49 protein-coding genes, 1 tRNA gene and 1 pseudogene (1 of these 51 running past the window's edge) are annotated in these 57,671 nt (G+C 45.7%); 18 read left to right on the forward strand and 33 right to left on the reverse strand.

Annotated elements, in window-relative coordinates:
* Positions 1-143: 143 nt before the first annotated feature.
* The 7 genes from IQ270_RS02320 to IQ270_RS02350 form a co-directional block, all read right to left on the reverse strand.
* A complete protein-coding gene (locus tag IQ270_RS02320; RefSeq protein ID WP_193971586.1) occupies positions 144-791 on the reverse strand; it encodes a hypothetical protein in 648 nt (215 codons plus the stop codon).
* A 63-nt stretch (positions 792-854) separates the two neighbouring features.
* Positions 855-1,304 (reverse strand): restriction endonuclease PLD domain-containing protein, encoded by a 450-nt coding sequence (locus IQ270_RS02325; protein ID WP_193971588.1) that lies wholly within the window; start codon positions 1,302-1,304, stop codon positions 855-857.
* A gap of 12 nt (positions 1,305-1,316) precedes the next feature.
* On the reverse strand, positions 1,317-2,459 hold the full coding sequence (locus IQ270_RS02330; RefSeq protein ID WP_193971590.1) for a DNA cytosine methyltransferase: 1,143 nt from the start codon (positions 2,457-2,459) through the stop codon (positions 1,317-1,319).
* A gap of 94 nt (positions 2,460-2,553) precedes the next feature.
* Positions 2,554-3,324, reverse strand: a complete 771-nt coding sequence (locus IQ270_RS02335; protein WP_193971592.1) for a Uma2 family endonuclease — start codon at positions 3,322-3,324, stop codon at positions 2,554-2,556.
* Positions 3,325-3,628: 304 nt separating this feature from the next.
* Positions 3,629-4,903 (reverse strand): histidine--tRNA ligase, encoded by a 1,275-nt coding sequence (gene hisS, locus IQ270_RS02340; RefSeq protein WP_193971594.1) that lies wholly within the window; start codon positions 4,901-4,903, stop codon positions 3,629-3,631.
* Positions 4,904-5,047: 144 nt separating this feature from the next.
* On the reverse strand, positions 5,048-5,329 hold the full coding sequence (locus IQ270_RS02345) for a hypothetical protein (RefSeq protein WP_193971684.1): 282 nt from the start codon (positions 5,327-5,329) through the stop codon (positions 5,048-5,050).
* Positions 5,330-5,363: 34 nt separating this feature from the next.
* Positions 5,364-5,639, reverse strand: a complete 276-nt coding sequence (locus tag IQ270_RS02350) for a helix-turn-helix transcriptional regulator (RefSeq protein WP_193971596.1) — start codon at positions 5,637-5,639, stop codon at positions 5,364-5,366.
* 538 nt (positions 5,640-6,177) lie between these two features.
* Here IQ270_RS02350 and IQ270_RS02355 point away from each other — a divergent pair.
* The gene (locus tag IQ270_RS02355) at positions 6,178-7,155 is read left to right on the forward strand and encodes a carbohydrate kinase (protein WP_193971598.1); all 978 of its coding nucleotides are present in this window, start codon (positions 6,178-6,180) and stop codon (positions 7,153-7,155) included.
* A gap of 93 nt (positions 7,156-7,248) precedes the next feature.
* Here IQ270_RS02355 and IQ270_RS02360 read toward each other — a convergent pair whose 3' ends face one another.
* Positions 7,249-7,737, reverse strand: a complete 489-nt coding sequence (locus IQ270_RS02360; protein ID WP_193971600.1) for a gluconokinase — start codon at positions 7,735-7,737, stop codon at positions 7,249-7,251.
* Positions 7,738-7,950: 213 nt separating this feature from the next.
* Complete coding sequence (locus IQ270_RS02365) at positions 7,951-9,273, reverse strand: 3-isopropylmalate dehydratase large subunit (protein ID WP_193971601.1); 1,323 nt, start codon at positions 9,271-9,273, stop codon at positions 7,951-7,953.
* Positions 9,274-9,428: 155 nt separating this feature from the next.
* On the opposite strand from IQ270_RS02365, the gene IQ270_RS02370 reads away from it, so the two are divergent.
* A complete protein-coding gene (locus IQ270_RS02370) occupies positions 9,429-10,106 on the forward strand; it encodes a lysozyme inhibitor LprI family protein (RefSeq protein ID WP_228056019.1) in 678 nt (225 codons plus the stop codon).
* 159 nt (positions 10,107-10,265) lie between these two features.
* Here IQ270_RS02370 and sfsA read toward each other — a convergent pair whose 3' ends face one another.
* The 3 genes from sfsA to IQ270_RS02385 form a co-directional block, all read right to left on the reverse strand.
* Complete coding sequence (sfsA, locus tag IQ270_RS02375; protein WP_193971605.1) at positions 10,266-10,994, reverse strand: DNA/RNA nuclease SfsA; 729 nt, start codon at positions 10,992-10,994, stop codon at positions 10,266-10,268.
* A 276-nt stretch (positions 10,995-11,270) separates the two neighbouring features.
* Complete coding sequence (locus tag IQ270_RS02380; RefSeq protein ID WP_228056020.1) at positions 11,271-11,960, reverse strand: glutathione S-transferase family protein; 690 nt, start codon at positions 11,958-11,960, stop codon at positions 11,271-11,273.
* Positions 11,961-12,037: 77 nt separating this feature from the next.
* Positions 12,038-13,213, reverse strand: a complete 1,176-nt coding sequence (locus tag IQ270_RS02385; RefSeq protein WP_193971607.1) for a DUF3095 domain-containing protein — start codon at positions 13,211-13,213, stop codon at positions 12,038-12,040.
* A gap of 67 nt (positions 13,214-13,280) precedes the next feature.
* Here IQ270_RS02385 and murJ point away from each other — a divergent pair, with 67 nt between their 5' ends.
* Complete coding sequence (murJ, locus tag IQ270_RS02390) at positions 13,281-14,894, forward strand: murein biosynthesis integral membrane protein MurJ (protein ID WP_193971609.1); 1,614 nt, start codon at positions 13,281-13,283, stop codon at positions 14,892-14,894.
* Positions 14,895-14,975: 81 nt separating this feature from the next.
* Here murJ and IQ270_RS32180 read toward each other — a convergent pair whose 3' ends face one another.
* From IQ270_RS32180 to moaC, 4 genes are all read right to left on the reverse strand, one after another.
* On the reverse strand, positions 14,976-15,908 hold the full coding sequence (locus IQ270_RS32180; protein WP_193971611.1) for a phytanoyl-CoA dioxygenase family protein: 933 nt from the start codon (positions 15,906-15,908) through the stop codon (positions 14,976-14,978).
* Between the two features lie 755 nt (positions 15,909-16,663).
* On the reverse strand, positions 16,664-16,966 hold the full coding sequence (locus IQ270_RS02400; protein WP_193971613.1) for a DUF3181 family protein: 303 nt from the start codon (positions 16,964-16,966) through the stop codon (positions 16,664-16,666).
* Between the two features lie 67 nt (positions 16,967-17,033).
* On the reverse strand, positions 17,034-17,291 hold the full coding sequence (locus IQ270_RS02405) for a 2TM domain-containing protein (RefSeq protein ID WP_193971615.1): 258 nt from the start codon (positions 17,289-17,291) through the stop codon (positions 17,034-17,036).
* Positions 17,292-17,379: 88 nt separating this feature from the next.
* Positions 17,380-17,901: a cyclic pyranopterin monophosphate synthase MoaC gene (gene moaC / locus IQ270_RS02410; RefSeq protein ID WP_193971616.1), complete on the reverse strand. Its 522-nt coding sequence runs from the start codon at positions 17,899-17,901 to the stop codon at positions 17,380-17,382.
* A gap of 78 nt (positions 17,902-17,979) precedes the next feature.
* Between moaC and IQ270_RS02415 the strand changes: the two genes are divergently transcribed.
* Positions 17,980-18,053, forward strand: a tRNA-Arg gene (locus tag IQ270_RS02415).
* Between the two features lie 908 nt (positions 18,054-18,961).
* Positions 18,962-20,176: a glycosyltransferase family 4 protein gene (locus tag IQ270_RS02420; protein WP_193971618.1), complete on the forward strand. Its 1,215-nt coding sequence runs from the start codon at positions 18,962-18,964 to the stop codon at positions 20,174-20,176.
* Positions 20,177-20,466: 290 nt separating this feature from the next.
* On the opposite strand, the gene IQ270_RS02425 is transcribed toward IQ270_RS02420, so the two are convergent.
* The 3 genes from IQ270_RS02425 to IQ270_RS02435 form a co-directional block, all read right to left on the reverse strand.
* Complete coding sequence (locus IQ270_RS02425; protein WP_193971621.1) at positions 20,467-21,711, reverse strand: MFS transporter; 1,245 nt, start codon at positions 21,709-21,711, stop codon at positions 20,467-20,469.
* A 333-nt stretch (positions 21,712-22,044) separates the two neighbouring features.
* Positions 22,045-23,232: a glycosyltransferase family 4 protein gene (locus IQ270_RS02430; RefSeq protein ID WP_193971623.1), complete on the reverse strand. Its 1,188-nt coding sequence runs from the start codon at positions 23,230-23,232 to the stop codon at positions 22,045-22,047.
* A 236-nt stretch (positions 23,233-23,468) separates the two neighbouring features.
* On the reverse strand, positions 23,469-25,157 hold the full coding sequence (locus IQ270_RS02435; RefSeq protein WP_193971625.1) for a DUF2079 domain-containing protein: 1,689 nt from the start codon (positions 25,155-25,157) through the stop codon (positions 23,469-23,471).
* A gap of 88 nt (positions 25,158-25,245) precedes the next feature.
* On the opposite strand from IQ270_RS02435, the gene IQ270_RS02440 reads away from it, so the two are divergent.
* Entirely contained in the window at positions 25,246-26,487 is a 1,242-nt protein-coding gene (locus tag IQ270_RS02440) for a histidine kinase (RefSeq protein ID WP_193971628.1), read from the forward strand.
* A 228-nt stretch (positions 26,488-26,715) separates the two neighbouring features.
* On the opposite strand, the gene mutT is transcribed toward IQ270_RS02440, so the two are convergent.
* From mutT to IQ270_RS02455, 3 genes are all read right to left on the reverse strand, one after another.
* Positions 26,716-27,120 carry an 8-oxo-dGTP diphosphatase MutT gene (gene mutT / locus IQ270_RS02445; RefSeq protein ID WP_193971688.1) on the reverse strand — a complete coding sequence of 135 codons (405 nt, stop codon included), beginning with the start codon at positions 27,118-27,120 and terminating at the stop codon, positions 26,716-26,718.
* Positions 27,121-27,331: 211 nt separating this feature from the next.
* On the reverse strand, positions 27,332-27,673 hold the full coding sequence (locus IQ270_RS02450) for a DUF760 domain-containing protein (protein WP_193971630.1): 342 nt from the start codon (positions 27,671-27,673) through the stop codon (positions 27,332-27,334).
* Between the two features lie 225 nt (positions 27,674-27,898).
* Positions 27,899-28,858, reverse strand: a complete 960-nt coding sequence (locus IQ270_RS02455) for an RNA polymerase sigma factor, RpoD/SigA family (protein WP_193971632.1) — start codon at positions 28,856-28,858, stop codon at positions 27,899-27,901.
* Between the two features lie 1,391 nt (positions 28,859-30,249).
* On the opposite strand from IQ270_RS02455, the pseudogene IQ270_RS02460 reads away from it, so the two are divergent.
* The 3 genes and pseudogenes from IQ270_RS02460 to IQ270_RS02470 all read left to right on the forward strand — a co-directional run.
* Positions 30,250-30,927, forward strand: a pseudogene (locus tag IQ270_RS02460) (aminotransferase class I/II-fold pyridoxal phosphate-dependent enzyme); the annotation flags it as partial.
* Between the two features lie 441 nt (positions 30,928-31,368).
* Entirely contained in the window at positions 31,369-32,706 is a 1,338-nt protein-coding gene (locus tag IQ270_RS02465) for an alanine--tRNA ligase-related protein (RefSeq protein ID WP_193971634.1), read from the forward strand.
* A 218-nt stretch (positions 32,707-32,924) separates the two neighbouring features.
* Positions 32,925-33,584, forward strand: a complete 660-nt coding sequence (locus tag IQ270_RS02470) for a Uma2 family endonuclease (protein WP_193971636.1) — start codon at positions 32,925-32,927, stop codon at positions 33,582-33,584.
* Positions 33,585-33,628: 44 nt separating this feature from the next.
* Here IQ270_RS02470 and cofH read toward each other — a convergent pair whose 3' ends face one another.
* Entirely contained in the window at positions 33,629-34,774 is a 1,146-nt protein-coding gene (gene cofH / locus IQ270_RS02475; protein ID WP_193971638.1) for a 7,8-didemethyl-8-hydroxy-5-deazariboflavin synthase subunit CofH, read from the reverse strand.
* 140 nt (positions 34,775-34,914) lie between these two features.
* Here cofH and IQ270_RS02480 point away from each other — a divergent pair, with 140 nt between their 5' ends.
* The 3 genes from IQ270_RS02480 (at position 34,915) to IQ270_RS02490 (ending at position 39,382) form a co-directional block, all read left to right on the forward strand.
* A complete protein-coding gene (locus IQ270_RS02480; protein ID WP_193971640.1) occupies positions 34,915-36,129 on the forward strand; it encodes a glycosyltransferase in 1,215 nt (404 codons plus the stop codon).
* 155 nt (positions 36,130-36,284) lie between these two features.
* Positions 36,285-37,547, forward strand: a complete 1,263-nt coding sequence (locus IQ270_RS02485; protein ID WP_193971642.1) for a hypothetical protein — start codon at positions 36,285-36,287, stop codon at positions 37,545-37,547.
* The gene (locus IQ270_RS02490) at positions 37,544-39,382 is read left to right on the forward strand and encodes a glycosyltransferase family 39 protein (protein WP_193971644.1); all 1,839 of its coding nucleotides are present in this window, start codon (positions 37,544-37,546) and stop codon (positions 39,380-39,382) included. Before IQ270_RS02485 ends, IQ270_RS02490 begins: the two co-directional genes overlap by 4 nt.
* Before the next feature lie 222 nt (positions 39,383-39,604).
* On the opposite strand, the gene IQ270_RS02495 is transcribed toward IQ270_RS02490, so the two are convergent.
* Positions 39,605-40,210, reverse strand: coding sequence for a DUF3318 domain-containing protein (locus IQ270_RS02495; protein WP_193971690.1), 606 nt, complete (start codon positions 40,208-40,210; stop codon positions 39,605-39,607).
* Between the two features lie 377 nt (positions 40,211-40,587).
* Positions 40,588-42,162 (reverse strand): NupC/NupG family nucleoside CNT transporter, encoded by a 1,575-nt coding sequence (locus tag IQ270_RS02500; RefSeq protein ID WP_193971646.1) that lies wholly within the window; start codon positions 42,160-42,162, stop codon positions 40,588-40,590.
* A 222-nt stretch (positions 42,163-42,384) separates the two neighbouring features.
* Here IQ270_RS02500 and IQ270_RS02505 point away from each other — a divergent pair, with 222 nt between their 5' ends.
* The gene (locus tag IQ270_RS02505; RefSeq protein ID WP_193971648.1) at positions 42,385-42,675 is read left to right on the forward strand and encodes a hypothetical protein; all 291 of its coding nucleotides are present in this window, start codon (positions 42,385-42,387) and stop codon (positions 42,673-42,675) included.
* Between the two features lie 83 nt (positions 42,676-42,758).
* Here the strand turns inward: IQ270_RS02505 and IQ270_RS02510 are convergent, their stop codons facing one another.
* A complete protein-coding gene (locus IQ270_RS02510) occupies positions 42,759-42,953 on the reverse strand; it encodes a hypothetical protein (protein WP_193971650.1) in 195 nt (64 codons plus the stop codon).
* Positions 42,954-43,233: 280 nt separating this feature from the next.
* Between IQ270_RS02510 and IQ270_RS02515 the strand changes: the two genes are divergently transcribed.
* Positions 43,234-43,455 (forward strand): hypothetical protein, encoded by a 222-nt coding sequence (locus IQ270_RS02515; protein ID WP_193971652.1) that lies wholly within the window; start codon positions 43,234-43,236, stop codon positions 43,453-43,455.
* Positions 43,456-43,643: 188 nt separating this feature from the next.
* Positions 43,644-48,497, forward strand: coding sequence for a CHAT domain-containing protein (locus IQ270_RS02520; protein ID WP_193971654.1), 4,854 nt, complete (start codon positions 43,644-43,646; stop codon positions 48,495-48,497).
* Positions 48,498-48,858: 361 nt separating this feature from the next.
* On the opposite strand, the gene IQ270_RS02525 is transcribed toward IQ270_RS02520, so the two are convergent.
* Entirely contained in the window at positions 48,859-49,494 is a 636-nt protein-coding gene (locus IQ270_RS02525; protein ID WP_228056022.1) for a hypothetical protein, read from the reverse strand.
* A gap of 85 nt (positions 49,495-49,579) precedes the next feature.
* Complete coding sequence (locus IQ270_RS02530) at positions 49,580-50,953, reverse strand: HAMP domain-containing sensor histidine kinase (protein WP_228056023.1); 1,374 nt, start codon at positions 50,951-50,953, stop codon at positions 49,580-49,582.
* Between the two features lie 394 nt (positions 50,954-51,347).
* On the opposite strand from IQ270_RS02530, the gene IQ270_RS02535 reads away from it, so the two are divergent.
* A complete protein-coding gene (locus IQ270_RS02535; RefSeq protein ID WP_193971659.1) occupies positions 51,348-51,671 on the forward strand; it encodes a DUF3155 domain-containing protein in 324 nt (107 codons plus the stop codon).
* Positions 51,672-52,132: 461 nt separating this feature from the next.
* Here IQ270_RS02535 and IQ270_RS02540 read toward each other — a convergent pair whose 3' ends face one another.
* The 3 genes from IQ270_RS02540 to IQ270_RS02550 all read right to left on the reverse strand — a co-directional run bounded on the left by IQ270_RS02540 (position 52,133) and on the right by IQ270_RS02550 (position 53,994).
* The gene (locus IQ270_RS02540) at positions 52,133-52,669 is read right to left on the reverse strand and encodes a cofactor assembly of complex C subunit B (RefSeq protein ID WP_193971661.1); all 537 of its coding nucleotides are present in this window, start codon (positions 52,667-52,669) and stop codon (positions 52,133-52,135) included.
* A 322-nt stretch (positions 52,670-52,991) separates the two neighbouring features.
* Positions 52,992-53,384: a PadR family transcriptional regulator gene (locus IQ270_RS02545; protein ID WP_193971663.1), complete on the reverse strand. Its 393-nt coding sequence runs from the start codon at positions 53,382-53,384 to the stop codon at positions 52,992-52,994.
* A 406-nt stretch (positions 53,385-53,790) separates the two neighbouring features.
* The gene (locus tag IQ270_RS02550; RefSeq protein WP_193971666.1) at positions 53,791-53,994 is read right to left on the reverse strand and encodes a DUF751 family protein; all 204 of its coding nucleotides are present in this window, start codon (positions 53,992-53,994) and stop codon (positions 53,791-53,793) included.
* A 271-nt stretch (positions 53,995-54,265) separates the two neighbouring features.
* On the opposite strand from IQ270_RS02550, the gene IQ270_RS02555 reads away from it, so the two are divergent.
* Positions 54,266-55,141, forward strand: a complete 876-nt coding sequence (locus IQ270_RS02555; RefSeq protein WP_193971668.1) for a DNA adenine methylase — start codon at positions 54,266-54,268, stop codon at positions 55,139-55,141.
* A gap of 823 nt (positions 55,142-55,964) precedes the next feature.
* On the opposite strand, the gene IQ270_RS02560 is transcribed toward IQ270_RS02555, so the two are convergent.
* Together IQ270_RS02560 and IQ270_RS02565 are read right to left on the reverse strand one after the other, a co-directional pair.
* Entirely contained in the window at positions 55,965-56,447 is a 483-nt protein-coding gene (locus IQ270_RS02560) for a PD-(D/E)XK nuclease superfamily protein (protein ID WP_193971670.1), read from the reverse strand.
* A gap of 27 nt (positions 56,448-56,474) precedes the next feature.
* Positions 56,475-57,410 (reverse strand): metallophosphoesterase, encoded by a 936-nt coding sequence (locus IQ270_RS02565; RefSeq protein WP_193971672.1) that lies wholly within the window; start codon positions 57,408-57,410, stop codon positions 56,475-56,477.
* 102 nt (positions 57,411-57,512) lie between these two features.
* Between IQ270_RS02565 and IQ270_RS02570 the strand changes: the two genes are divergently transcribed.
* Positions 57,513-57,671, forward strand: partial view of a hypothetical protein gene (locus IQ270_RS02570; protein ID WP_193971674.1) — the 5' portion only. It continues 861 nt past the right edge of the window; only the first 159 of its 1,020 coding nucleotides appear in the window; it begins with the start codon at positions 57,513-57,515; its stop codon lies off the right edge, out of view.

Here is a 57,671-nt window from a genome sequence, read left to right on the forward strand (position 1 = left end):
GGTGCAGTCTAAGGGCTTGAGGGAGGAGGGGAAGGGGAGAATATTGAAGGGTTTGATGGTGCCTGATTGATGATTAAAAGCTGAATTTCCACATATTACTTCGCTCATTACTTAACCGCACTGACTCAACGTTCGGTCATTAATTAAGCGCACTGACTCAACGGCGGAAAATCCCATTTACCAGAATATAAAGTAGATGGTAGCTGTAAACAATAGGCAGCAGGAATTACCTCAATCAACCACCAATTAAACATATCTCGTCTGGCTTCAGTAAAACCAGAAATTGGATCGCCGGTAATGGCATCATACATAATATCTAAGATGGCATTATAGGCTGTTTTGGTGTTGAGTGTTTGCATCAAGCCGTAGAAAATATTATAAGCTTCGTCAGTAGCTTGATATTTTCCAATTTTGTTGATATTAGGAAACAAGGTATCAGCCCAAGTTTCGGGAATTTCACCGCCATCTTTTAGCCAACAAGATACAATTCCTTGAATGATATCAGCCTTGTGTTCTTCAGGAAAGTAATGTTTAATAGTCGGTTTAGCTGCTAATGCTATTCCATAAGCGATGTAGACATATCGCTGATGGGATATTGGATCGTGAGGCATTCCAAATGCTGTCATTACTTCTACAAAAGCTTCTTCTACATCGCTGTTTCCACCTGTTTCGTATAAATCACGATACTTTCTTTCCCAAACCGTGCGAAGTGTTTGCTGTAATTGCTCAGGAATATCGGAATTGTTGGGCAATTTAAAATCGGTGTAGTAACCTATGTCAAACTCGATCATTGACTTTCGCTCCTGATATACTTTAATTTTTTAGTTTTTAGATCGAGAGCGAGCGCTCTCGATCTAAAATTCTAAGTAATAGTCAGAATCGGACAATTTATATAGACGGATATAGTCCCTGCCATAATTTTGCAATGTCTGGCTCGTGACAGGATCAAATTTATTCAATGCACCACTTTGTTCTAACTTACCTTTGATCCAGCGACCTAGAATTTTTAAGTCCTCCTTGGATCTAAGGTTTTTGTAATTATCCCCTTGAGTGCGACAGGGAAATTTTGAACCATCATCAGTATGGGCTGTAAAATCCCCCTGGGGATAAACAGGATTATTTGTTGTTCCTGTATCTACTATAATCTCAACTTCATACCAGTCTCTAGGGATAATCTTCCCCGTAGATTTACTTTCTCTTCCTTTTCCGAAAAAAGTATTGAGATTGGACTTTTGCTGAGCATCAACCCTGGATAAAGATATATCCACATAGGGCGTTGCGGGAGTTAGGGCAGGTATGGACATTAAGTTACCTCACTAAAAAGTAAATGTTAATTGTAATTGCTGTTGTGAAGCCTCTAATTCTGCGTGTTCTAATCGTTCCTTAATTGACATCATTTGCAACTTTTGATTTAACGTATATAAATTTACTTTCGGATAATCTCCTTTAAATAGCGGAATTAGAGATTCAACCACGTCAACTATTCCATCTGGCGGAACTGCATTGCCAATTTGTCTTCTTACTTCAGTAATAGAACCTTCAAAAACAAAATTATCCGGAAAACTTTGCAACCTAGCTCTTTCCCGATTTGTCAATGAACGCGGTTCGGGATAATGATATCCCCAAGTACCACCACCACCACCAGCAATAATTGTAGCACAGGGTTTATCTGGATGAATTCGCCGATAAACGTGACTGATCATGCCTTTTACATAATATGGACTATCCTTGGGAATATCAGTAAAATTTCCTCCCGGTTTAATTCGACTCAAAATTTCAATGGTTCGAGGCTGAATTTTCTGATGTTCCTGATTATATTCCACCTTTTCCACATTTTTGAGTGCTTCACCTGCTGTGCGATAAGGATTTTGGCGATTTATACCGTATTTTGGCTGAGGATGCACAAAGTTAAATCCTGTATCCATCCGAATGCCAACTAATAACACTCTTTGGCGAAATTGGGGAACTCCGTAATCAGCAAAGTTGTAGAGTTTAGGTTTGACTAAGTAGCCGGGAGCGATACTTTCAAAATCAGAAATTATTTGTTTGATTGCTTGATAATTATTGGCGCTTAATAAGCCTTTGACATTTTCTGCTACAAAAGCTTTGGGCTTTTTCTTGTTGACAAAATCGAGAAAGTATGTGTATAAATTGCCTCTGGTTCCTTCCAGTCCGGGACGTTTCCAAATCAGAGAAAAGTCTTGACAAGGAAACCCTCCTATACATATTTCTGCTTTGGGAACTTGTGCAATGTCTATATTTTCTATGCTGTCGTTGACGATGACATCAGCAATGTTTCGGCTGAATGTTTTGCAGGCGTGTTGATTGGAGTCGATCGCCCAAACTACTTCAAACCCCGCTTTGTGGAATGGCAAGTCCATGCCGCCGCAACCTGAAAATAATGATATGAGTCGCGGTTTGGTTTTCCAGGAGATGGGCTTGAGACGTTCGATTAACATATTAGTTCGCAGTAGGACAATGGCTGGCGGAATGCCGACCACAAGATAGCAATTATACCAAAATATAGTCAAATTTGACTATATTTTGATAATTTCACTCTTCGTCATCTAACTCGATCGCCATTTGACGCAGTTTTTCGGCTAATCTTTCAGCGCGGAGTCTTTCGCGATCGGCCCGTTGCCGTTCTTGCTCAGCCCGCTCCTCCGACCATAACAATAACTCGCCTTCAGAATTCCACCACCTCAGCCAATAACCAGTTCTAGATTCGTGGCTACCTTCCCAAATACCCAAAAACAAGTTTAATCCAGGTATCCAAAAACGTCCGTTATCATCTGGTTTTTCTAGTTGATAACGCTCCGATTCTAAAGCGTAAACTTCTAAATGAGCGGTAGTTGCTCGAAAAATAACGTACCTGGGGACTTTGATTACTTGCTCGTAAAAATACCACTTTCCCACCCGCGAGGTAAACTCAACAGAGTATTCTTCCCCGTAGGTTTCTGAGAGGAATTCCATCACGATTTGCGGGATGGTTCCTTCGGTGTGCGGCGTGTAACTGCGGCGGACTTGCGAGACATTTTTGGGATTTACTGGTTTTACGTACATCCAATCGGGTGCTTTGCAGATAATGCGCTGTTCGTCACTGGTGGAGGATGGGAAACTAATTCCGGCACAAAGGGCAAAGTTGGAAACAATTAAGGCATCCCGCATTAATTCGGGAAATGCTGTTAGCGGTTGGCGCAAAGCGGAGGCTAATAATGGTTGGCTTTCGTCTTCCACGGGGTCATCTGGTAATTGAAAATCTTCTGGGAGTAGCGGCCATGTGATTGTGAGTTTTGTTTCAGGGTTTTTAGTTGCTACAGACATAGTTTATCAGATATTGTATGGGTTGATTTTTTTATTATATCTTTTGGTTTTGGGGATTAATGTTAATTGCGAGGCAGAGCCTTTGGATCTGCGTTACCGGGCTGAGCCTGGTAACGAGGAACGAGGAAACCGATCGTTTCTTTTGTTTGTATCGAAGTCTAGATCCCCCCTAGCCCCCCTTAATAAGGGGGGGACAAGAGTGCCATCAAAGCCCTTCTCAATCAGGGGGGACAAGAGTGCCGTCAAAGTCCCCCTTATTAAGGGGGATGCGAGGGGGATCTAGACTCGGCTACAAGCGATCGTTCTAAGGGTTGTTAATTTTCTGCTGTAGTTCGGTGGTCATTGCTAGTAGTTCCGATTGGGCGATCGCACTTTGTTCGCCACTCGCCAACCACTTCAATTGTACAGTCTCATTTTCAGCTTCCGCATCACCCAAAACCAAACACCCAACAGCACCGCTTCTGTCGGCTCTTTTAAACTGTTTTCCGAACGCACTGCCGCTCAAATCTATCTCGACACTAAACCCAGCACCCCGCAATTTTTGCGCTAACAAGATTGATTGCTGTTCGGCTTGTTCGCCCCTAGATACCAAATAGAAATCTAACTTCTGCGCGGGTAAAGGTTGCAACTTTTGCAACAGGATAATCAACCGTTCTACACCCATCGCCCAACCGACTGCGGCCGTATCCGGGCCACCCAATTCCTTAACTAAACCGTCGTAGCGGCCGCCACCGCAGACTGTTGCTTGCGCTCCCAAATCGTCGGAGATAATTTCAAAGGCGGTGTAGGTATAGTAGTCTAAACCGCGCACTAATCTGGGATTTAACTGATAGCTAATTCCTAAATCTGTGAGCATTTGCTGGACTCGCTCGAAGTGACCTCGCGATTCATCGCCCAAATATTCTAAAATACTCGGCGCGCCTTTGACAATTTCTTGAGTGCGCTCATTTTTACTATCCAAAATCCGCAGCGGATTGCGATTCAAACGGTCTTGAGAATCGGCATCTAATTCCTCTTTGTGCGGTGTAAAATAATCGATTAATGCTTGTCGGTAATTTTGTCTGTCTTGCTTGTTTCCGACAGAGTTAATATCGAGTCGCAAATTGGTTAAACCGATCGCTTGCAGGATGTCGCAGGCGATCGCAATTACTTCCACATCCGCACGAGGATTCGCACTCCCCAAGACTTCCACGCCAATTTGATTGAACTGCCGCTGTCTGCCTTCTTGGGCGCGTTCGTAGCGAAACATCGGCCCAGTATACCATAGGCGCTGCACGTCTCCAGCGGCGTACAAACTGTGTTGAATAAAAGCTCGCACTACTCCGGCGGTGCCTTCTGGGCGCAAAGTTGTCGATCGATCGCCCTTATCTTTAAAAGTGTACATTTCTTTGCCCACGACATCGGTAGCTTCGCCGATGCCGCGTTCAAATAAAGATGTTTGTTCAAAAATAGGCGTGCGAATTTCTCGATAAGCTGCTTTTTTTAAGATAGTTCTAGCGATTTCTTCGACATTTTGCCAATAGCGAATTTCGTCGGGCAAAATATCCCGCGTTCCCGGTAAAGTTTTAATTGCACTCATTTTTTTAGTCAGTTTTCAGTTGGCAGTTGTTAGTTGTTATTAGTTATTAGTTATTAGTTATTAGTGGTTAGTTAACAGTCAACAGTTAACAGTCAACAGTCAACAGTCAACAGTCAACAGTCAACAGTCAACAATTCCCAATAACTACTGACTTAATAATTCCCAAGCTCCGTAACGATCGCCATAATAAGCCAAAATGCGATCGACCCGCTGGCGATCGACCAAATCGAACCCTTCAGGATAGTGTATCCACAAGCCCCCAACTTGGCTGTCGCAGTAATCAAACCGCTGCAACTGCTGCGGAATTAAACCAATTTCCACTCCTTTAACTTGACGCAAATGGGCTGCCACTTCGCGATATACCGCCAGCGGCAATCCCGAGCATTTAATTTGATAGCGGAGTTGTTTTTCTTGTGCCGTTTGCATCATTTCTTTGCCTGTCCCCAACCATAATCCCTATTTAAGATACTTCTTTATCGATCTGCCGCGGTAGAGGGCAGCAATTAATATTGTCCAAACATACCTTCCCCCACTGCAAAGCCCAACGTACCAGCGTAACTCGATTGTCAGCGTGCGTCTTGTTCAAGATATTGCTAATGTGGTTGTCAACAGTACGCTTGCTAATCTCTAACTTTTCAGCGATTTTCTCATTGGTCAATCCTGCTGCTACTAACTCTACCACTTGCAATTCTCTGTCCGACAGGGTGACAGGGCTCCCGGAGACGCTCCCGCTCATAAATTTTTCCTATGTGTGCATATGTACCTATCTACAATTCTAGAGGATGAGCGATCGAGTATGAAGAGAAAATTAAATTTGCTGCAGCTTGCTTTGCGCCCAGAAGGCACCCACTCGCTTGCAAAATCGCAGCAAGACGTGCAAACCCAGCGCTGACACAGCAAGACGCGCAGACACTTGTACTGCTGGCGCGTCGGGTGGCGGATGCTTGCTGGAAGGGCGCGCACCTGAGATCCGGGATCAAAAACCCGCAGATGTTTGCACCTAAAACTGGCAGTTACCCGTACACTGTACTTGTGCGTAGACGGGTAACTGCCAGTATCAGCAAGTCTGATATTATAGGAGCAGCCATTTAAAAATAGCTGGCAATTTTTCTGGGATGGGTTAAAAATAATTATTGACTTGTCTGCAGGCGTTCTAAAATCTCAAATTATAGCGGTTATCAAGCGTTGTGAGGTATGCCCTATGGCATATACTTTATGCCCAGCGGTACCTCATATGAGAGCTCGAAAGGCTATATATCCAACCTACAATTGATATGACTTATCCTCGCGTTTTGTGTCTGGGTGAAATTTTATTTGATTGTTTAGCAGACCAAACAAAAGTATCTCTCGAAGAGGTAGAATCTTGGACGGCATATCCCGGCGGTGCTCCTGCTAATGTTGCCTGTGCTTTGGTTAAATTGGGGACGGCGGCGGGATTTATCGGTGCTGTGGGTGGGGATGAATTGGGGAATTCCCTAGTGCAGGTATTGCAAGAAGTAGGTGTTGACACTACAGGAGTTCAGCAGCATCCCACAGCACCGACACGGCAAGTTTATGTATTGCGAAATGAAGCGGGCGATCGATCTTTTGCAGGTTTTGGTAAATTGGATACTGCGGAGTTTGCCGACACCCGCCTCCAGGCCGCCCAAATACCCGAGGTACTGTTTCAAAATGCTGAGTTTTTAGTGCTAGGCACTTTAGAATTAGCTTATGCTGAAAGTCGAAAGGCTATAGAAAGAGCGATCGAACTAGCAGAAGTTTACGACGTTACAATTATAGTTGACATCAATTGGCGTCCAGTGTTTTGGGCAAATCCAGACGAAGCAAAAGCGCGCATTATAAAACTATTAAAAAAAGTTGATTTTCTCAAGTTATCTGACGAAGAAGCCGAATGGTTATTTGGAACTACCGACGCTGGAGCTATTACCTACCGCCTCGATTCTGTAGAAGGTGTTTTGGTGACTGGGGGCGAGAAAGGTTGCGCCTATTGTATCTCGGAAAATGAAGGAAAAATTCCCGCATTTAAAGTAGATGTTGAGGATACAACAGGGGCCGGCGACGCATTTTTGGCAGGTTTTGTGCGACAGTTGTGCAAGCATCGAATTAAAAATTTAGCAGATCCAGAAATAATCCCAAAAATTGTCACCTATGCGAGCGCGGTGGGTGCGATGAGTGTGATGAAACCCGGAGCAATTACAGCTCAACCAACCGCCCCTGAAGTAGAAGCTTTCTTATATTTGTACAAAAATTAGCACGCCAAACATCAATAGGTTCGTAGTGAGGAATGCGAGTCCTTCTTGATGCGGACTCGCATTCCTCACTACGAACCTGTTTTTTGTAGGAAATTAACCCCCAACTAGATGATTTTCAATCTGACGCACCATTACCTCTAGTGGCTGCGAAGCATCTATAATAATTGCATCTTCGGGTTCTTCGAGAGTGTCTAACTGACTTGACAGCAAGTCTGCTTTCATATAATGATTTTGGCGAGTTTGTAACCTGGCTGTTAAGAGTTCAAAAGAAGCTTTGAGATAAACTATTTTGATCCGCTGCTGGTCTCGGTAGAGCATTTCGCGGTAAGATGTTTTTAAAGCAGAACAAGCCAACACAACATTTTTATTTTCTAATAACCAGGTGTCTATTTCACTTTGCAGTTGCAAAAGCCACGGAATGCGATCGGCATCTTCTAAAGGAATGCCCAAACTCATTTTTTCGATGTTGGCTGCGGGGTGAAAATCGTCGGCATCGATGAAATCCCAATTGAGAGATTGCGCCAGCAACTTGCCAACAGTAGTTTTTCCCGAACCGGAGACTCCCATTACGATCGTAATCATCGGGCAGATTTACCAAATACTAGCAATTTTTTCAATTTGTGCGATCGATAAACCTGGTTTCTGAAGTTGTCGAATCAAGTCCGGTCGAGCGACCCGGATTAAAAGTCGGGGCGGGTTTTTGAGATTGTCATTTATTGGCAGATATTTTTGGGGAGGGGAACCCCTACCATATTACGTGCAATCGACCGGACTTGATATGACATCAACTACTTTCTAACACAGGAATTCGCGCGGATCGGTGACATACCCAGTCAGCGCCGAAGCCGCCGCCGTATAAGGCGAAGCGAGATAAACTTGCGCTTGTTTGTTCCCCATGCGGCCGGGGAAATTGCGGTTAGTTGTAGACACGCAAATTTCTGGTTCGTTCATCCGCCCAAAGGTGTCTTTCGGCCCGCCCAAACAAGCGGCGCAAGAAGGTGCTGCGGGTTCGATGCAGCCGGCGGCTAAGAAGATTTCTGACATGGTTTGACCGTCGTATTTTGTGACAAACAAATCTTCGTAAACTTTCTGAGTTGCTGGTACTAAATATGTCGGAACTTTGACTTGATTTCCTTTGAGAATGCGGGCTGCACTTAGAAAGTCGGAGGTTTTGCCGCCGGTGCAGGAACCGATGTAAACTCGATCGATCTTGACATCGCGACAGTTGCGGGCTAAGTCGCGGTTGTCGGGAGAGTGGGGTTTGGCGACGACTGGTTCTAATTTGCTGACATCGTAGGTGCGATCGCTATAAAATCTAGCATCGTCATCAGTGTAAAATGCCTCAAACGGCACATTAGTCCGGGGATTAACGTAATCAAACGTAGTTTTGTCTGGCGCAACCGTGCCGTTTTTGCCCCCAGCTTCGATTACCATATTGCACAGCGTCATCCGTTCTTCCATCGTCAAACGTTCGACTGTATCGCCGGCAAATTCCATTGTCCGGTAGTTAGCACCGGCGACGCTGATATCGCCAATAATTTGTAAAATCAAATCTTTTGCTAACAAGTAATCTGGCAATTCGCCGTTGAGTACAAAGCGCATCGTCGCCGGCACTTTAATCAACAATTTGCCGGTTCCCATGATAAATGCCGCGTCCGTATTGCCGATACCTGTGGCAAATTGTCCGAAAGCGCCGGCATTACAAGTGTGGGAATCTGTGCCGAAAAGCACTTCGCCGGGGCGCGTGTGGCCTTCTTGGGCGAGGGCGATGTGACAAACACCTTTGTAGTCGGGGTTGGCTTTGAAGTTCGATCGATCCGTGATGTCGTAAAAGTATTTGATCCCTTGTTCTGCGGCAAAATCGCGGAGAATATCGACGTTGCGGTTAGCCAGTTCGTCGTTGGTGAAAATGTAGTGATCCGGAATTAGGACGATTTTGTCTGGATTCCAGACTTTAGCATTCTCGCCGAATTCGCGTTTGAAAACGCCGATCGTCCCTGGCCCGCAGACATCGTGGGTCATCAACACGTCTGTTTTTACCCAAATGTTGTCTCCGGGCTCTACTTTGGTGCGGCTTGATGCTTTGGCCAAGATTTTTTCAGTGATGGTCATTCCCATAGTGCGATCGCCTTTTTTGATTAGATGCTACATAGTGTAATTGTAAGCGAAACATTCCATGTTGCCGAGGATACAAGTTAAAGAAATAGCAAGTATCCGGTTTGAGTGTAGATGCTTGTGTAGTCTCCCTTATGTCTGAAATTAGAGGATTTTATATGAACTTGCCAAAATTGTTATTGGGAACCAGCCTCAGTTTAGCAACATTTATTGGTTTGAGTGCAACAAGTGCGATCGCCACGAATCACACCAATTTCCCTGAAACCTATGTAACACAGCAACCTAATTGCAAAAATCCCCAAACTCAAACCGAGTTAAACATTTGTTCGGGAGTAGACTATCAGCAGGAAGACAAACAACTCAACCAAGTTTACAATCAAGTTCGCGACCAACTTTCAGCTAATCGTCGCCAACAATTGATTGTAGCACAAAGAGCGTGGATTTCCTTTCGCGATGGCAATTGCAAATTTGCCAAAAGTGAAGTTGAAGGTGGCACAATGGCACCGTTAATTTTCAATAACTGTCTGCAAGATACGACTAAAAAGCGGATCTCAGAATTGAACAGTTATGAACAAAACCAGATGCCACAGCCGAATGGTAGTAACTATCAAACAGTCGATCGCAAATTAAATCAAGTATATCAAAATACGATGGGCACTCTTCCTGCATCCCGTCAATCTCAACTCAAGATAGCACAAAGAGCGTGGATTGTTTTTCGCGATGCTAACAGCAAGTTTGAAAGTTCTTTGTCTAATGGTAGCACTCAACTATCTTTGATTCGGATGACTGAACAGAGGACTAAAGATTTAATTAATCTTTCACGGGAAAGTCGTTAGAATATTGGGAATTGGGAATTGGGTATAGGGCATAGGGCATTGGGCATTGGGCATCGCCAATCATTAGTATTGTCGAAATTAGGACACGGCAATGCCGTCTCCCTACAATATTATTTTGGGTAGGGACACGGCATTGCCGTCTCCTCTATCATTCTGGTGCTATTCCCCTAGATCCAGTTTTGCTAAGCCCAAATAGCGCACACCTTCCGGCGTCACATCAAACCGACAAGGCAAAACTTCCACACCTTCACTCATGGCCTGTCTGAACAATTGTCCGTAAAGGCGATCGGCACTATCTCCCGGAGCAAAATCCGTACAATCTCCCCGATTAATAAAATACAGCATTACAGCCCTCGAACCCTGCCGCACCACATCGATCAACTCTCTCAAATGTTTCTGTCCCCTCTCCGTCACTGTATCAGGAAATAGAGCTAATGTATCTTTGACCCAAGTTGTATTTTTAACTTCCATAAAAATCGGTTTTTCCTCACCAGTCAGCCAAAAATCAACACGACTTTTTTTATCGATACCGTAAACAACCTCCGGCTGAATTAAACTGTAATTGCCCAACTCAGGAAACAATCGCAACTCCAAAGCTAATTTAATCGCTCGATTTGGCAGCCCAGTATTAACTCCCACCCAAACAGGTACAGTATCGCAAACCTTAATTAATTCCCAAGTATAAGCCAACTTGCGTTTGGGATTGTCGCTAGCAGATACTAGGACAGGATTACCCGGAATCAAAACACCAGTCATCGGGCCAGTATTCGGACAGTGCGCGGTGATAATTTCTCCCGAATCTAGTTCGATTTCGGCAAAAAATCGCTTGTACCGCTTGATTAAAGTGCCTGGTAATAAAGGCGGATATTTGTAAATTAAGTTAGTCATTAGTCATTAGTCATTGGTCATTGGTCATTAGTCATTAGTCATATCAAATCCGGTAACAGCGGAATGATTCAGATATATATTCTCTCCCTCTGCGTACTCTGTGTTCTCTGTGGTTAAATCATCCCGATGCTACCGAAAACGATATCATCGACCATTAAACCTGCTACAACAAATGAAACTTATCTTGAATTACATCTGCGTTAATCTGTGTTTATCCGCCTCACATCTGCGGCTGCATTATCAATCAAAATTTCCGGCAATAAATCTCTGCACAAACTAACCTTGCTGAGGTTTCATCAACTGTTTCATCTGCACTTTAAAAGCTTCCACCAGTTCGGGACTGGCTTGCGTTTGTTGCCAAGAAAGGCGGGAATTTAAGCGTTCCGACCAAGCCTGCAATTTGGGGTAATCGTCCAAAGACACGCCTAGTTCGGGCAGCCAAGTCACGGAAACGCCCGCCACAACATCTGCGAGGGTCATCGCGCTGCTGCCAAAAAAAGGTCGTGAAGCGAAGCTATCCCGTAGGGAATCGCCCAACAAACCCTCAAAAAACCTCAGTACCGCCGCCACTTGCAGCCGACGTTTTTCCAGCTTCTCGGGGTCTCCTGCGCCGCCGAAAGTCTGGCGTACCAAAGGACTCATTGCGGGTGACAATTCGTTGACTGCGACCATTTGTACCATGCGGGCGATCGCCAAATCCCGAGCATCCTCCGGTAGCAGTGCGGGCGCGGGATACTTAGCTTCGAGATAATCAAGAATTGCCAGAGTTTCTATAATGTGAAAATCAGCATCAGCTAAAACAGGCACGTGATGAAAAAAACTAATTGCCAAAAAATCTGGTTGAAATTGATCTCCGTTTAATTTGAGCGGCACTAATTCAAACTCAATCTCTTTTTCCAGCAAAACAATCCAAACGCGACGAGAGTTAGTAGAGAGCGGATTGTGATAAAGTTTCAGCACACTCATGCGATTTTAGATTTTAGATTTTAGATTTTAGATTTTAGATTGAAATATCATAGCATAAAAGATTTGTAGTAAAGACTTTAGTCCTGCATTCTTTTTTTCATATCCTTCGCCGCTAAAGCATAACCACCATCAGCACCGTCTATAAAATGCACTTGCTGGCCGTTGCGTTCAAACACCAAACAAGTCATCAACGCCCTGTCAGTAACGTGCAAACCATAAACCAGCTTGCCTTCTCGGTAATTCCTTTCCAAGTACGCAGTCAATTTTTTTCGCCGCCATTCATTGCCCGCAATTACCATTCTCAACATATCATCAAATTTGCGGTAATCCGTAGCTGCGATCGCAATATCTTTATAAACTCCCCAATCTAACTCTTCTGTCTTAACTTTCAAATTCATTAGCAGCGAACCAACCGCCGTCTCTAACTGTATTTTTGATAAATATAACTGGCGGTCTAACCAACTAGCATTGCTCGCCCTCACTAAAGTTTCTTTAATCAGCTTTGTGCTATTCAATGTCAATTTTAGATTTTCCCGATCGATCGGATTTAAAGAATTTTCTTTTCCATAAATATATTCAATTTTTTTGATGATTTTTCTATAGAATTGATGGCTCTGCTGACCAAAATCTTCTCGCACCATTACCAGCAGCGTTACTATTTCCCCGTACTTGCTCGGAATATCCTGCCACCGGCACTCCAATCCCGAAAAATCGGCTGTTGCAGAAACACCCTTATTTTTTGTAAAAGTGTAAAGTTGACCAGCAACAGGGTCTTTAATAAGCTCAGTAGCACGGGTTAAGCCGCCGCCAACAAAAACAGCTTGGCTGTAATTATCCGAAACTTTAAACTTAGCTATTTTAACCGAAAAATTAGCTGCTACCACAACTTTAACCGGCACAGCCCCAACTCGCAAATCCATATCAAATTCACTTTTAGCCAATTGTTGAATGGCAAGCAAAGCAATTTTAGCAGCGGGTAAAAGCGATGGGCCCATCAACAGAGAAGCGCCGTCGCCACCGAAGACAAATGGAATTTCAATTGGGGCTGCTGCATTCAAAACCGCAACGATCGAACAAGCCCCCAATAAGTTAACTTCTTTGTATTTCCCAGCTTCAATCGCTTTTGTAGAACCGCGAATATCTGTGACAATAATGTACCAATCATCAGGTACGTCAACAAAATTATCCAAATCTGTAATCTTGATAAAATTGTCCAGTAAAGGCAATTCGGAATAGAAGTTTTCTGAATTCATGCTATGATTTTCCCGATTCGCTATTAAACTTAGTGAAGCCTTTTAGCACTAGCGTTTGTAACTATTTGTGTCTGAACCGCAGAAGCCCTCTCGTTCCCTAGCGGGGATTGCCGGCATTGTCGCAGTCGCCACTCTGATTAGCAAAGTCTTCGGGTTGGTGCGCCAAATTGCGATCGCCGCAGCCTTTGGAGTCGGTGTCGCCGTCGATGCCTACAACTACGCCTACGTCATCCCCGGTTTCTTATTTATTTTACTCGGAGGCATCAACGGGCCATTTCACAGCGCCATAGTCAGCGTTTTAGCCCGCCGCGACAAAAAAGAAGCAGCACCCTTAGTCGAAACTATCACCACCTTAATCGGCGGCATACTGTTGTTGGTAACAGTTACTTTAATTATTTTTGCCGATCCGCTGATCGATTTGGTAGCACCGGGATTAAATAGAACAGCAGAAGGCTTACAAATCAAAGCAATTGCTGTCCAACAATTTCGGATCATGGCACCGATGGCCTTACTTTCAGGCTTGATCGGTATTGGTTTCGGCACTCTCAACGCCGCCGATATGTACTGGCTTCCTTCGATTAGTCCTTTATTTTCTAGCGTTGCACTTGTTGGCGGTTTGGGGATTCTGGCACTGCAACTCGGAGACAAAATAACTCAGCCACAATACGCACTAATGGGCGGCTTAGTGTTAGCTTGGGGAACTTTAGCCGGAGCAGTTTTGCAGTGGTTGGTGCAACTGGCGGCGCAGTCGCGCGCCGGCTTGGGAAAATTGCGTTTGCGGTTGAATTTTAAACTGCCTGGAGTGCAAGAAGTAGTTAAGGTGATGGTTCCTGCTACCTTATCATCAGGAATGCTGCAAATTAATGTCTATACCGACCTATTTTTCGCATCCTACATCCCTCAAGCTGCCTCTGCTATGAGTTACAGCGGGTTGTTAGTTATGACTCCTTTAGGCATCATTTCTAATGTAATTTTAGTGCCATTTCTGCCGATTTTTTCTCGCCTCACCGAACCCAAAGACTGGTTGGAATTAAAAGATAGAATTCGTCAATCTTTAATTTTGACTGGGCTGACGATGCTGCCGCTGAGTGCTTTAATGGTGACGCTGGCTACACCCATCGTCCGCATTGTTTACGAACGCTATGCTTTCGATCGATCGGCCTCGCAGTTTGTCGCGCCCTTACTGATGGCTTACAGTATTGGAATGTTTGTGTATTTGGGCCGCGACGTTTTGGTACGGGTATTTTACGCTTTGGGAGATGGACAAACACCTTTTCGGATCAGTATTCTCAATATTTTTTTGAACGGATTGTTGGATTATTTATTAGTAGGAGCTTTCGGGGCACCCGGATTAGTTCTGGCGACGGTAGGAGTGAATATAGTTTCGATGATTATGCTTTTGTACTTATTAGACAAAAAGCTGAGCGGCTTGCCTTGGCGGGAGTGGAGTTTGCCCTTTTTGGGGTTAGCTTCTGGGAGTTCTCTAACTGCTTTCGTGGCCTTGGCTACTCTGCAAGGCTGTCAAAGAGTTTTGGGTACTGAAGGTGTGGTAATTCAATTAGTGGAGTTGAGTGTGGCAAGTTTTTCCGGGTTGGGAGTTTTTGCCATTTTTGTAAATCAGATGAAGTTGCCGGAAGTTGATGTGTTTGTCGATCGAATTCGCCGCCGTTTTGGCAAATAAATCGTCCGAGCTCAAACCGGAATTTAACGTCAGAAGTCTCGATAGACAAACAAGACTCTGCGATTTGCCAGCGTTACACAGCTAGTAACCCCGCGCCTCGTGAATGTTGCCGTAGTCGTTAATGGCGTACTCTATTTGCAGCATCAAGCGCGGTTTCTCAGTCGGCCGACTTCCCTTGTGAAAGCAAAGGGGATTTTCTACAAAACCAAAACCAGCTTTTCCGCAGACATTTACCACATTTTCGGCACCGTAACATTCTTTAATCTTTTCGTCGTCGATGTCTGCACAGCGCGTACCTATAACTTGATGCAGCAACTTTTTGTTCTTGTGAGTTCCGCGAATGTAAGCGTGCGGCCCGCTGGAGATATCGACATCGGTAAGGTAGAAAAAAAACTTAATGAACCGATAGTCGTCTAAATCGTAGTGAAATACTTGGGCTACTTCCCGCTGCTGAACATGGCTTCCTGCTGCAACGGGAAAACTCCACGATATTTCGCTTCCCATGTGTACTGCTTCGGCACCTAGAAATTTAGTTGCAATAGCCAATATGCCGGGGTCTTTTTCCAGTTTTTTGAGAGTTGAAGACTGTTTTCCGTTGCTCATATAGCTGCAAACGCGGGAATTTTCAGGTAAGTCCACACCGACTTTTTCTGTTCCTTTGCAGCGCCAGGGACGGTTGGCATCTCTGTTAATGTAGCCGACTGTAGAACTGGCAAAATTCAAAAGTTCTTGAACTACATCTTCAGGTAGCTGTAGACCCTGATAACAACTGTCAGTTTCGATGGTTGCTGCGATCGCATTTACATCCAATTTTCCCAAAACTGAAACGTCTTCTTGACTAATTTCGCTAGATTTTGTTGGACGCTTCAACAACCTCGCTTCCCAGTCGCGTACAATCTCGAAACGAGCCGATTTTTGCATCAAAAATAATCTGGGTTCTTGAGTCAGACCTTGATAGTTTTTGAGGCAATAATTGGCAAGCTTGTACCAGAACTTTTCCGATTTATGAATCACGATTGTGTTCCTAGTTTGCGCTTGTTTTGTACATTTTTTGTTTTTGTACCTTGCACCTTTGATGGTTAAATATTTTCTTAAAACAAGAAAACTAATTGAAATGTGAACCTTTACAAACTCTTTTATTTTAACACAAATATTTTCCTTGTCAATATTAAGCTATTCTTTGAATTAAATGCGTATTTTTATCAAAGAATAAAATTAGTTCAATTAAGTATAGTTAGAGGTTGCTGAGTTAACCAAAAACCTAGATAAATCAATGGATTGAGAGGGATAAAAAGTGAAGGAGGTGCAAGGAATAAGCTTTTAAACAATCAAAAGTAAATCACTTTCAACTTTGATTAGTGACTATTCTTACCTCCTCTAATTCCGAGTTCTGACTCCTGACTCCTACAGTTAACGAAAAGACTTTTTCAGCAACCCCTAGTTACAGATTATTTTTGGCGGGAATTACTAGCTACGAATATAAGCAGAGTTCGATGTGTTGCTTTTATTTTAAAAAGGTCAGGATTTGCGAGTCCGATTCCTTTGACATTCATCACAAAATATAAATAAATTGTCAGTTCGCGATCGCATGGAGGCCTGTGCGAAACTGGGTTTTTTACGCCCGTGTGCGGGTCCAAACGCGTCTTTTCGTCCATCAAACCCTGTTTTGAGGAGTCGGAGTGCGATCGCCAACTGATTGTAAAAACATACTAAAAAAGGTAAGGCGGGCATTGCCCACCTTACCTGCACACATTCGGCGCTAATTATGTTTACATTTTGCCCTGAAATTCCTCCAAAACATCCATCAACTGAATTTGACACTGCATCGGAATCAAATCGGCCAGCGGCACTTCTCGCTTGCCGCCGCCCAACTTGACTGAAATTCCTTGCAAAACTCGTTCAACTTTGTCAGTATCTAAATCGCCATCTTCTAGCATTGAATAAAGTTGTTGGGCAACAATGGTATGCAGGTGGGCATCGCGGAGATACAAATGCCACTTGGCAATGTCAATGTAGACATTTTCGCCGATTTCGGCTGCTAAGGATTCGATCGCCTGAGTAGTATTAGCCATATAAAAAGCAGAACGTTATTGGTGATCCGTCAAAAAAAGTTAACCAATCGCCGACAACTAACTTCCTTCAGCCAGAATCTTTGGTGAGGGGCGAATAATCGGCGATCGCAAAAATGAAAATCGCGTGGGCAAAAACTACTAAAGCCCATACACCCGTAACCGAAATTGCCCAAGGCCAATCAGCCTTTTGCAAATTGTGAACAAACCACAAACCAGAATTTGTAGCAGAAAAAAGACCGACGTGGATGGCAAAATTCATCCGGTCATCTAAACGGCGGTACTCTGGATCGTTGCGATCGGGTTTGCGGGGCCAACGAGGAGGCATAGTTTTTCACTTAATATTAGTAGTTCTCTGCCTATTTTAATCATAAGTGCAGCTTTTTGAATTCTGCCTCCCTCTTTCGGCATGAAACTTATGCCTCCACATTTTCATAGTCTCCAGACTTGCCGCCGCTTTTGCTTACCAGGCGAATCGATTCAATGGCGATCGACTTTTCCAAACCTTTCGCCATATCGTACAGAGTCAGCGCCGCCACCGAAACCGCCGTCAGCGCCTCCATTTCCACCCCAGTTTCCGCCTTCGTTTTCACCGTCGCCCGGATTTGATACCCCGGCAACCCAGCATCCGCTATCACCTGCACTTCCACCCTACTCAGGGGCAGCGGGTGGCACAGCGGAATCAAATGTGCAGTCTGCTTGGCCGCCATAATCCCAGCCAGCCTCGCAGTGCCCAACACATCCCCTTTCGGCGCATTCCCCGCTTCAATCGCAGCAAACGTCTCCGCCGACATCCGCACCCGCCCCGCGGCCACAGCTTGCCGCACAGTTGCAACTTTTGCCGAAACGTCCACCATTTGAGCTTCCCCGCTGTTGTCGAGGTGAGTTAGCTGCGGGCGATCGGGCAATTTAGAAAAAGTTTGGGAAAAATCTTGCATTATTTTGAGAATGGTGTTATTATTAGATTCTGTGAGAAAAGAACCTAATCAATCTTAGATTAAATCTGAACTCAACAGGGGCTTGTAGCTTAGTTGGATAGAGTGCATGGCTACGAACCATGAGGTCGGGGGTTCGAATCCCTCCAAGCCCATTAAACAAACAATAAGTTGGTAGTGAGGACTGAAGTCCTCTCTTTTCCATATAGGTTCATAGTGAGGACTTCAGTCCCTAACGGAGTGACAAGCCCGTCATTCGATTTTAGATTTTAGATTCCAGATGCTTTCGATCGACCCCACGGATAAATTCGGGGGCTCTTCTGATTTGAGATTTGAGATTTTGGATTGATTCGGCGGATCGATGATCGCGCGGCGGATACCACCTTTAAAATTCGCTTGTCAAAAGCCCCATCGGTGACGGACTTGACCAACTCGATCTAAAAAAAGATGGGGTATATATTATTGTTTGAGTGTCGCCATCCAATACTTCGGACAGTTTTAGATCGAGTCGAGTCTCCGAAACCCTTACGGGCGATATAAAGCCCATTTGACATCTTTGAGTTTTTGGGTTGGGTGACGAGAAATATAGAGATGAAACCCGGTTTCTGATATTTAGGCAGAATAGATATCAAATAGGTTCTATAGTGGACTATTTTTTCAAGGTTTGAGTCTAGCGCCCTTGTTGCGTAAAATGCGTGAAAAATGGCAGGGCTTGCTCGCCCTCGGCTTACAGGGCCGTTAAAAAATAGTCCGAACTATTGTTCTATGCAGCTTCACCAATAGTTCGGACAGTTTTTTAACGACTCTGTAAGCGTTATAGAGTAAGCCCTGGCATTTTTAATGATTTTTTGAAACTCAGGGCTAGACTTAAAGATTGAAAAAATAGTCAGCCCTATAGCCATCAAGGGTTTGAGATACTCGATTAGAGCTAAAACTGTCCGAAGTATTGTTCACATTAAATTAGTATTAAGGATTAGAGGATTTCTCGGAGCTTGAGTTTATATGGGGCAAGCAGATGTAAGAAATCGACCTGTTCTCATTTTATGTTCAGAAGGAGAAAGCCATGTCTAAATCACTGCGAATTCTTTATGCAGCAGGACCGGGAAACATCATAGGAACTTATGGCTATTGGAGGAAAGGAGAAGACGATCCGTCACAAGTTGCAATTACTTATTCCAGCCAATTTTATGATGCGTGCCGCGACTTGCAAGCAGAGGGCTACGTCATCTCCTCCTGCGAGGAAAAAGAATACTTGCAAGATGGTAACTACATTCTGGAACACCGCCCCAACCCGTTAAGGAACGCATCGGGTTTGTTGTATCACCTGGGTCATATATGGTACGGCTTAAGGTTGATTGCGACTGCGATCGCGTGGCGGGCTAAAGTTGCGATCGTCGCCGATGGAACCACACACTGGTTTGTTTTATCTCTACTTTCTTTCCTGGGAGTCCAAGTTGTCCCTTCGCTACACTGTACACCCAAGCGCAAATTTGGTTCGCCAGGCAAGCTCGATAAATTACTTTCAACACTGAATCGCCATTTCTTTGCAAAAAGCTGTACCGCAATCATGTCAATTTCCGATGAGATTGACAAACAACTGGCAAATATCACAGGAGGTAAAACCAAATCTATCGTGCAGTTCAAACCCACTTACCGCCACACGGAGTTTGCAACAGTAAAGCAACCCGATGGCGAACATTCCCGTTTTCGGGTACTATTCGCAGGTCGGATTGAAGCAGATAAAGGTGTTTTCGATCTGGTGGAAATTGCTAAACGTTTTGCAGCGCTTGGCCGAAATGATATTACCTTCGATATTTGCGGCACTGGTTCAGTGCTAGATGCTTTGCGCGAGCAAGTAAAGCTTGCTGGTGTTGATTCCGCCTTTACATTTCACGGTTACTGCAACAAGCTCAAAATGCACGAGAGGTTCTCTGAAGCCCACGCTGTCATCGTACCAACAAAGACGAATTTTGTAGAGGGATTCAACAAAGTTGTAGCAGAAGGCGTTCTATCGAGTCGTCCCGTGATTACCTCAGCAGTCTGTCCCGCCCTGTCCCACATGGACGGTACGCTGGTAGAAGTTCCACCCGATGATGTTACAGCATACGGTGACGCCCTACTCAAGTTGTGCGACGATCGCGAATTATACGAGCAAAAGCGACAATACCCACAACATTTGGTAAATCAATTTTATGACCTTTCCAACGGCTGGGCTGCCGCGCTCGAATCAATTGTGACACCACAAGATAAAAACGTGCCTTCAGAAAAAACTTTATAGAAAATCTGCCGGACTGCGGGGGCAAATTCCTTCTAAATTTTCTAGGTCGCTAAGGCATTTTATAGTTCAATACCGTTTACTTAAGGCCGAACAAGTGGTAAACTGGGTATTTCGTGTGCGATCGCAGATAAATTTGTAGGGGTAGTGCCAAGAGTGCCTACCCTCCTATCTATCTGGCTCTTCAAGGGGGAATAACCCTACAATAATTATGCAAATGATGCGAGGATTGCTATACCGTCTTTTTTACTGGGAGTTAAGCAGGACTAAAGTCCGAACGATCAAACCGATTGTCACTTATTCAAAGCATAGACATCCTTGCCTCGCCCGATCGCAAATTTGAGCGAATGAGACAAATCTTTGCTACACCGAGTAACAAAAACCAGCAAAGCAAAAGCAGCTAGTCCCGCAGCCAAACCAAACATATTTCTGTAGCCGACTTGTTCAGCAACAAAACCTAAAGTCGGGCCAGCCAGCGCAATTCCCAAATCAAATCCGCCAATACAAAGCGAAAACAATCTACCCCTTTCATGAGGTTCGCACCTGTCCGACATCAGCGTCACCATCATCGGCATAACAGTACCGCCCGCGCAACCTTCAACCAAAGCTGCGATTAAAAAAGCATCACTGTTGTTAGCAAAATACAACAATAGCATAGACAGGGCGTAACAGATTAAGCCGCCAGTAATAAACAAACCGCGGCCGTATTTGTCCGAAGCCCGTCCCGTCACCAAACGCATACCGAAACTAGCTACAGCCGCCGTAGAATAAAATAATCCTGGATTCAAATTAGCCTTAGTTTCTTGGATAAACAAAGGCATGAAAGTGCTCAAAGTTCCGAATACCAAACCCACCAGTAATAACACCAAAGCTGGAATCCGCACCCGGGGATTCCACAGCATTTGCCAGTATTTTTGGGTGTTTTTGTTTTCAGATTGCGAGTCAGATTTTGTTAACTCAGCAAAATTAGGTTCCGCAATTTTGCTGGTAAAAAATACACCAATTGTGGCGAAAGTCGCCGACATCGCAAACAAAGGAGGATAACCAACCCAAGCTTGGACAAATCCGCCAATCGCTGGGCCTATCGCCAAACCAATAGGCGCTACCAAACTCATGTAACCGATTAATTCGCCCCGTTTTGCCGGCGGTGAAAAATCAGTCACTAAGGCGCTGTAAGCTGTGGTAAAAGCGGCGATGCTAATGCCGTGAAAAGCCCTGATAAATAACAGTAAGGAAACCGATTTAGCGAACAGGTACATTATAGGGGCGATCGCAGCCACTGACACCCCTAGCAGCAAAATTTGTTTTCGCCCCCTGCTGTCGGCTATTTTGCCCAACTGCGGCCTCGATAGCAAAAGCCCGAGCGCAAATGCACCCATCACAAAGCCAATTTGCTGTTTTGTGCCGCCCACAGATTGAACGTACAGCGGCAAAGTTGGCAGCAGCGAAGCCAAACTCGACCAGAATAGCAAACCTGCGGTGAATAAAGTCAGCAAGCTGCGTTTGCGTTGGGGATCGATGTCGCTAAAAATATTCAAGATGCTCCCTTCCCTTCAAATCTTCTGAGTGCGATCGAGCTAATACCAATTCTCGCCTCCAGAAAGCTACAATCCTGAGTGTTAAGTTTGTTTCCTGAGAGACTGTCCGCAGCGGTGCGGATATGTAAGATTGTCGCTCTTTTTTGGGATTTAAGGGTAGCGATGCACCCTACAGCTACTGTTGCATGAGTTTTGAGAATTAGTATAAAGTCAAGTCTATCTATCATTGTGTTGCAATTTCTTAATATTTGCAACCCAAAAAGTTGATATTCTACCCACAGTCAACAGTCAACAGTCAACAATTCCCCAGTCAACAGTCAACAGTCAACATTCTTACCAATCAACCTCTGCCCTTTCCTCCATCACCCGGTGATAAACCCACTCGGTTTCCATCGCCAACTTCGGCCAACTAAATCGCCGTTCCAAATCCTCATAAGCATTGTCAACCAACCACCGCGCGTAACCCGGATTTTTCAACACTTCCAAAATTCCCCAGGCCAAAGAATCCCGATTATTTGCCTCAGTGACAACGCCTGTTTTTGTATGCTGCACCACTTCCGGCAAGCCGCCCGTATTGGAAACTACCACCGGCACCCGGGCTGCAAAACTTTCTAGCGCTACAATCCCAAAAGGTTCGTAAAGACTTGGGAAAACCGCGCAGTCAGCCACTGTCTGGAATTTGTCGAGATCTTCCTCAAACATGAAGCCAGTAAAATAACACTTATGCCAAATTCCTAAATGCCAAGCCTGATGTTTGAGATGGTCTGTATTGCCACCACCAATAATCACAATTTTCGCTTTGCCGCCCATTTCCCAAATTACTTGAGGTGCTGCATTCAGAAATACCGCAATCCCCTTTTCGTAGCTAATTCTTCCTACATAATAAACTATTTTTTCATCGTCTGCTGCAAATTGACGGCGGAAGTTCATCGCGTCAAATTCGTGCCGTCTGGGCTTTTTTTCAGCTCTAATTCCGTTGTAAATTACCTCGATTTTGTTCCACGGAGTCGATAGTACCCGTTCGGCTTCCCGCCGCATATAGTCGGTGCAAACAATTACCCGCCAAGCGTTGTAAGCGAGGTGGTTTTCCTTGGTGTTAATGTAGCGCTGTCCGTCATTGTGGATGCCGTTGAAGCGCCCGTATTCGGTGGCGTGGATGGTGGCAATCAGGGGGATTTTAAAGGTATGCTTGAGGGCGATCGCCGCATCTCCCACTAACCAATCGTGAGCGTGGATCAGGTCGAAGGGGCCTTCTTCCAGTATCAGTTTGCCGCCTAGGTGGCCCATACTTTGGTTGAGGTTCGCCACCCAGTGAAAAAAGTCCTTGGCGTGTCCCACCACCACCCGATGCACCTGTATTCCTTCTACCACTTCGTACATCGGTGCGTGTCCGAACTCTACTGTAATTAAGTGAATCGAGTGGCCCAGCTTCACTAATTCTGGATACAGTTCCGATACGTGGCGGGCGATGCCACCTACGATTCTGGGAGGAAACTCCCAGGCTAATGCCAAAATTTTCATCTTTCTGTACTCCAATAATTTATATATCTTAATGTTTATTGTTGACTACTTTCTTGTATAATCCCAAACCTTATTTTTGGGGAAAGCGCAAATTTATGCCCGAAGGCTGACATTTTGCAGCCGCAAGGATGGAAAATTATGCAGAAACCTGGTGTTTGCAGGAATTGCTCGATCGCCCGATCGCCAAAAAAAACACCCGGTTTCTGGAATATTTGGGCACCGCCGCCCGTACCCGCTTACCCTTGCTTCAAAATCGGTGTCAATTCGCGACGAAAACGGGCCCAAGCCGCCGCTGCTACAGAATTAGAAGCAGCACCCTTACGCATCAAAATCGCGCCGTCTTCAAAGCCAAGAATTCCGTATTCTCCTGAGTAGGACATTCGATCGATCTGCGGGACGATCGCCTGCAACTGTCCCCGTTCCCGGCGAAAAGCAGCTTGATACTGCTGCAACTGCCACATATCGGCAATTACATATTCCATCTTCACCGCCTCCCCCGCATCATTGCGGAGTTCAAACATCGGAAACCTGAGAATTTCCCGGCGGCTTGACAAAATCGGCACAATATTATTCGTTGCAGTCACGCTAGCATCTGCAGGAATTTGAGCCAAAAGAGGCCGGACTTGAGAAACGTGGTGCCACTGTCGGATCAGAGGAACCTGCACCCAAGGGTCGATCGCATCGGGCAAAATCCCAGAAAAAGTCCGATTTGGGTTAGACGTGAAGGTAAAAAATAGCGACAAGCAAATGCAAAACCCCCAAAAGCGGCGAAACTTTGAAGAAGAAGGGAAAGGCAAAACTGCTGAAGGAAAACGCAAAATTGTTTGTTCTCGCCTCTTAATTTTATCCTCTTCTTTTTGACGATCGGCCCACCACAAAATCGCCCCGTAAAACAGCCCTGGAACCACCGTCATCGCATAGCGAATATTAATCGCCAGGACAGACTCTCCTTTGGCTAAAAATAGCTTCAGCAGCGGAAACCCAGCGATCGTCCAAGACGCAGGCGCGAAAGCAGGAACTAAAGCTAAGGGCAACCACTGACCCAGCAGGTATTTAATCTTACCAAAGAACGGCGTAAATAGTTCCCCCACCAACCGCCCCGGATTGCTAACCATTCCCCAAATAATTTCCAGAGTCGAAGCTTCATCTCCATCGGCATATTGACCGAAGCGTTCCATCATAAACCGCTCAGAGATGTCAGCAGAAAACAAAGGCATAATCAAATTTGTCAGGACGATCGTGTAACCAAAACTGAGAATGCAGACAGCCAAACCAGTCCGAGGGTAGCGCCGGCTCAAAATTAGATAAACCCCCACCCCAAATAAAACAACTCCCCCATCTTCTCGCACAGCCAAAATTAAAGTTGCCAGAATCCCAAACAGCGGCCAAGTGCGCTTCTCCATCGCCAGCAGCAAGCTAAAAACATAAAGCGGAATTTGACAAACATCGTGAAAATTGCCCAAAGTCGGGCCGATGACTGCGTTAGCTGCGTAATAACTCACCACAATTGTCGCCGACAGCCTTGGTTCCAGATAGTGTCTGGCGAGGGCGTACAGGACTAAACCAGCCGCCGTAATTAAAGTCACCTGCAACACCGTCAAAGTCACGGGCGAGGGAAACAGCGAGTAAATTGGCAGCCACAGTATCAGTGCCGGGGTGAAGTGCTGCCCCAACCGGTAGTATGATACTTCCGGCAGCTCGTTGTGGTGGACGACATTGGTTGACAGTGCCGAAGACAGCGAACTCTCAAACAAGTGACCCCGAGTGCCGTTCCAGAAAAGTTGATTGAAAATGCCTTGGTCGTATGTAGCGTAAAAGCTGTAGTAGCGGTGCAGCGTCAGCAACAAGCACAGCACAAAAAAGGCGATCGCCACTTTCACCACCACCTGCAGCGATTCATTTTTCTTCCATCTCAAAAATGTCATGGGCCCGCCGTAATCAAATCATCGGAGATTAGCATAAATCTAAAGTAAGTATTAAATTAAAGTAGAAGTGAAATAACTCGGCTCGGCAATGGTCAATTATTTTCACCAGATCGAAAAGCTCAACAGCGTCAATCCAACACCAGGCACCGGCGACACCGACAGTTCTCCCGAACGGCCGGCCAATCCCGCACCGCTTTTGCAGCTTTTGCTGTTCGTAGACAAGCGTCCCTCTTCCAGGGAACAGACCAGACACATCCGCCAGTACCTACAGGATTTGAAGGCAGAGTGCGACTTCGATCTTCAAATCATTGATGTCGGAGAACAGCCGGATTTAGCAGAACACTTTAGACTTGTAGCTACTCCCTCCCTGCTCAAAATTCATCCCGAGCCCCGACAAACTCTCGCCGGCAGCAATTTGATCGCCCAACTAGAACAGTGGTGGCCCCGCTGGAAGCGTTCTGTAGAAGAATACGCAGCCCAGCAGCAGTCGGCCCCAGCTCAGACTGCGGCGGCGGCGGCCGACCCAAAACCAATCTATTCTGTTGCTTGCGCCACCGAGCTCGTGCAGCTTTCCGATGAAGTTTTTCGCCTCAAAAAGGAACAAGAACACCTGCAAGAGCAGTTGCAGTTGAAAGACCGGATTATTGCGATGCTGGCTCACGACTTGCGAAATCCTTTGACAGCCGCATCTTTGGCTTTGGAGACTTTGGAGTCAAGTCAGAAGGTGAAAGAGGGGGAAAAGTCGCGTTTGACACCGACTTTGGCGGCTCATTTGATGAAACAAGCCCGCCGCCAAATCCGAATTGTCGATCGGATGATTACAGATATCCTCGAAGCGGCCCGGGGCACAAACGCTCAACTTCACATTCAAGCAAAAAAAATAGAACTGGGAGGGATTTGTCAAGATGTAATCCTGCAATTTGAAGATAAATTTCAGACCAAAAGTCTGAATTTGGAAACAGACATTCCCACAGATTTGCCCTTGGTTTATGCCGATCCAGCTCGCATCAAACAAGTCATAGTCAACCTGCTTGACAATGCCAGCAAGTACACCCCAGAGCAAGGAACTGTTAATATTTCAATTCTCCACCGCACTGCTTACAAGGTTCAAGTCAGCATTTGCAACAGCGGCCCGGGAATTCCTCAAGAAGATTGTGCAAGCATTTTTGAAGATAGCTTTCGGTTGCAGCGAGATAAATCAACAGACGGTTACGGCATTGGGCTGTCTCTGTGTCAAGGCATTATCCGCGCCCACTACGGTCAAATTTGGGTAGACTCTGTACCCGATCAAGGCACTTGTTTTCACTTTACTCTGCCTATTCAAAATTGACTGTTGACTGTTGACTGTTCTTAGTAAGCTGTTTTCCATATATAGGGGTTTTCAAGCGTTGTGAGGTATGCCATATACCATATACCCAGCGGCACCTCATCTTTCTGAGAAAGGCTATAAATTATAGGTCAAAAAACAATTCCCCGTCTTGTGGGGAGGGCGGGAGACCCGACAAGAATTTCCTCACACTTGACTGTAAAATTTAGATGCGCCTAGGCTTATTAAAATTCAACTTGAACGCAGTGCAGCAATAATCTGTTCGTTGGCTTTGGGAAAAGTAAACTGGTCAATTTCGTCGAGTGTCACCCAGCGAATTTCATCGCATTCGATCGTCTGCGGTTCCCCCCTGACGTGGCGGCAGTGGTGCACGTAGAGCCTAACTGTAAATTTAGTGTAGTCGTGGTCAATTGTAATCAGACGATCGCCAACTTCCACAACAATCCCCAACTCCTCCATAATTTCCCGCTGTATGCAAGCTTCGATCGTTTCCCCACTCTCAATTTTACCCCCAGGAAACTCCCAGAAACCCCCGTGCATTCCGTGTTGAAGCCGTTTGTCAATCAAAATTTGTTGTCTGTTGTTCCAGATTACAGCAACGCCTATAACTTTGTGGGACACAGGAGAAAGAGACATATTAATTGGGAATTGGGAATTGGGAATTGGCCCGCGCAGGGAATTGGTCATTGGTCATTGGTCATTGGGAATTCAAGAATAATATCAATAATTATTCAATTATTTAATCAACAATCTAACATCTAACATCTCAAATCTCAAATCTCAAATGTCAAGCCCCCATCTTGCGAAGGGGGCTTGACATTTGGATAGCTTAAATGTTAATAATCTACTAATCGTCCGAGCCGTGTCTCTCACTGGCTTGTATGGACTTTTCAAAAGTCATGCGCTGTTCGGCATTTTTGAGAAAATAACCGCTAATCATGGCCGAGGCGAGCAATCTACCCAAATGTTCGCGACTGGTAGTCACTGTCACCCCGAAGTGTTCCGAAGGCAAATTCCCCAAGAGTCCGACAATATTTCGCTCCATTACTTGAAATACTTCATGAGAAGTCGGCTTAGACAACTGAGAAACAGTGTCTGGAGCCATTGACTGCACGTATTGCCATAATAAGTTGGCATTTTCTCCGTCTTCTTCAAAGAATTCTGGGGATTTATTATCTGAATTACTCACGAGTACCTCCGTTTCACAGACAGCTTGTTATTTTAGATGCGGGCGGTTAAATTAAGTAACCCTTACGCGATCCGATCGCTGTTGATCTTTATTACTAAGTAATTACTAATGTAGCAGGACAATCGCCACAACCGAGTGGGCACAACCGAATTAAAGTCGGCGGTTTTTACGATTTTAGATTGGGGATTGACCATCGGGTGTGTCCCGGCACAATCCCCAATCTAGTTAGCTGGCGAGATAATCGTTGATATCTTGCTTGCGCTTGCGGAGTTTAGTCAAAGCTTCCCGTTCTATTTGCCGCACTCGTTCCCGACTGATGTTGAGACGATCGCCTATTTTTGCCAAAGTTAAGGTTTGCCCGTCTTCTAAACCAAACCGCAAGGCCAGCACTTGTCGCTGTTGCTGAGTCAGTTCTGCCATCAGATGATCCAGATCGGTCCGCAGAGAAGATTGCAGGGCAAAATCTTCTGGGGTAGTACCGGTATCTTCCAACAAATCGCCCAACTCAGTATCTTGATTGTCTCCCACGCGCAAGTCCAGGGAAAGTGGCAGGCGCGCGCGATCGAGATATTCGCGAATTTGCTTGGGTGTCAAATCTAACTCAGCAGCCAATTCAGCAGCAGTAGCCGCGCGGCCGAGCTGTTGAGCTAGCTGGCGCTGAGCTTTTTTAATTTTGTTGAGTTTTTCGGTAATGTGGATCGGCAAGCGGATGGTGCGACCTTTTTCGGCGATCGCCCGAGTAATTGCCTGACGAATCCACCAATAAGCATAAGTAGAAAATCTGTAGCCCTTAGTCGGGTCAAATTTTTCGACTCCCCGCTGCATCCCGATCGTGCCTTCCTGAATCAGATCGAGTAAGTCTACGTTGCGCTTGATATATTTTTTGGCAACAGACACTACCAGGCGCAGGTTAGCTTCCACCATTTGGCGCTTTGCCCTTTCCCCGTGGTCGATTGTCCGCTGCAACTGTGCCTCAGACAACCCGACTGCCTGTGCCCATTCAGCCGTCGTCGGGTCGCGGCCTAACTCTTCGGCTAAAATATTTTTCTCCTGATGCAGTGCGGTTGAGCGCTGTACCTGTTTCCCGTAGAGTATTTCTTGCTCATGGGTCAACAGGGGGACGCGGCCGATTTCCCGCAAGTAAGCACGAACAGAATCTGTATCTGAGGACTTAAGAGTTTTCATGAGCTTTTCCCGCTGAGGATCTTTGCCTCTAAAGGTTTGCGGTAGTCGCAAACCCCTAGCTTTAGCTGGGAAGGAAGGCGGGCGGGGATTTGCGCTTTCCTTCCATTTAAAGAGGCTTCGTTTGATGTATGGTAGCTAGCTGCTACTCCCAGTCAGCACCGTTTCAGGTTAGGTTTTGGTTGGGGCGTGCACAATACTAGGTTGTGTTAAGAATCTTAACATTTGTGAGAGCAGTTGGCTACATTTCTTCACATTTATTTCATGCAAGCCTGCACTGTATTGGTTTGAGAGTACCCGCAAACTAATTTCGCAGTTGCATCCTGTTAAACAAAATCGGGTAAATCTTAGAGGAGGAGAGAGAGAGGGAGATGCCACAGAGGGGGATATGCCGCAGAGGGGGAGATGCCCCAGAGAGAGGGATATGCGCCAGAGGGGGAGATGTCACCGAGATGGGGAGATGGGAGACGCTACCAGATGCTTTTCCAAAACGCAATTAAAAAATACAATTTAAATAGCCAACAACTTGTCAATAATCAGGCTGTGAATTTACAGATACAGTCGAGGACGCAGTGCGATCGAACAAACCGGGGTTTTTTCGGAAAAAAACCCGGTTTCTCGGTGCCGCGTACAGATCGTGACCGATGACTAATGACTTCGGTTATTGCTGAATTAGGGTTTGATAAATTGAGAGTGCGATCGCCCAAAAATAACACTTCAAAAAACGCAGAGTTTACGCAATGTCCTGAATATCAGTCAACTTGATCTTAAGCAAAATAGTCAAAAGAAAGGTAAAGCGAATTATATTTATGTCGGCTCTGGCAGAGAATTTATAGATTGTTATAAACCTCATAAATCTTAGTTGGAAAATCTGAAACTTGAATTATAAAAATGTAGGTCTACGGTAGGGGTTTTCGAGCCATTCATGAGTTTGTTGGTTAAATTAATCGGCAGCAATAAATTAATAAATGTACGATCGACCTTTCTAAAATTGAGTCAAAAGTGCGATCGCGAATCTCTTCTCGTTGCCCGTGCTACACTCAACAGATATGTTGTACCATTATCAAGAACAGGCTGTCGGGCCTGTTCCACAAAGAATGAGTTTTCTTGCAGGGTAGGCATCCTGCCTGCCCTTGGCACAAATTTAACAACTAGCTCCCAATTCAGCTTATGATTGTTATCGCTCCCGTCCTCAAACCCGTTAGCCAGATCGAGCTTACTCCCGGCAGTACAGTAACTATTCCCAATATAAGTTGGCTGTAATTTGAGTTAATTTTGGAGGAATTGGGAGAAAAGCGAAGAAGTAGAATTGCCTACAGCAACAGTACCTTAGAAATTATGGTTCCCCTGCCAGAACACGAAAGGCCGAAATATTTAATTTCCGATATTGTAAAAATTTTACTTGGCGCAACTGCAACCAATCAACACTTGCAAGTTTGGGTAAATTATGCTAAGGCGAACGGTTCGATTATTTCTTCGATGCGGCCTACGAAGTGTATATTACCGATCCGAGTTTACCCCATTCTATCTACGAAATTGAGGGTGCGCGCGATTGTGCGATCGAATTTCGTTCATTCTCCAAAAATGCTGGTTTCACAGGTACTCGCTGCGCCCTAACAGTCGTACCGAAGACTTTGACAGGAAAAGCAGCCGACGGTTCCGATGTCGAAATTTGGAAATTGTGGAACCGCCGCCAATCTACTAAATTTAACGGTGTTTCTTACATCGTGCAGTGCGGTGCAGAGGCGGTTTATTCCGAGGAAGGTAAAGCACAAATTCAGGCGTTAGTCAATTTTTACATGGAAAATGCTGCGATTATTCGCGAAAAATTGACAGCAGCGGGAATTGAGGTTTTTGGCGGCGAAAATGCGCCTTACGTGTGGGTGAAAACGCCTCATGGTTTGTCGAGTTGGGATTTCTTTCAGAAGTTGTTAGAAACTTGCAATGTGGTGGGAACTCCGGGTTCTGGTTTTGGTGCGGCGGGTGAGGGTTATTTCCGCATTTCGGCGTTTAATAGTCGGGAGAATGTGGAGGAAGCGATGAGACGGATTGTGGAGAAGTTTAAGGTTTAATATCCTACTAGCCAGCCAGGGAATGAATTCCCTGGCTAATAGCTATAGCGTTTATCAGAAAGATGAGGTATGCTGAGGTATGCTGTAACCCTTACATTGTCAAGCTTTTTCGGTCAAAATTCGTACCTCACTAAAGTGAGAAAGGCTATAAAGTCCTCGCTATGAGGACTGAAGAACTCATTAGTTTTATGTAAGAGGACTTTCGATTTGAGGCAAGGGTTTCAACCGCCGTCTTATCTCATACATCATATCGTGCGCGATCGGTTACGATAATAAAAACCAATCGCGAGAGCCGTCAATCTACTGGACACGATACCGCAACCAAAGAAACCGGGTTTTTGCAGTTTTTGCTTTCTGTCACCAAATATTCTCGAAAAAACCCGGTTTCTGACCGCCCAGGCTGTCGAGCCGGAAGAGCAACTTTCTATTTTAATTGTATCCATGATTGGAAACAAAAATATGCACCTGAATAGCAACCAAATTCGTCAACAGTTTCTTGAATTTTATGCGGCTAGAGCTCATCAAATCCTCCCCACTGAACCTTTTGCTGTCAACATTTCCTATTTAAATTCAATATCGCGAACTAATTTGTGGACTTTACCATTCTACCCTATTTCCCTCGGAGAAAAATACTCGCCCGAAAATCACAGTGCGATTTTACAAAAATATATTTCTCCGAATGTCCGGGTACTCACCGATCGCCATCCTACCTTTTTTGAGATGTTAACTCACTGGGGCGATTACTCCAAACAACAAGCATTAATTTGGGCTTGGGAACTTTGCACGGAAATTTATCAAATTCCGCGATCGCGATTGGTGGTTAGTGTAGATGCACGCGATACTGAAACTCTGGCTATCTGGCGCGACAAAATCGGCATACCCGAACAACAAATTATTATCAGCCGCTGGAATTCGTGGCATCCCAAGCCTTCCGGTCATTGTGGAATTTCTACTCGCATCCATTACGATTGTTATCCTGAAAGAGGCTATGAATTAGCTGCGTCGGAAGAAGATATCGAATTTCGATCTAAAAGTAAAGAAGAGTACGATCGCGAAGATTCTATCGGTCACATTCTACCAGAAGAAGATTTGCGATTTTTGAGTTTTTACCATCTGGTATTTATGGACTCAGAATCACCAAAATATGGAAATATAAGGACTCCTCTCAAGACAAATTATATGGCTTGCGGGATGAACTTAGAACGGTTAGCGGCGATTTTGCAAGGAGGATCTAGCTTTTATCAAACCGATTTGATATTGCCCGTGATTCTCAGGACGGCTAAAGTTGCGGGTGTGGAGTACGATCGCGCTGACAATTTAACTAAAGTTTCTCTCAAACTAATAGCCGACCAAATTCGTCCTGCCGTTCATTTGACTGCCGATTATATCGTCAAACCACCGCATCACTGGCCACAGTTTATTCATCAACTAATTCAAATGTGGTTGATGCGTGGGGTATTGTACTCCCAAATTTTAGGAATTGAGGAGCCTTTTGTTGAGCTGTTAATTGACAAAATTGTTACTTTTGGAGAAGTTTTTTATCCTCACCTGCGACAGCGGCAGAAAGAGATTGTTGCTTATCTGAAACCGCAAGAGTCTTACTGTTGGAGTATGTTGGATGGCGAGCGAAAAAAAGGGATTGTTAGCGGTTACTTGTTGGATAAACTTTTCCGCACCTACCATTGCTACAGACAAGACATTGAAAAATTGGCCCAGAAAAATAGCTTAACTATTGATTGGGATGGGTACAATCTGATGTTGGGGCCGGAGATAGATTGATAGTTTATAGCAGTTCTCACAAAGATTGGGTATCTATCGATAGATCCCTCAATTCCTCAATCCCCCAATCCCCCAATTCCTCAATCCCCCAATTTAAAATCTAAATGAGAATCCAGTGACAATGAAGTTACTCCCTTGATTGCTCGGCGATTGAAATCGCGTCTACACAAACAAAGTCCCAGCAGAGAGGGACTGAGAAATAAAATTAAATCAACATTATGACTATCGCTCCCGTCCTCAAACCTGTTAGTCAAATAACGCTTACTCCCGGCAGTGTCGTAACTATTCCCAATATAAGTTGGCTGGAATTCGAGTCAATTTTGGAGGAATTGGGAGAAAAGCGATCGGCACGAGTTGCTTACAGCAAAGAAACTTTAGAAATTATGGTTCCTTTACCCGAACACGAAAGACCAACTGATTTAATCTCTGATATTGTCAAAATTTTACTCAAGTCGGCGGGCAGAAGATATGAACCATTTGGTTCTACTACTTTCAAGCGGGAAGGTGCAGCCGGAATTGAACCTGATGCTTGCTTTTATATTCTAAATTATCAGCGGATGATTAACCGCCGCCGACTTTTGCCGGACGATCCGCCGCCGGATTTAGCAATTGAAACGGATGTAGCTTCTAAAACTACGATCGATGCCTATCTAGCTATTGAAGTTCCAGAAGTTTGGGTTTACGACAGCGGCAGGCTTCGCGTCTATTTGCTGCAAGATGGAGAGTATGTGGAATCGGAGATTAGTCCGAATTTTCCAGGAATCGCGATCGCCCAACTGATTCCTGCTACGGTGGAACGTGCTTTGCAGGTAGGAAGTTGTCAAGCACTAGAAGAATTTGAAAGTGCGATCCTCTCCGAGGGCTTCGCTAACGGCTAAACTCGCAGGATACGTTACGCTCTTCGCACTTCGCATCCTAAAAATTACACAACTACTGCCAACTTGTCAACCCCCAAAGGTTGATAAACTGTATCTCTTTGCTGATAACTCCGCCCCACAGAACGAATCGCATTTTGCAAATCTTCCACAGACTGACAACTGCCGCCAACTGCACCAGCCATTGTAGTAATGTGCTCTTCCATCAAAGTGCCGCCGATATCGTTGCAGCCCCATTTCAGCGCTTCTGTAGCTCCATCTAAACCCAGTTTTACCCAGCTTGGCTGATGATTGGAAATCAAATTTCCCAAGAAAATTCTCGATACTGCGGTGAGCAACAATGTATCTGCTAAAACTGGTTGATCGCGGCCGACTCGACTGCGTAAAGGAGCCGGTGCATCCTGTCCGACAAAGGGCAGTAAAATGAATTCTGTGATGCGGGCCCGATAGTTGTTGTTAATGGCAGTTTGTTGGAGCGATCGCACTTTTTCTAAATGCAAAACCTGCTGTTCGGCGGTTTCAACATGGCCGCAAAGCATTGTGCTCGTTGTCGGCAAACCCAAACTGTGAGCAGTTCCCACAATTTCTAACCAAGTTGCCGAATTCAGTTTTTCCGGGCAAATCACCCTCCGCACCGCATCGTCGAGAACTTCCGCCGCAGTACCGGGCATCGAACCGACTCCCGCATCCCGCAAAGCCGAAATTACATAGCTGAAACTCAGATTATCTTGTCTGGCAATAAATTCTATTTCTTGTGGCGAAAAAGCGTGCAAGTGCAACTGCGGAAACATATCTTTAATAGTTTTCACCAATTGCAGATAATAAGGCAAAGATCCGCCATTTAGTTTAGCTTGAAGATTTAAGCCGCCCTGCATACAAATTTCCGTTGCACCCCGCTGCACTGCATCAGTTGCCTTTTCCTGAATTTGGGCTGCATCTAACCAAAAAGCGCCCTCATCTCCGTCGTCACGGCGAAATGCACAAAAACTGCAATGCTGCTCGCAAATGTTAGTAAAATTAATATTCCGATTGATCACATAGGTGACAGTATCCCCTGATTGTTGGCGACGGAGCAAGTCAGCGGTTGTTTGAATAGAAGCTCGCGCCCTTGGATCTCTTTGCTGCAAAAGTACCAAGGCTTCTGCGGTGGAAATGTTATAACCTTGTAAAGCTCGATCGAGAATTGCATCCACAGTTTTACTTTTTACTCATCTATACCATTACTGCCTATAATTAAGGCGTTTTTATATTTTAACAAATCAATCATAGAGGAACCATATTCTCAAATCTCGAGTCTTACACAAACACCGTTTACATTCTCGAAATTGAACTTATGGGCATCAACCAAACAAATCACCTGTTGCCAGTACCTTCTGGGCTTTTGCAAATTCCGGCTGTAGGGACTTCTGCTTCAACTTTTGTAGACTCCGGCACGCAGCCAATTTATTTTTCCCTCGTCATTCCCACCTACAACGAGTGCAAGAATGTCAAGAGTATTGTGCAACAACTGAGCAAATTGCTTGATGGCAGCATTCCCGGCAACTACGAATTAATTGTAGTCGATGACAACAGCCCCGATCGCACCTGGGAAGTTGCCCAATCCTTGACGGCCGAATATCCGCAATTGTGGGTGATGCGCCGGGAAGACGAACGGGGACTTTCCACCGCCGTAATTCGCGGGTGGCAAGCCTCTCGGGGCGAGGTTTTGGGCGTTATCGACGCCGACTTGCAGCATCCCCCGGAGACACTGTTGCAGCTTTTAGCAGAAATTCAGCGGGGAGCCGATTTGGCCACCGCGAGCCGCCACGTTGCCGAGGGCGGAGTCAGCGACTGGAGCGTCGTCAGGCGATTTTTGTCACGGGGCGCTCAAACAGTCGGATTGGTGATCCTGCCGGGAGTGGTGGGGCGAGTTTCCGATCCGATGAGCGGCTATTTTATGGTGCGGCGCAGTTGCATTGCCGAGAAAACCATGAATCCTGCGGGTTACAAAATTTTGATTGAAGTGCTCGGGAGGGGAAACATCCGCTGGATTGGAGAAGTTGGTTATGTGTTTCAGGAACGGCAAGAAGGCGAAAGCAAAGTTACTGGGAAACAGTATATTGAGTATTTGCTGCATTTGCTCATATTGCGGTTTGCCCGCTGGCCGATGGGTAAGTTTCTGCGCTTCGGCATTGTGGGTTTCAGTGGCGTGTTTGTGAATATGGCGGTTTTGTACCTGCTGCGGGAGATTTTAAAATTAGAGCTGACTCGCAGTCTAATTATTGCTGCTGAATTGGCAATTATTAGTAACTTTTTGTGGAATGATTTGTGGACTTTTGGGGACATTTCTAAACGGCAGCCAGGAAATAGCCAGCGCTTAAAACGCTTGTTGAAATTTAATACAATCTGCTTGATGGGTTTGATTTTGAATGTGCTGCTGGTTAATGTGATGTTTAATGTTTTTGGGATGAATCAGTATTTGGCTAATTTAATTGCGATCGCATCTGTAACTCTGTGGAATTTCTGGATCAATATGAAGTTGAGCTGGCGGGTGACGGAAGTTGATTAAACGCTGGAAATATCTGACAGTGAGAAGGGCAGACCGGGACAGAAAGAGAGCAAAATTAACGCTCGCTCTGGATGTCAAGAGCGAGCCAAATACATTGAAACAGAAACATCAGCCTTGAAATAAAAATTTTCAACTCTTACAATCAAGCTAATTTTATGCACCAAAGATTGTTTTCACTCTCAGCCACTACTTGGCGCTATATCACTAATCAATCATTACTTTTGCCTTTGGTGTTGCTGTTGCTATTAACCAATCTTTTATCTTGGTCTATGGTTTTTGCTTTTATTTGTCCGTGGCTGGCGGCGGCCGCGATATATCTCTATTTAGGAACCATTAAAGATGCGGGCACTCCTATTTTTCAAAGCATCCAGGGACGAGTTTTAATGTCAGCTATGGATGGGTTGCGTCACATTCCAGTTTCACTTTGTTATATGGGTCTTTTTGCTCTACCTTTGGGTGCGGGCAGACTTTGGCAAATAGTCCGAAAGCACGATGTTTGGACTCGGAAACACACCGCTATTTTTGTCGGATTTTGTTGTGTATCGCTGACAGTGTTTTTCTTACCTAAAGTTTTATTTATTGCCCAAAGTGTATTGTTTCAAAAAGAATCTTTGTGGTTAAATCAATATGCACAGCGAATGCCTCTATTAAAAGGGGATTATCTGCTGGATTTGGCTGTGGGTAATATTCAGTTACCTGGTGTTAACGGACAGCCAGTCGTTAGTATCGGTAAGTGGTGGTGGCCCATAACATTCGCTGCACTCGGAGTGGCAGGACTCATTTTTCTGAAGTCTGTGGATACATTTTACGATGTGCGACGACAAAAAGATGAAAATAATGTATTGCATTCGCGAAGCAATCAAAGACTTTTTTTGTTACTGTGGGGATTGATTTTTCTGGCTGTAGCTTACAATCCAGGGCGGTTTTTCGTGTTCGATCGATATTTAATTCCAGCACTGCCGCCCTTCATTTTGCTATTAGCATATGAAATGAACCGATTTAAGCTCAAAGGTGCAATGAGGTTGGCAACTTTTAGTTGTACGCTACTTTACATTTTCAGTGTGGTTTGCCTTCAGGACTATATGGGTTGGAACAGTGCAGCAACGGCTGCTCAAAATAAACTCATGACTGTATATGGTGTGAAGTCCGAATCAATTCGCGGTCTAGATACTTTTAATGGATGGTACAATAGTGACAATTTCATGAGAATATACAAAACTAAGAAATGGCAGGATGCTAATTTGACAGGATTAGGGCCGTGGGTATTTGATGATGAGTACATTGTGGCTAGCAAGCAGCCAAAGCCTGGATATGAGGAGTTCGATCGCATACCATATTTCTCTTGGCTGGGAATGCAACAACGAGAGATTGTAATTTACAAGCGCGGTAAAAATGAAAAGAAGGATATACTCTTTTGAGCCAGAACAAACAACTGTTGGTGCTATTGCTGTGGACGGCGATCGCCCTGATGCTGCGTTTTGCCAATTTGGACTCGAAACCGCTGTGGACGGACGAGTTTTCGACTCTGGTATTTAGTTTGGGGAACAGTTTTCGCGACGTGCCGATCGATCGCCCGATCGACCTTCCTACTCTGCTAAAGCCGCTACAATTCCGTGCCGGTGCTGGCATTGCAGATGTTCTAAACCATTTGCTGCTAGAAAGCAACCATCCACCAGTGTATTTTATGCTAGCCCATTGGTGGATGCGACTGTTTGCACCGACTCAGGATAGTTTAGTGTGGATTGGGCGATCGCTCCCGGCATTATTGGGAGCGATTTCAGTTCCCGCTATCTACTTTTTAGGCAAATTTGCATTCAACTCTCGTTTAGTCGGTCAATGTGCGGCCGCCATGATGGCAGTTTCTCCCTACGGCATTTATCTCGCTCAAGAAGCCCGCCATTATACTTTAGGAATTTTATTAGTTATTGCCTCTCTTTTTTGCTTGACATTAGCTGCAAAAAAACTGGTACAACGCGCTCCTATGCCTGTTTGGGCTGTACTGCTTTGGATAGTTGTTAACTGTTTGGGAATTGCTTCTCACTACTTTTTTGTTCTGACTTTGGGCGCGGAAACCATAGCATTAATTGTTGTAATTTGGCAGGAATTCAATCAAAAGTTACCAGCTTCAAACGAGTCACACCCAAATATTTGGCAATCTCAAATTTTGTGGCGGCTGTTAGCAGTAGCAATCGGCACTGTAGCAGGCGGTTTAGTTTGGGTGCCGATATTTTTGTCAAATAAATACGGTAGCGAACTCACGAATTGGCTTGTCAGCGGCGATCGCACATTTGTAGATTTGATTAATCCGATTGTTCAAGCTTTAGCTGGATGGATTACTATCGTGTCGCTGCTGCCAGTGGAATCGCCAAATTTGGCAGTAGTGGCTGGATCTGCGATCGGCATGACAATATTTTTGCTGTGGGCACTTCCCCTGCTGCCAAACGCTCTTAAGACTTCCTTAAAAACGCCAAAAACTCATTTAGGTACTGTGATTTTTGGCGGATTTGTACTAGGAGCAATTTTCCAATTTTTCAGCTTTGCATACATTCTAGGAATTGACCTAACTCGCGGCCCTCGGTACAATTTCGTATACTTTCCGGGCGCGATATTATTGTTAGGAGCAACCTTAGCAGTTATTTCTAACACACCTACAGTAAAAAGTCAATGGTTTAATTTGCCTGATGTAGAAATTGCTGGCAAAAAAGCAGTGGTGGTAATTTTAGTAATGGGTTTTCTTAGCGGTGTCACAGTAAATTCTAATCTCGGCTATCGCAAATATTACAAACCAGATTTTTTAGTTCCGACTATCCGCGAAGTGTCGAAAGTTCCCGTGTTAATTGCCACTACTCAAAAGACTCATGTAGAAATAGGAGAATTAATGGGGATAGGATTGGAATGGGAAAGAAGGAAGAAGGAAGAAGGAAGTTCGGCAACGGATTATTTAACGGATGTAACGGATGTAAGTCCGAGGGAAGAAGTCCGAGGGAAGAAGGAAGAAGTCCGAGGGAAGAAGGAAGAAGTTAAAGCCTTTGATTCTCCGCGGTTTCTTTTAGTTAAGCAGAGAAGGGATGCGCCGGAAATTGTGACGGGGATACTCGATCGGACACTCAGTCAATTAGAACGTCCGCTCGATTTGTGGTTGGTAAATTTTCGCACACCTGTCAACTTAGCAGAACAAAAATGTCAGATTGAGTCGCGCCAGCTTCCGGGTGTAGATGGGTATGAATATCAAATTTATCATTGCTCTAGTTAAGCACGAACGGGATTTTTTACGAAAATACTATTCGTAGTTATATCAAATCCGATAACATCGGAATGATTCAGATAGATATTCTCTCCCTCTGTGTACTCTGCGCCCTCTGTGGTTAAAAAATCATTCCGATGCAACCGGAAACGATACGAACCCTCCGTTTCCGAGGCTTTGTTGGGGTTTCACTTCGTAAGTGCTCAACCTACGCTAGGAAGAAAGTAGTTTTCAATCTTTCCTGACACTATCCGGCACGCCCACCGCCGAAATACCCGATATCGCCCTTAAATTCTGACACCGAATCAACTCATTAAAATCCAAACTGCGCCCTTCAATTTGCGCCGCAGCTTCAATAGCAGACAGCAGATGTCCGGCAGCTTCCGCTTCGCTGTAACCGCGCCTGAGAGCGATTTTAATCGCCGTCTCGTCAGCATCTAACTCTACTTGCGAACTGCGGTTGTCGCGCCAAATTCGAGTCATCGCCAGTCCCGTCAAACCAGCGGCGATCGCAGTGCCGATCGCATCTGGCTGCAACAACTCTACAACAGTCCCAACAATTCCCGCCAGAGCAGCACCTTGATAAATATCCAGCTTAAACCACTTGAAATTGCCCAAAAAACTCACATTCCGCAATATCAGTAAATCCCGCTGCGGCTTAGATAGCAGCCGCCACAAATCAAAATTAATATAAATCGGTCGAGCACTATTCCAAGGCAAAGGAAAATCGCAATCAATCACCGTCGATTGTTGAGGCTTATTAATAATTTTACAATTCATGCGACCGGAAGCGGGCATCACATCTAACAGGCGGCGAATTTCAGGTTCGGGATTCATGATTGAAGTCATTAGTTATTAGTTATTGGTTATTGGTTATTAGTTATTGGTTATTGGTCATTAGTCATTAGTCATTAGTCATTGGTCATCAGGAAAAGGGAATTGGTGCGACAAATCTCGTTTATTACTACTCGTTACCAGGCAGAGCCTGGTAATGCAGATCCGGAGGCTCTGCCTCCTTTTTCCCAGTCGAGGCAGAGCCTCTGAATATCGGTTCCAAGGCAGAGCATTGGAACCAGTTTACCAGTTAAATATTGGCAGGTTTACCCACCCCTACAAGCGGGAATTTACTGTTGGGTGAGGGCGAGTTTTACCGAATTGTCAATAATTGATAAACATTGTGGTAAAACCCGCCCCTACAAGTCAATAGAAGATAATTAAGGGCTTTTCTTGGGTTCAGATTTAGGAGATTCTTGAGATTTTGGAGCCACTTTTTCACCCTTCGGCGAAGGCTTCGGGCTGGCAATTGCTGGGGCAACTGACGGCTTGGAAGTCGCGGCGGGGGGTGCCAGCGGTTTCGGGGAAGCGGGGGCTGTTATCGGGGCAGCAGGGGCTGTCTTATCGCCTAAAATGCTAGCGTCTCCGGTGTCAAATAATCCGGCGATGCAGGCAATCATCATTGTTGCTAAGGTGCCGACAAATAATGCTTTCCAACCGAGTTCGGAAATGTCTTTGCGGCGGGAGGGAATTAGGGCGATCGTACCGCCGACAAATATACCGACGGAGGCTAAGTGGGCGAAGCCAGAAAGGGCGTAACTGACAATCAAAACTGTGCGATCGCTAATCAGTCCTTGTTTGGCCGCTTCTGCTAAGCTTTGATAGGGGGGAATTGCGGTTTCTAACAGCCGCCGTCCGATGATTACTGATGCTACCCAAGAATCCTCAATGGGAACTCCGGTTAACAAGGTTAGCGGGTAAAATAAGACTCCTTGGATATTTTGCAGGGTGACGTAACTAAAGATTGTGCCGATGGGAGCCGGCAACACGGCCAGCCAAGCGAAGAATTGATTGATTAAGGACACTAAGCCCAAGATTAAAATCAAAACAGCGGCAATTGCTACTGCCATTTTCACACCGTCCAATGCGCCAATTATCGCTGCATCCAAAGGGCTGACTCGTTCGATGGGTTCTCCGCCCACAGTCTCTTGTTGACGGATTTCGCCGTCCGTTTCGGAAATTTCTTCGCCCACAAACTCGCGGCCTTGAGGTTTCCGTTCTTCCTTGGGGATGCCGCCCATTGTCAGCGGTACTCCTGTTTCGGGTACTAAGATTTTGGAGAGGACAAAGCAAGCTGGAATGGCGATGATTGAGGCGGAAACTAAATGTCCTAAAATATTGGGAAATACAGGCTTGAGAAAACTGACGTAAATTGCTAAAGTTGATGAAGCAGCGGTTCCAAAACAGCAGGAGAGGATGGCACAAATTTCGGAACGAGTCATTTGTGGCAAGTAAGGCTTGACGACAATTGCTGCTTCTATTCCTACGAAAATATTGGCTGCGCCGCTGAGCGCTTCTGCGCCGCTCAACCGCATTGTCTTATAAAATAGTTTGGCAAAAACTTCGGTGATAATTTGAATCACGCCGATGTTGTAAAGTAAAGCCATGAGACCGGAAAAAAAGATGACTGTCGGTAAAGCTCGAAAGGCGAAAATATATCCTAAATTAACTGCCGGATCTTTACCCGGTACTGGTACAATATTGCTCCCGAATACAAACCTCGCTCCGGTGTCAGCAGCGGTGAATACTCCATCGAGCAAGCTAGTAAACCATTCTAGGGCGATGCGAGTTGGGGGAAACAGGAATACTAAAAATCCTAAGACTAATTGCAGGCCAATGCCCCAGATGATGACGCGCCAAGGTATATACTGAGCTTTGCGGTTTTCTGAGAAAATCCAGGCGATCGCGCAGAGGCCAAAAATGCCCAGAAATGAGATAAGGTTGTAGATAGACATAAGCCTAGTCCTTGAAATAACTGAGAATGCCGATCGGCGGTTTGCACCACATCAGTTATACTATTCATCGGACGGCAAGTGCCAAAAAAAATAATTGGCAGGTGAATTACGCATTCAACGGCGTATTTATGTCGTTGCTTATGTGATTGCGAGCGGAAGCGGCTCTCGATCGACCGTTGATTGGCCCTAATTACCAGCAGTTTAAATAAAAACACGCAACACATGGAAGCTTTTGCTCCACATCCTCCCGAATGGACTGCGACGGCGGTTCACGCTACTGAGTTTTGCTGTCCCAAGTGCGGTGCTAGCTGCACTGATGCCCACGAGGTCTGGATTAATCGCCGATCGCCAGTATACAGCGAGTCCCACCGTCGCAAGTGGCAAGAATTTTACCGCTGTCAGTGCGACGGCGTGTGGTGGGCTTGGAGTAGCGATCGACCTCCTTCGGAACTTGTGCGTCCCGACGATATCTCCAATGATATCTCCGATGAGGACGATGATGATGATTTTTAGAACGAGTTTCGATTTTATTTGAAATTAGGGTAAGGTGCGTCCGGGCGCACCTTAACCTTACATTGGCGCGTGCAAGTTTTCAATTAATACAGCACGTCGAGTATGCCTTTGACTACGCCTTCGATGACTTTTTCAATTAAACTCAATTCATGTTCGCCGATCGACTCATCCAACAGCATTGACTTAATTCGCTGTCTGTCATCGCGAGTCAGTTCGCCGGAGGCAAATATCCGATCGACTATTTGTTCATTGAGAAATGGGAAAGCTTGAGTTTGCATGGCTGGTCTCTAAAAGCATGAATATTTTGTTTTTAACTTTGTTAGAGGAGGCAGTTATGTTGTGGGTTTTTGCCGTCTCATCCAATCTGTGTTCCAATCCTAGGACTGTGCGGTCATTTTGTCAAGACACCGGCGATCTATAAAATACAAAACCTGCACGGTATTTCCGACATTCTGGCGGCGGGTGCTTTGGGATGTCGATCCGACTCAAGGAGGCGCTTAGCTTCGCACCCCAGGAGCAAATCGCTGTGTCCACACGCTTTTTAAGTTTCTTGGCACTTTGGCGGAACATTACAGCTCAAAAAAAAATCAAAACTACAATAGATTAGAATGGGGCAAACAGGGAATTGGCAAAACAGGGAATTGGCAAAACAGGGAATTGGGAATTGGTAATGGGGAATTGGCAAAACAGCGAATTGGTAATGGGGAATTGGGAATTGGTAATGGGGAATTGGCAAAACAGCGAATTGGTAATGGGGCATGGGGAATTGTCAATAACTAATAACCAATAACCAATAACCAATAACCAATAACCAATAACCAATAACCAATAACCAATAACCAATAACCAATAACCAATAACCAATAACTAATAACCAATAACCAATAACCAATAACCAATAACTAATAACCAATAACTAATAACCAATAACCAATAACTAATAACCAATAACCAATAACCAATAACCAATGACCTATTTTCGCTCTATTTTAATTTTGACATTAGGTTTTTGGCTGCTACCGCTAGCAGTGCGATCGCAACCTGTCGTCCCGGCAAATGACGGCACTAATACTGTTGTCAATAGGGAGCAAAATCGCTTAGACATTAGAGGCGGACAACTGTCAGGAAACGGCGCAAATCTGTTTCACAGCTTCAGCCAATTTAATCTCAGCGAAGGTCAAATTGCTAATTTTATAACTAATCCCAATATTCAAAATATTTTAGGGCGGATTTCCGGCAGCGAGGTTTCCGTCATTAACGGTTTGATTTCAATAAGCGGGGGCAACTCAAATTTATTTCTAATGAATCCGGCGGGAATTGTTTTCGGTCAAAATGCGATATTGAACGTGCCGGTGTCTTTTTTGGCAACAACTGCAACGAAGATTGGTTTCGGCGACGGCTGGTTTACTTCTACGGGAATTAATGATTACAAATCCTTGCTGGGAAATCCAACTCAATTTAATTTTAATAATTCACAATCTGGGATAATTGTCAATGCGGGAAAGTTGGCAGTTGGTAGCGGTCAAAATTTAACTTTGTTGGGCGGTACTGTGATTAATACCGGGCAATTGTCCGCCCCGGGCGGTCAAATTACGGTGGCTGCTGTTCCGGGAAGCAATGCAGTCCGTATCAGTCAAGCTGGTAATTTATTGAGTTTAGAAATTATTCCGTCTTTGCAGTCAGAAAAATCGACGATCGCCCCGGCTGCTTTGCCTCAGTTGCTGACGGGTGCCGGGGTAGAGTCAGCCACAGGTTTAACGATTAACGAACAAGGTCAATTAATCCTGACTGGCGGCCAAAGAGTAGCGGTAAATGCCGGAAGTGCGATCGTCTCGGGTACTGTCAATGTATTTGCTTCTTCTGGCGGGATTGGTGGCACTGTCAATATTTTAGGCGAAACAGTCGGACTCTTCGGCGCAAAGGTCGATGCTTCGGGGACAGATGGCGGAGGAGTTGTGCGCGTCGGAGGCGGTTGGCGGGGGGCGGAACCGATACCAAACGCCCTGGTAACATACGTTAGTCGAGATTCGACGATCGCAGCAGACGCGATCGAGCGCGGTAACGGCGGCACTGCGACAATTTGGTCAGACAATACAACTCGCTTCTTGGGCAATATTACGGCTCGCGGCGGCACAGCAGCAGGTAACGGCGGCAGAGTGGAAGTCTCCGGTAAAAATGCTTTAGTTTTCCAAGGAGAGGTCGATACCCGCGCGCCTAACGGGGCGATCGGCAATTTGTGGCTCGATCCGGCAAATATTGCGATCGTCAGCGGTAACGGCGAAAACAGCCCGATCTTGACTGGGGGGGAACTCGAAGCCACAGAATCGCCGACTGAAACATCGATCTCAGAAGTGCAGTTGGAACAGATGGCGGCCGGCAGCAACGCGGTTGTAGAAACCCCGGGCTACATCACCCTCCAAGACTTGCCCGACAACAAACTCGCACTGCAAGCGAAAACCGGAGACAGTGTAACATTCCGATCGGGCGGAGTGTTTTTTGTCAATGACCCGAAGGATTTAATCGAGACTCAAGGCGGCAACATCAACATTTTCGCCAGCAGCATCTCTCTGGGCGGACTCAATGCTAGCGGCGGCAATATCGCTCTGACTGCTAACGGGATTGACTTGAGGGGCGGCAGCAATTCGGTCACCAGTGCGGGGGGAACAATTAGCTTGCAACCCAGCGACGGCCGAGGAATTAGGATCGGTGGCACTGGCGATATTTTAGGGGTTTTGGACTTGACAGCAGCGGATCTCGGTGCTTTGGCGGGGGGTTTCGGTTCGATCGCGATCGGGCGTGCCAACAGCAGTTCGATCGCGATCGTCGCACCGATTACCTTCAACAGCCCGCTGACACTTCAAGGCAGTTCGATCGCGATCGACAATCCCCTGAGAACAAGCGGCAGCGCTAGCATCACTCTCGACGCGCCCCAAACCGATCTCGGTGCCAACATCGCCACATCGGGCGCAGATATCACTTTTACCGGCAACCTGTCGCTGAATGCTGACGCAGCTTTGGACGCTCAAGCCACGGGCAGCATTCTGTTTTCCGGCAGCCTGGACGGAGCTCGCGCCCTGAGACTTGACGCTGGGCGAGTCCGCTTCGGCGGTACAGTCGTCGGTGAAGCTGCACCGCTGGCGAGTTTGACTGTCAGCGGCGGGAGTACCGAGATAGCTGGCGATATCGCCACATCTGGCGACATCGCTTTCAACAGTGCCGTCACAGTCGATCGGCGCAGCACGATTTCAGCCAGTAGCGGCAACATCACTTTTGCCAGCACCCTCGACAGCATCCAAGGCCGGGCAAATAATTTGACGCTGCGGGCTGGCGGCAACATTACCTTTGAGGGCGCAGTCGGTCAAACTCAGAGGTTGGGCCTGCTCTCGGCTGATGCTGCTAGCGTGACGGCTGCTTCCCGAATTGCCGCGCGCAGGTTGAGCGTGAACGCGCGAGATGTTGCTACCTTCAGGGGGGACACCGCGGCCGCTGTGGGAGCCGATATCAAGGCAGGAAACATCCTCTTAGAGGGTAATTTAAGCACGGATGGCGGCAGCGCGAACCTGCAAGCAACTCGCGAGGTTCGGACTGGCAATATTACCTCCAACGGCGGGAGCATTCGGGTTGAGGGAAATACTGTTGCAGCAGGCGCGATCGACTCCTCGTCGGCAACGGGAACAGGCGGCGCGATCGCGATCGAAAGCAATGCTGGCCCTTTAACTGCGGGAGCTTTGAACGCTTCGGGAGCGATCGGCGGCAATATTGCCCTCACCTCGCAAGCCGACATTTCGGCTCTCGATCTCAACTCCAGTGGCACTGAGGGAAACGGCGGCGCAGTCTCCCTGAGCGCGACTGGTAACATTCAGTCGGGCTTTATCAACGCTAGAGGCGGCAGTGTTGATGTGACAACCCTCGGTTTGTTTCGATCGAACAATGTTTTTAGCGATATATCGGGCAATCTTGCCAGTATTTCTACTGCTGGGGGTACAGGAGGCGGGGCGATCGCAATTCGGCACGGAGGCGGTAGCGATCGATCTTTTGTAGTTGGCGGCGCGATCGACAATGGAACCCAGGGAACCATTAATGCTGGCGCGGGAAACGCCATTTTGCCAAGTTTTTCCTTTGGGCAAACTTACACCCAAGGAAGTTTACCAAATCAGATTTCCCTAATTACACCGGGCCCACCGCCTGCTCCGGCACCAATTCCCGAACCAATTCCCGAACCAATTCCCCAACCAATTCCCGAACCAATTCCCGAACCAATTCCCGAACCAATTCCCGAACCAATTCCCCAACCAATTCCCGAACCGGCGCTGTCACTTCCTGCATCTTTGCAAGTAGAATTGCGATCGCCAAATCAAAACAAAACTTCCCCAACTAGCCCCGAGCTTTTGATTCCCTCTCGCAGATTCGATACCGCAGCCTCCGGTATTTTAGCCTTTGAACAAACCTTCACTCGCGAATACGAAAAATATCTAGATTTGCCCGCCCGAAAGCCGATTACGAATATGTCGGTAATTTACGAAACTCTTCGCAAAAACGAACAAATTACCGGGGTAAAATCTGCAATTATTTATATGAATTGGGTGAGGCAATCGGACGCAGCAGCCCCCAAAGAAAATGATTCGGTACTGGTGGCAAGTCGGGATTTATCTAATCTATTGCCTGTGAGAAAAAACCTCCCTATCCAGCCTGCGAGCCTCATGCAAGATGGGTTGGAGGAGAGGTTGCCACCAGCCGGCACAGAAGTTTCCGATGTGCCGAGCGGGGAGCATTTAGAATTAGTGTTAGTCACAGCTAACGCTGAACCGATGCGCGTTTTAGTTCCGGCGACAACGCGCTGGCAGGTACTGCAACTAGCCGACGCTTTGCAAACCGAAATTACTAATCCCAGAAGAAGAAACAGTATCAGTTATTTGGATGTAGCTCAAAAACTTTATCGGTGGTTAATTGCGCCATTGGCAGGAGAATTGGCAGCTTTAAAAATTAAGAATTTAATTGTAATTCCGGCAGCGGGCTTGCGAAGCGTGCCGTTTGCTGCTCTTCACGATGGCAAACAATTTTTAGTTGAGCAATACAGCTTTAGCGTGATGCCGAGTCTGAGTTTGACTGATATCCGCTACGACAATATTGCTGACGATGAAGTTTTGGCGATGGGAGCGTCAGTATTTAAAGATAAAGCGCCTCTGCCTGCGGTACCGATCGAGTTAGAGTTGATCGCGCCGCCCTCAGAAGGAAGATCATTTTTGAATCAAGACTTTACTCTCGAAAATTTGCAAGCTCAACGGGCAAATCAGCCTTTTGGAATCATTCACTTAGCAACTCACAGCGAATTCCAGCCTGGGGCACCAAAAAATTCTTACATTCAGTTGTGGGATACTAAATTGCGCCTCGATCAAATGCCGCAGTTGCGGTGGAATTCTCCCCCGGTGCACCTGTTAGTTTTAAGCGCGTGCAGTACCGCTTTGGGCGACGAAGACGCGGAGTTGGGGTTTGCGGGTTTGGCGGTAGCTAGCGGTGCGCGATCGGCTTTGGCGAGTTTGTGGGAAGTCAGCGATGAGGGAACTTTGGGGCTAATGACGGAGTTTTACCGGGAGTTGCGGGCCCCCAGACGCGGTAGCAATTTGACGATTAAAGCCGAGGCTTTGCGGTGGGCGCAATTGCAGATGCTGCGGGGGCGCGTGCGGATTCAAGACGGGATGCTGGAAGCCGAAGGGCTTTCTGAGGCGATCGCTTTACCTCCGGAAATTGCGGGGCGGGGCGATCGAATCCTTTCCCATCCTTATTATTGGGCTGCCTTTACAATGATTGGCAATCCTTGGTAATTGGTAATCGGTAATATTATTTCCGGTCAATTATAGCAGTCCTAAATCCGATCAAATCGGTCAGCATCGGAATTATATCGTTTCCGGTTGCACTCCTGATGACTGTTGACTGTTGACTGTTGACTGTTGACTGTTGACTGTTGATTTCTCTGCATCTGCGTGAATCAGCGTTTATCAATTGTCATCTGCGGTTATAAACTATCTTTTTTTACCCCAGATACGGGCAGATTAACACAGATTGCATCATTTTTGGTCAAATAATCCTCAGACAAATGGTTCGAGTTTGGATAATTTACCGACACGATATTACTAGATAATTTCTGACCAAACTTGCTTTTACTTGTACGCTCTCTGTCTGAAGTTAACGCTGTTCGCTCTGCTGGAAATGCTGCTCAATTTCCTGATGGCATACGTGCCAAAAATACAAAGCCATATTCACAAGAGCTAATAATTTAGTTCCATCTTCTAACATCGCGTGTAATCCGATACTTCGAGAATTTAAAATATCCTCAAACCGCGAGATGGCAAACAAGACGAATGCTGCGGCTAACGGCAGGTAAGGAGTGGTTTTGATGTACCGCCAAAAATTAAATATGTAAAGGAAAACACCGCTACCATAACATAAGTAAATTAATTTCTTGGATATTCCCAGCCGAGAAAGAATCAAAGTCATCCGAAACCTGTCATCCAGGTACAAGATTCCCAGCAGTAAAGCACTAAAAAATAAGAAAATCGACGATCGGCTGCGCGGCTGTTTTTGGCGCAGCAGTCCGAAAGTAAATGCACAAATTGCGACTGATATGCACCCGAGGACTTCGGAAACGCCGGTGAGAATTCCTTCGTAAGGGAACCAGAAATTAAAAGGGTCGCTAAACAGGCGTTCAACTCCGTCTCCCTTATTGTTGAGTTTGGCGTATATGCTCAGCACGCCCAAAATCAGGACTGTCAGAATGTTGAAACCAACTAAAAATGGTACTGTAAAAAAGTGTGTTTTCAAAATTTCTAAAGAGTTTGAAAAATTGGAAATTTTCTCTAATAAAGACCGAGGCTTCATAAAAACTATCTCCAAGCAATAGGCTTAGTTACTGATTTAGTGGCAGCCAAAGTACAAATGTAGTGCCGTGGTCGGTTGGATATAAATGAGTTTCCACAGATGGCAGCCATTCGGGATTTAGTGGGGAAAATACTTCGATTTCTCCTTGCATTTGATGGACTAAATCGCGGGCGATCGCCAAACCCAATCCTGTGCCGGGAATTTGAGTATGCGCTTTTTCTCCCCGGTAGTGCCGCTCAAATAAATGCTCTAAATCCTGGGGAGGAATCCCGACACCTGTGTCGCTGACTGCAACTGCTACCGCAGGTGATGGGCGGTGTGTTGCCCGATCGCCATTCGCTGTTACTTTAATATAAATTTGGCAGCCGGCGGGGCTATATTTCAAAGCATTGTCAATTAAATTGCTCAAAACTTCGCGCAAAGCTCGATCGTTCGCCGAGACTGGCGGTAAATCTGCCGGTATGTCGGCTACCAATGACAGATGCCTTTCCGATGCGATCGCAACAGCGGAAATTAACAGCGGTTTTAAGACTTCTGCTACAAAGCAGGATTCTGCCAAATTGGCCGCAGGTGACAGCGACAGAGGAGAATGCTGGATTAATTCCACGTTGGACATTGCTTTGTCCGAATTGCCTGATGGGAGTCTCAGATTTGCTTCGCCGGTGTCAACGGTGCGATCGAATTGACTGAGCAACTCTTGCAGCCGATCGCTCTCTCGGACAATACTGAAAGCCACATTGCGGTTTTTGTCTTCCGGTACCAGCCGCCGCGCCAACAGCTTACCAAAAGTTCGCAACGCTGTCAGCGGACTTTTGAACTGGTGCAGCAAATTGTGCACCGTCTCGTAAACCTGAGCCTGGATTTGCCGAACCGAGTTTAGTTCCTGGTGCATCCACTGCGATCGCTGGTCTAAAATGCACGCCAGGGCTAAGGTGCGAGCAATTTGTTGCATCGTCGCCTCCTCTCGATCGTTCCAAGGCCTGTCTTGCCTACCGCACACCAGGAGTCCCATTACAGAACCCTCGTGTATCATAGGCGTCACTATTTGCAGGCGCTGCTGCCACAGATTCTCCGGGCCTTGACACTGGTTTTGGCGCCCATCACCGGGCAGCCGATCGGGTGCGATCGCCCCCACTGTTGATTCTTCCACAGCAAAAACTGGCGCCGCCAGCCGTCGCGGCACGGGTTTTGCTGTCGAACTTTCGGACGATTGCAGCGTCAACTCCTCATTTTCTGGTGATTCGACTGAAGTTTCGGGGTAAACTGCGATCGGCACTAACTTTGCCTCGCTCCCGGATACCAGCTCTCGTGTCAAGTATACTGCGCTGAATGTCGCTCCCAAACTGACTGCGATCGCCACCTGCGATCGACAAAGCTTGACAAATTCTGAACTGGCTGGCATTGACATGAGCGCCGCATGATTAATATATCTAACGGAATTTTAAGTGAACTACAACTAATTTGCCGCCGATTACAGATTCGGAGACTTCTAGATTTCAGGTTTCTGCGTTTTAATTGAAGGCTGCTAGGTTCCAAGCATCCGGCTCTCAAGAACAAAAATTGTCCTGCATCCGGCTCCAGTTTTCACATATTCCGAAGCTAGCTGCTGCCTGAACTTTCGGGCTACCGTACCACAACCGCTGCACTTTTGTCGATCGGCACGAATTTTCACAGTGTGTCGATATATTAAAAACTGTTGATTTTTGGAGTTAGAACGGATATACTCGGCTCGGATTTGGTAGCTATCATTACAACCTGTCTGCTCATACTGTCTGCTCACAGAGGAGGTAAAGAAATTGGCCAGGAGACGCAAACGCAAGAGTCGCCGCCGACAAGAAGGACGCAGAATTTTAGAGTGTGTGCCTCAATATAGCATCGAGAGCGGCGAAGATAAACCCGTAACAGCGGCTCGCAAGTTCATCCATGCTGAAGGCATTGCTCCCCCCGCTTTACTGTTAGTCAAGCGTAACGAGCATACCACCGACAGATACTTCTGGGCTGAAAAAGGTTTGTTCGGAGCCCAATACGTAGAAGAGAACCATTTCTTGTTTCCCAGCTTAAAGGTAATGCTGGAAACAGCCACAGAAAAACTTGCTCTGGTGGCCGCCAGTCGCGCATAGAGCAAAATGTTTAGCTCTAAACATTGACAGCAATGTTTTTCTAACTCTTTTAACAAAAGCGCGAGAGTTCTCATTGTCTGGAGAGTGCTGACTGAAATTTACGCGAAAAGTCCTTAAAAAATAAGAACTAGGGTATAAGGCGCCATCGCAACAGGATAGCTCGCCTGCTAGGGGCGATCGCCACAGCGCGCACTCTCACGATAATGGTTTTTTGAGATTCGCCCAAAAACGGATACAATCTCGGCAGGGCTGTCGCTGCCCCAAATTTTAGACGAAAATTAAAGCTCCCAGATTCATCTTTAGCATAAATCTCAAATCTTCAATGCCCCAATCTAAAATCGAGCAAGTGTTTGGTCGATCGAGCAAACAGCAAACGAGAGAGCCACGGGGATTCATCGGTTTGTCTGCTCAAAGTTGAAGCACGGCATTTAGCATATCAAAAAACGTTCCACACCCAACTTTTAATCAAACAGCGGTTTCAAATCTAAAGCTTTTTGCATAGCTGCTAGTTCATCGCGGTGAGCTCTGACAGTAACCAGGCTCTTAGTTTGGCTTCCAGACTCAGCAACTGATTCGAGTTTAAGGGAAACTTGCTCCGAGCGTCCAGCTTTTTTCCAGTAAAATACTCCCGCCAGCGGTGACAGCAGTACCAAAGCTAGAAAAATTTGACCTTGCTGGGGAACTAGCATTCCCAAAACCAGTCCCAAGCAGAGAGTGCCACCTGCACTCAGCAAAGTTAAAAAAATAGCTAAAAACCAACTAGGGCGCACAAAACCTTCAAAAGTGACTTTATAGTTGGGGGCATCGACGGCTGCAACTCGGTAAGCCCTAGAAGCAAAATATTCTTGTAGCTGGGTTAACAGTGACTCTTGGGCGCTCTCAGAAGCCAGCTTGACTTGTTCGATTCTATCTTTGACTGAGGCCTTGATGAAGAAAAACAAGCCAACAGCAAGCAGCAGGGTAATCGTGAACGTTGAAGAAAGAACAGTAGTATCCATCGGTACAAGTTTTGTGCAATTGAAACGATCTACTATTACTTTACAGAACTTTACATACAAAAGCGATCGAGGACTTACGCAGACACTTACTTGCCAAAATTCCCAACAAGCTTTACAGCAAGGCGTTTTTCTCGCCATCACATTTCTTTGCATATCTCCCCATCATCCCTAATTCTCAAGTGACAATGCGTAAGTCCTGACGTAGTGTAGCTGCTCTAATCGCTGTGCGGCGATGCCAGAAGCATCAGCCAAGGCAATCGGGCAAATCGCTTTGCTAGTAGCGCCAGCATTTCAATGGTTTAGGCATCCGATTTAAACTGTGTTAACCCGTGTGACCAGTTTCTAAGGCGCGGGGCCGGAGCCCAGAAGCGCCGTTACCCTGACCGATGTACTCGTGCCAGAGACGAGCCAGGTCTTGAGCTTGGTGCCGCCATTCGGGGAGGATTTGATACATCCGGCGGGGGCGGCCGCGTCCTTCTACTTTTTTCCAGTAACCGGTGATTACGGCTTCATCTTCAAGGAATTTCAGAGCGCTGTAGAGGACGGTATCAGAAAGCCGGTAGATGGGGAATTCCCTTTCTAATTGGCCGATGAGTTCTGTACCGTAGGAATCTCCGCGCAATAACACCGAGAGAATGTAGCACACTGCTAGTTCCTTGTTTAGATAAACAGGAGGGGGGTCTTGAAAAAATTGATAGATGTGTTCAAATTTCATCTGTCTTGTCCGCTAGAAACTCTCGTGATACCGTCAGGTTAACGGGAGAGGAAAGCGGGGCGGGGTGTGCCGCTTCCTAATGATTAACTGGGAATGGAGGGAAACACAGGTGCAGTATTTCCCGGCGTTGTGTCGCTCGCCCCAAACGCTTGTTTTGCACTTCGGTAATGTTGGCGTGGATCAAGGTTGAGGAGCGCTGACAACTAGCTTAACTTTCTTCCTCTTCCAATCTATCGCAGCGACTCTTGTCAAGTGTGCGATCGCCGCGGGCGAATTGCAGCTAATTTCGGAGTTGGTGTTTTAAAGGAAGCTGAGAATTACCAACTTCCCCAAACCCTTATTTTGTCTTGGTTGTGCGCTGTAGATTGTCAGAGTATGCCGGCTTTTTGGGGCAAAAACTTTGCCTTTAAACCGGACTGAGACCTAACATGGCACGCAGTGTAAAAGTTAGAAAAACAAAAGTCGCTACAATCGAAGTAATCAGGGCGATCGCTGTTGCGGGTCGATCGAGCAAAGGTCTGAGTCGCTCGAACAGAAAAAAGAAAATTCCCAAACATATCGTAATGAAAAAACGGGGGTAGCGAGAGATGTTATTAATGAAATCTTGCATGAGCTTGGTTGGGTAAAGTGTTACAGCTCGATCTTTGACTGGTAACACTTGTGAGCGAGTTTGACAATTTTGGCACAGCCGCAGCTAAATCTGCCTCCTCGGGCGATCGGGCATTTTTGTCGGCGATGCTGACATATATAATTCTAACGAAAACTTTTGGTTGATCGAGCGCTGTCTGTTGAATGCCTAGGCACATCCGGTGACCAATTCAGAAGTATTTATATTGAGTTCTAGTTGTGATAGATATTATAAGGCTGTTATTTCTCGATAAATGTCTGCTTCCGCACCTTTTCCAGTCTTGCCGCGTCCATTTCTGAAATGGGCTGGAGGCAAAACTAGGTTGATTGAACAATATCAACCTTATTTTCCTAAAAAGTTCACAACTTACTACGAGCCTTTTTTGGGCGGCGGAGCTGTATTTTTTTACTTAGCACAACAGCACCCTTCTTTGCAAGCTGTGTTAACAGATGTTAATCTTGAGTTGATCAATGCCTATTGCTGCGTCAGGGAGCGAGTTGAGGAGCTGATTCTACTTTTAGAGGAGCATCAGTTAGAACACGCCAAGGACAATAAAGAGTATTATTACTGGGTGCGATCGCGCTCCTACAAAAAAGATACAGAAAAAGCAGCACGCCTGATTTACCTCAATAAAACTTGTTACAACGGCCTCTACAGGGAAAACTCTAAAGGTCAATTTAATGTTCCCGCAGGCAGATACAAAAATCCTAACATCTGTAAACCAGATTTATTGCGATCGGTCTCATCTTTACTCGCCACCGCTAAAATTGAAGTAAGAAAATTCGATTTAGTGCTGGATTTTGCTAAAAGCAGCGAAGACTTTGTTTATTTCGATCCGCCCTATTATCCGATCAGTGCCACCAGTAACTTCACCGCCTACAACCGGGATAATTTCAAAGAATCCGAACAGCTTAAACTGAGAGATGTTTTTGCAGAGCTTGCCCAACGGGGCGTCAAAATTATGCTGTCTAATTCTAACTGCGATTTTATCAAAGAAATATACAGCGACAGTCAAGTTTTTCCTAAAAACACGATTCCCAAACTAATTGAAATATCAGCATCTCGGGGAATAAATTCTAATAGTGACAAGCGCGGCAAAGTCAAAGAATTATTAATAGTTTCAGTTTAAATAAGCAGTTAACCAAAGTCTCTACCTAAACATATTTTGTACGGGCAACTCGTGATATCATTTCTGGTTGCATCGGTATTAGACGTAATTGCAAAAATAGTTAGATAGTTAGGACGATGCTGAGAGCAACGTCCGATAAAAATCTTTTTTTCTTGTGGGATGACACGCGAGCATCGTCCCAAAATTTGATTAAGGAATGAGAATTACATAACTTACCATCTTTATTGTTCTTGTGGGATGGGCTCTCCCGCCCATCCCACAATTATGTGTACATTATTTAATTGACAGTCTATGGTTCAAACAGCGAGCTCTCAACAGTCAACAGGTAGGGGCGGTGCCTGTGAGTGCGGGCTCTTCTTAGCAGTCAGCAGCCAACCGTCAACGCCGTCAACATCAACAAAAGTGCAACCGGAATTGATATGACCTCATCAACCCGGTTTCTTCGTATATTTATCGTTACTCAACTTAAAACTCCCCGAAACCGGGTTTCTCGCCTGTCAGGAGTCAGTAATCGGCGAAAAAAAGGAACAATTACCTATTGATTTTTCTTGAGTTTGGCGTTATATTATTAGATAATGGGACTGGTAACATAATTTTTATTTTTGTCACTATTCCCATTATTAGATTATACTTCTAAAAACGATCGCAGTCAAGCTATAAACCCGAAAAAAAAAGAGTTTTTTTTTAAAAGTTTTATAAATAAAAATATCAAAATGCTGCGCTACCGTGAATCATAGCAGTTTCCCGAAAAAATGCAAGTGTAGGGAAGCTCGAAAAGGCGATCGCGATCGGTCACGGACAAAGATTAATGCGTAATTCCTAATTATAAATGTTTGTTAGCCCAAGTAATAAAGCCTTCCAGCTTGTAAACTCCCAAAAGATTTTGATTGTCGGGAATTTGTTTTTTAAACCAGTCGATCGAACCTTGCCTCATACCGTCACCGCCCACGATCACAATAGTCGGCACTCGATAACAATTTTTAATATTTAAATTGAGGTAAGGATACTTCTCATCAACTGAACCTTTATCTTCTTGCCACTTGCATTCAACAATTAGACCGAGAGGAAACGAACCAGAACCAACAATATAAAAATCGACATTTATTTCAGTTTCGTAAATGCTAGAACCGATATAAACCTGTTTAGCATATCGCTTGGGATTTGTTGTGGAGAGTAAGAGCCAATCTCGCTTGCGCTTTTTCGGCAACTCGGGACATATTTCGAGATATCCGTGACCTCTCAACGTACCTTCTACAGTTGTTTCCAAAACAAAACCCGTTTTATTGGCTCTACAACCCCTATTCATATTGTTGGCTCCTAAATATAATGTGAATTAAGTCGATCGCACTTGAATCATTCCTCTATCAAAAACCCGCTTGTCAGTACCGATACAACTGACAAACATCCGGTCTTGATAGACATCAAACGTCGCAAAACTCAGGAGGCTAGCAGAATACTCCGTCCACTCAGAACGCCCCACCGGACGAGTACCGCCGCCGGCCCCGCAAATTAAATAAGTCGTACCGTCAATCGATCGGGTGCGTTCGTAACTGTGTTCGTGTCCGTTGATATAAAGCTGCACGCCGTACTTTTGAAACAAAGGCTTCAAAGTGTCAATAAAAGGTTGATTCAATCCGTAGATGCCAGAAGAATAAATCTGATGGTGACCGAATACAACTTTCCAGGGTGCGGTGCTCTGACTCAACTCTTTTTCCAGCCAAACAAGCTGATTTTTCCAATCAGCATTGTGATTGGTATCTAAGGCAAAAAACTGTACCGGATCGCGCCGAAAAGTATAGTAGCGGCCTTGCATATTAAAACCCGCATATTTAACTTGCGGGTCGCCGTTAGCAGTGCGGATGTCGTGATTTCCCAGACAAGCATAAAATTTTACGCCTTGCTGCAATAATGGCTGATAAGGCCGCTCAAAAACAGCATTAATTTTTTCAATTTCGCCGTTATTGTAGATATTGTCGCCGGCGAGAACAGCAACATTAAAAGGGTTTTCCCGGTGATACTGGGCCATCGCCTCAGCTACGGCATACTGACCTTCGGCACCGGTACCCGTGTCTGCGATCGAAATAAAGCGTAAAATAGGCGGTGAGGCCGGCAATTGGACGATCGTCCTTTGGCCCTCAACATTAGAAGGTACAGCAGCATTCGCGTCTTTACCCCAGGAAGTCCGAAGCTGAAGCATTTTCCAGACTCCAGTAAAACCTAAGCTGCTGAGACTGGCTAAAACTAGAAAGTGACGGCGTTTAATGCTCATGATGATTCAGTTAGAACTAATAAAATGATAAATTAAGGTTGAGATGGCTCAACTAAAATTTATCTTGTTTAGATATATTTGCAGGGCTCCAAGGTAAAGAAAATGTCAGAAAAACCACTAAACCAACCAACTCCAGAAGCGTCTCAATCTCCGAAAGCGGAGGTTGACTCGGCGCCAAAGTCTGCCGCCACAACCAGCCAAGCTCAAAAAACCGGCCCTGGGGGCAAAAATGAGAAAATCAAAGCTTTGATGTTCTCAATT

It is taken from the genome of Microcoleus sp. LEGE 07076, from assembly GCF_015207455.1.
Lineage (GTDB): Bacteria > Cyanobacteriota > Cyanobacteriia > Cyanobacteriales > Microcoleaceae > Microcoleus.

Coding starts and splice junctions, on each gene's coding strand:
- IQ270_RS02380 (WP_228056020.1), bottom strand. CDS start 11,960: ATGAGTGTGCTGAAACTTTATCACAATCCGCTCTCTACTAACTCTCGT.
- IQ270_RS02360 (WP_193971600.1), bottom strand. CDS start 7,737: ATGATTACGATCGTAATGGGAGTCTCCGGTTCGGGAAAAACTACTGTT.
- IQ270_RS02550 (WP_193971666.1), bottom strand. CDS start 53,994: ATGCAAGATTTCATTAATAACATCTCTCGCTACCCCCGTTTTTTCATT.
- IQ270_RS02320 (WP_193971586.1), bottom strand. CDS start 791: ATGATCGAGTTTGACATAGGTTACTACACCGATTTTAAATTGCCCAAC.
- IQ270_RS02405 (WP_193971615.1), bottom strand. CDS start 17,291: ATGCCTCCTCGTTGGCCCCGCAAACCCGATCGCAACGATCCAGAGTAC.
- IQ270_RS02485 (WP_193971642.1), top strand. CDS start 36,285: ATGCACCAAAGATTGTTTTCACTCTCAGCCACTACTTGGCGCTATATC.
- IQ270_RS02335 (WP_193971592.1), bottom strand. CDS start 3,324: ATGTCTGTAGCAACTAAAAACCCTGAAACAAAACTCACAATCACATGG.
- IQ270_RS02455 (WP_193971632.1), bottom strand. CDS start 28,858: ATGAAAACTCTTAAGTCCTCAGATACAGATTCTGTTCGTGCTTACTTG.
- moaC (WP_193971616.1), bottom strand. CDS start 17,901: ATGCAAGATTTTTCCCAAACTTTTTCTAAATTGCCCGATCGCCCGCAG.
- IQ270_RS02500 (WP_193971646.1), bottom strand. CDS start 42,162: ATGTCTATCTACAACCTTATCTCATTTCTGGGCATTTTTGGCCTCTGC.
- IQ270_RS02505 (WP_193971648.1), top strand. CDS start 42,385: ATGGAAGCTTTTGCTCCACATCCTCCCGAATGGACTGCGACGGCGGTT.
- IQ270_RS02530 (WP_228056023.1), bottom strand. CDS start 50,953: ATGCCAGCCAGTTCAGAATTTGTCAAGCTTTGTCGATCGCAGGTGGCG.
- IQ270_RS02330 (WP_193971590.1), bottom strand. CDS start 2,459: ATGTTAATCGAACGTCTCAAGCCCATCTCCTGGAAAACCAAACCGCGA.
- IQ270_RS02470 (WP_193971636.1), top strand. CDS start 32,925: ATGACTATCGCTCCCGTCCTCAAACCTGTTAGTCAAATAACGCTTACT.
- IQ270_RS02400 (WP_193971613.1), bottom strand. CDS start 16,966: ATGGCTAATACTACTCAGGCGATCGAATCCTTAGCAGCCGAAATCGGC.
- IQ270_RS02430 (WP_193971623.1), bottom strand. CDS start 23,232: ATGAAAATTTTGGCATTAGCCTGGGAGTTTCCTCCCAGAATCGTAGGT.
- IQ270_RS02440 (WP_193971628.1), top strand. CDS start 25,246: ATGGTCAATTATTTTCACCAGATCGAAAAGCTCAACAGCGTCAATCCA.
- IQ270_RS02495 (WP_193971690.1), bottom strand. CDS start 40,210: ATGAATCCCGAACCTGAAATTCGCCGCCTGTTAGATGTGATGCCCGCT.
- IQ270_RS02510 (WP_193971650.1), bottom strand. CDS start 42,953: ATGCAAACTCAAGCTTTCCCATTTCTCAATGAACAAATAGTCGATCGG.
- IQ270_RS02540 (WP_193971661.1), bottom strand. CDS start 52,669: ATGGATACTACTGTTCTTTCTTCAACGTTCACGATTACCCTGCTGCTT.
- mutT (WP_193971688.1), bottom strand. CDS start 27,120: ATGTCTCTTTCTCCTGTGTCCCACAAAGTTATAGGCGTTGCTGTAATC.
- IQ270_RS02555 (WP_193971668.1), top strand. CDS start 54,266: ATGTCTGCTTCCGCACCTTTTCCAGTCTTGCCGCGTCCATTTCTGAAA.
- IQ270_RS02565 (WP_193971672.1), bottom strand. CDS start 57,410: ATGAGCATTAAACGCCGTCACTTTCTAGTTTTAGCCAGTCTCAGCAGC.
- IQ270_RS02345 (WP_193971684.1), bottom strand. CDS start 5,329: ATGCAAACGGCACAAGAAAAACAACTCCGCTATCAAATTAAATGCTCG.
- IQ270_RS02545 (WP_193971663.1), bottom strand. CDS start 53,384: ATGAAATTTGAACACATCTATCAATTTTTTCAAGACCCCCCTCCTGTT.
- IQ270_RS02325 (WP_193971588.1), bottom strand. CDS start 1,304: ATGTCCATACCTGCCCTAACTCCCGCAACGCCCTATGTGGATATATCT.
- IQ270_RS02520 (WP_193971654.1), top strand. CDS start 43,644: ATGACCTATTTTCGCTCTATTTTAATTTTGACATTAGGTTTTTGGCTG.
- IQ270_RS02465 (WP_193971634.1), top strand. CDS start 31,369: ATGATTGGAAACAAAAATATGCACCTGAATAGCAACCAAATTCGTCAA.
- IQ270_RS02435 (WP_193971625.1), bottom strand. CDS start 25,157: ATGACATTTTTGAGATGGAAGAAAAATGAATCGCTGCAGGTGGTGGTG.
- IQ270_RS02365 (WP_193971601.1), bottom strand. CDS start 9,273: ATGGGAATGACCATCACTGAAAAAATCTTGGCCAAAGCATCAAGCCGC.
- IQ270_RS02560 (WP_193971670.1), bottom strand. CDS start 56,447: ATGAATAGGGGTTGTAGAGCCAATAAAACGGGTTTTGTTTTGGAAACA.
- IQ270_RS02370 (WP_228056019.1), top strand. CDS start 9,429: ATGAACTTGCCAAAATTGTTATTGGGAACCAGCCTCAGTTTAGCAACA.
- IQ270_RS02350 (WP_193971596.1), bottom strand. CDS start 5,639: ATGAGCGGGAGCGTCTCCGGGAGCCCTGTCACCCTGTCGGACAGAGAA.
- sfsA (WP_193971605.1), bottom strand. CDS start 10,994: ATGACTAACTTAATTTACAAATATCCGCCTTTATTACCAGGCACTTTA.
- IQ270_RS02480 (WP_193971640.1), top strand. CDS start 34,915: ATGGGCATCAACCAAACAAATCACCTGTTGCCAGTACCTTCTGGGCTT.
- IQ270_RS02385 (WP_193971607.1), bottom strand. CDS start 13,213: ATGAATTCAGAAAACTTCTATTCCGAATTGCCTTTACTGGACAATTTT.
- IQ270_RS02355 (WP_193971598.1), top strand. CDS start 6,178: ATGACTTATCCTCGCGTTTTGTGTCTGGGTGAAATTTTATTTGATTGT.
- IQ270_RS02420 (WP_193971618.1), top strand. CDS start 18,962: ATGTCTAAATCACTGCGAATTCTTTATGCAGCAGGACCGGGAAACATC.
- hisS (WP_193971594.1), bottom strand. CDS start 4,903: ATGAGTGCAATTAAAACTTTACCGGGAACGCGGGATATTTTGCCCGAC.